Source organism: Jiangella muralis (assembly GCF_001270745.1).
GTDB lineage: Bacteria > Actinomycetota > Actinomycetes > Jiangellales > Jiangellaceae > Jiangella > Jiangella muralis.
In genome coordinates this window covers 436147-493817 of sequence record NZ_KQ434752.1, presented here as the reverse complement: position 1 = coordinate 493817, position 57671 = coordinate 436147, and the positions used below count along the sequence as shown (strand labels likewise).

The 57671-nt window shown below is 72.1% G+C and carries 49 protein-coding genes (2 of these 49 only partly in view); 29 read left to right on the top strand and 20 right to left on the bottom strand.

What is annotated here, in order from left to right:
• From rpsA to coaE, 3 genes are all read left to right on the top strand, one after another.
• Positions 1-1467, top strand: the 3' portion of a protein-coding gene (rpsA, locus tag ACW62_RS05180; RefSeq protein ID WP_053202993.1) for a 30S ribosomal protein S1. 21 nt of this gene lie to the left of the window's left edge; only the last 1467 of its 1488 coding nucleotides appear in the window; the start codon falls outside the window, past its left edge; its stop codon occupies positions 1465-1467.
• Between the two features lie 107 nt (positions 1468-1574).
• Positions 1575-2324, top strand: coding sequence for a hypothetical protein (locus tag ACW62_RS05175; protein ID WP_157574405.1), 750 nt, complete (start codon positions 1575-1577; stop codon positions 2322-2324).
• 1018 nt (positions 2325-3342) lie between these two features.
• A complete protein-coding gene (coaE, locus tag ACW62_RS05170) occupies positions 3343-4521 on the top strand; it encodes a dephospho-CoA kinase (RefSeq protein ID WP_053202991.1) in 1179 nt (392 codons plus the stop codon).
• Positions 4522-4566: 45 nt separating this feature from the next.
• On the opposite strand, the gene ACW62_RS05165 is transcribed toward coaE, so the two are convergent.
• Complete coding sequence (locus ACW62_RS05165; protein WP_053202990.1) at positions 4567-6018, bottom strand: AAA family ATPase; 1452 nt, start codon at positions 6016-6018, stop codon at positions 4567-4569.
• 59 nt (positions 6019-6077) lie between these two features.
• Here ACW62_RS05165 and uvrB point away from each other — a divergent pair, with 59 nt between their 5' ends.
• On the top strand, positions 6078-8189 hold the full coding sequence (uvrB, locus tag ACW62_RS05160) for an excinuclease ABC subunit UvrB (RefSeq protein WP_053202989.1): 2112 nt from the start codon (positions 6078-6080) through the stop codon (positions 8187-8189).
• A 65-nt stretch (positions 8190-8254) separates the two neighbouring features.
• On the opposite strand, the gene ACW62_RS36135 is transcribed toward uvrB, so the two are convergent.
• The gene (locus ACW62_RS36135; RefSeq protein WP_053202988.1) at positions 8255-11989 is read right to left on the bottom strand and encodes a S8 family serine peptidase; all 3735 of its coding nucleotides are present in this window, start codon (positions 11987-11989) and stop codon (positions 8255-8257) included.
• Positions 11990-12143: 154 nt separating this feature from the next.
• Between ACW62_RS36135 and ACW62_RS05150 the strand changes: the two genes are divergently transcribed.
• Both ACW62_RS05150 and ACW62_RS05145 read left to right on the top strand, forming a co-directional pair.
• Complete coding sequence (locus ACW62_RS05150; RefSeq protein WP_053202987.1) at positions 12144-13103, top strand: helix-turn-helix domain-containing protein; 960 nt, start codon at positions 12144-12146, stop codon at positions 13101-13103.
• A 235-nt stretch (positions 13104-13338) separates the two neighbouring features.
• Positions 13339-14433, top strand: a complete 1095-nt coding sequence (locus ACW62_RS05145; protein WP_053203139.1) for a TerC family protein — start codon at positions 13339-13341, stop codon at positions 14431-14433.
• Between the two features lie 97 nt (positions 14434-14530).
• Here the strand turns inward: ACW62_RS05145 and ACW62_RS05140 are convergent, their stop codons facing one another.
• The 3 genes from ACW62_RS05140 to ACW62_RS05130 all read right to left on the bottom strand — a co-directional run bounded on the left by ACW62_RS05140 (position 14531) and on the right by ACW62_RS05130 (position 16297).
• The gene (locus tag ACW62_RS05140) at positions 14531-14833 is read right to left on the bottom strand and encodes a DUF4190 domain-containing protein (protein ID WP_053202986.1); all 303 of its coding nucleotides are present in this window, start codon (positions 14831-14833) and stop codon (positions 14531-14533) included.
• A gap of 79 nt (positions 14834-14912) precedes the next feature.
• Positions 14913-15572, bottom strand: a complete 660-nt coding sequence (locus ACW62_RS05135; protein ID WP_053202985.1) for an MBL fold metallo-hydrolase — start codon at positions 15570-15572, stop codon at positions 14913-14915.
• Positions 15569-16297 carry a maleylpyruvate isomerase family mycothiol-dependent enzyme gene (locus tag ACW62_RS05130; protein ID WP_053203138.1) on the bottom strand — a complete coding sequence of 243 codons (729 nt, stop codon included), beginning with the start codon at positions 16295-16297 and terminating at the stop codon, positions 15569-15571. The genes ACW62_RS05135 and ACW62_RS05130 overlap by 4 nt, the downstream gene beginning before the upstream one ends.
• Positions 16298-16476: 179 nt before the next feature.
• Here ACW62_RS05130 and uvrA point away from each other — a divergent pair, with 179 nt between their 5' ends.
• Both uvrA and ACW62_RS05120 read left to right on the top strand, forming a co-directional pair.
• Entirely contained in the window at positions 16477-19341 is a 2865-nt protein-coding gene (gene uvrA / locus ACW62_RS05125) for an excinuclease ABC subunit UvrA (protein WP_053202984.1), read from the top strand.
• 70 nt (positions 19342-19411) lie between these two features.
• Entirely contained in the window at positions 19412-19957 is a 546-nt protein-coding gene (locus tag ACW62_RS05120) for a Rieske (2Fe-2S) protein (RefSeq protein ID WP_083459235.1), read from the top strand.
• 130 nt (positions 19958-20087) lie between these two features.
• Here the strand turns inward: ACW62_RS05120 and ACW62_RS05115 are convergent, their stop codons facing one another.
• Positions 20088-20909 (bottom strand): mechanosensitive ion channel family protein, encoded by an 822-nt coding sequence (locus ACW62_RS05115; RefSeq protein WP_053202983.1) that lies wholly within the window; start codon positions 20907-20909, stop codon positions 20088-20090.
• Positions 20910-21133: 224 nt separating this feature from the next.
• Here ACW62_RS05115 and uvrC point away from each other — a divergent pair, with 224 nt between their 5' ends.
• From uvrC to ACW62_RS05090, 5 genes are all read left to right on the top strand, one after another.
• Positions 21134-23119, top strand: coding sequence for an excinuclease ABC subunit UvrC (gene uvrC / locus ACW62_RS05110; protein ID WP_053202982.1), 1986 nt, complete (start codon positions 21134-21136; stop codon positions 23117-23119).
• Positions 23120-23203: 84 nt separating this feature from the next.
• Positions 23204-24091 (top strand): RNase adapter RapZ, encoded by an 888-nt coding sequence (gene rapZ / locus ACW62_RS05105; RefSeq protein ID WP_053202981.1) that lies wholly within the window; start codon positions 23204-23206, stop codon positions 24089-24091.
• Positions 24088-25113 (top strand): gluconeogenesis factor YvcK family protein, encoded by a 1026-nt coding sequence (locus ACW62_RS05100; protein WP_053202980.1) that lies wholly within the window; start codon positions 24088-24090, stop codon positions 25111-25113. The genes rapZ and ACW62_RS05100 overlap by 4 nt, the downstream gene beginning before the upstream one ends.
• Before the next feature lie 211 nt (positions 25114-25324).
• On the top strand, positions 25325-26305 hold the full coding sequence (whiA, locus tag ACW62_RS05095) for a DNA-binding protein WhiA (RefSeq protein ID WP_053202979.1): 981 nt from the start codon (positions 25325-25327) through the stop codon (positions 26303-26305).
• Positions 26302-26985 carry a peptidyl-tRNA hydrolase gene (locus ACW62_RS05090; RefSeq protein ID WP_205629143.1) on the top strand — a complete coding sequence of 228 codons (684 nt, stop codon included), beginning with the start codon at positions 26302-26304 and terminating at the stop codon, positions 26983-26985. The genes whiA and ACW62_RS05090 overlap by 4 nt, the downstream gene beginning before the upstream one ends.
• A 3-nt stretch (positions 26986-26988) precedes the next feature.
• Here the strand turns inward: ACW62_RS05090 and ACW62_RS05085 are convergent, their stop codons facing one another.
• Positions 26989-28533: a flotillin family protein gene (locus tag ACW62_RS05085; protein ID WP_053202978.1), complete on the bottom strand. Its 1545-nt coding sequence runs from the start codon at positions 28531-28533 to the stop codon at positions 26989-26991.
• 25 nt (positions 28534-28558) lie between these two features.
• Complete coding sequence (locus ACW62_RS05080) at positions 28559-29044, bottom strand: hypothetical protein (protein ID WP_053202977.1); 486 nt, start codon at positions 29042-29044, stop codon at positions 28559-28561.
• 197 nt (positions 29045-29241) lie between these two features.
• Between ACW62_RS05080 and gap the strand changes: the two genes are divergently transcribed.
• The 5 genes from gap (at position 29242) to ACW62_RS05055 (ending at position 32977) form a co-directional block, all read left to right on the top strand.
• Positions 29242-30246, top strand: coding sequence for a type I glyceraldehyde-3-phosphate dehydrogenase (gap, locus tag ACW62_RS05075; protein WP_053202976.1), 1005 nt, complete (start codon positions 29242-29244; stop codon positions 30244-30246).
• Between the two features lie 5 nt (positions 30247-30251).
• Complete coding sequence (locus ACW62_RS05070) at positions 30252-31442, top strand: phosphoglycerate kinase (RefSeq protein ID WP_053203135.1); 1191 nt, start codon at positions 30252-30254, stop codon at positions 31440-31442.
• A complete protein-coding gene (gene tpiA, locus ACW62_RS05065; RefSeq protein ID WP_053202975.1) occupies positions 31442-32227 on the top strand; it encodes a triose-phosphate isomerase in 786 nt (261 codons plus the stop codon). The genes ACW62_RS05070 and tpiA overlap by 1 nt, the downstream gene beginning before the upstream one ends.
• A gap of 155 nt (positions 32228-32382) precedes the next feature.
• Positions 32383-32613, top strand: a complete 231-nt coding sequence (secG, locus tag ACW62_RS05060) for a preprotein translocase subunit SecG (protein ID WP_053202974.1) — start codon at positions 32383-32385, stop codon at positions 32611-32613.
• Between the two features lie 22 nt (positions 32614-32635).
• Positions 32636-32977 carry an RNA polymerase-binding protein RbpA gene (locus ACW62_RS05055; RefSeq protein WP_053202973.1) on the top strand — a complete coding sequence of 114 codons (342 nt, stop codon included), beginning with the start codon at positions 32636-32638 and terminating at the stop codon, positions 32975-32977.
• Between the two features lie 133 nt (positions 32978-33110).
• Here ACW62_RS05055 and ACW62_RS05050 read toward each other — a convergent pair whose 3' ends face one another.
• The gene (locus ACW62_RS05050; RefSeq protein WP_053202972.1) at positions 33111-34076 is read right to left on the bottom strand and encodes a helix-turn-helix transcriptional regulator; all 966 of its coding nucleotides are present in this window, start codon (positions 34074-34076) and stop codon (positions 33111-33113) included.
• Between the two features lie 49 nt (positions 34077-34125).
• Between ACW62_RS05050 and ACW62_RS32925 the strand changes: the two genes are divergently transcribed.
• A complete protein-coding gene (locus ACW62_RS32925; RefSeq protein ID WP_083459232.1) occupies positions 34126-35007 on the top strand; it encodes a DinB family protein in 882 nt (293 codons plus the stop codon).
• 4 nt (positions 35008-35011) lie between these two features.
• Here ACW62_RS32925 and ACW62_RS33790 read toward each other — a convergent pair whose 3' ends face one another.
• From ACW62_RS33790 to tkt, 7 genes are all read right to left on the bottom strand, one after another.
• Positions 35012-35188 (bottom strand): hypothetical protein, encoded by a 177-nt coding sequence (locus ACW62_RS33790; protein WP_157574401.1) that lies wholly within the window; start codon positions 35186-35188, stop codon positions 35012-35014.
• Positions 35189-35368: 180 nt separating this feature from the next.
• Positions 35369-36142: a 6-phosphogluconolactonase gene (pgl, locus tag ACW62_RS05040; protein ID WP_053202971.1), complete on the bottom strand. Its 774-nt coding sequence runs from the start codon at positions 36140-36142 to the stop codon at positions 35369-35371.
• A complete protein-coding gene (gene opcA, locus ACW62_RS05035; protein WP_053202970.1) occupies positions 36139-37095 on the bottom strand; it encodes a glucose-6-phosphate dehydrogenase assembly protein OpcA in 957 nt (318 codons plus the stop codon). Before opcA ends, pgl begins: the two co-directional genes overlap by 4 nt.
• Entirely contained in the window at positions 37092-38621 is a 1530-nt protein-coding gene (gene zwf, locus ACW62_RS05030; protein WP_053202969.1) for a glucose-6-phosphate dehydrogenase, read from the bottom strand. Before zwf ends, opcA begins: the two co-directional genes overlap by 4 nt.
• The gene (locus ACW62_RS05025; protein WP_053202968.1) at positions 38618-40204 is read right to left on the bottom strand and encodes a glucose-6-phosphate isomerase; all 1587 of its coding nucleotides are present in this window, start codon (positions 40202-40204) and stop codon (positions 38618-38620) included. The genes zwf and ACW62_RS05025 overlap by 4 nt, the downstream gene beginning before the upstream one ends.
• The gene (gene tal / locus ACW62_RS05020) at positions 40201-41313 is read right to left on the bottom strand and encodes a transaldolase (RefSeq protein ID WP_053202967.1); all 1113 of its coding nucleotides are present in this window, start codon (positions 41311-41313) and stop codon (positions 40201-40203) included. The genes ACW62_RS05025 and tal overlap by 4 nt, the downstream gene beginning before the upstream one ends.
• A 9-nt stretch (positions 41314-41322) precedes the next feature.
• Positions 41323-43425, bottom strand: a complete 2103-nt coding sequence (tkt, locus tag ACW62_RS05015) for a transketolase (RefSeq protein WP_053202966.1) — start codon at positions 43423-43425, stop codon at positions 41323-41325.
• Between the two features lie 207 nt (positions 43426-43632).
• Between tkt and ACW62_RS05010 the strand changes: the two genes are divergently transcribed.
• The 3 genes from ACW62_RS05010 to ACW62_RS05000 all read left to right on the top strand — a co-directional run bounded on the left by ACW62_RS05010 (position 43633) and on the right by ACW62_RS05000 (position 46845).
• Positions 43633-44586 (top strand): heme o synthase, encoded by a 954-nt coding sequence (locus tag ACW62_RS05010; protein ID WP_053202965.1) that lies wholly within the window; start codon positions 43633-43635, stop codon positions 44584-44586.
• A gap of 25 nt (positions 44587-44611) precedes the next feature.
• On the top strand, positions 44612-45682 hold the full coding sequence (locus ACW62_RS05005; RefSeq protein ID WP_420843545.1) for a MerR family transcriptional regulator: 1071 nt from the start codon (positions 44612-44614) through the stop codon (positions 45680-45682).
• 281 nt (positions 45683-45963) lie between these two features.
• A complete protein-coding gene (locus tag ACW62_RS05000) occupies positions 45964-46845 on the top strand; it encodes a hypothetical protein (protein WP_053202963.1) in 882 nt (293 codons plus the stop codon).
• A 55-nt stretch (positions 46846-46900) separates the two neighbouring features.
• On the opposite strand, the gene ACW62_RS04995 is transcribed toward ACW62_RS05000, so the two are convergent.
• Positions 46901-47830: a COX15/CtaA family protein gene (locus ACW62_RS04995; protein ID WP_053203134.1), complete on the bottom strand. Its 930-nt coding sequence runs from the start codon at positions 47828-47830 to the stop codon at positions 46901-46903.
• Positions 47831-48036: 206 nt separating this feature from the next.
• Positions 48037-48402 (bottom strand): hypothetical protein, encoded by a 366-nt coding sequence (locus tag ACW62_RS04990; protein ID WP_053202962.1) that lies wholly within the window; start codon positions 48400-48402, stop codon positions 48037-48039.
• Positions 48403-48592: 190 nt separating this feature from the next.
• Here ACW62_RS04990 and ACW62_RS04985 point away from each other — a divergent pair, with 190 nt between their 5' ends.
• Together ACW62_RS04985 and ACW62_RS04980 are read left to right on the top strand one after the other, a co-directional pair.
• Positions 48593-49087 carry a PH domain-containing protein gene (locus tag ACW62_RS04985; protein ID WP_053202961.1) on the top strand — a complete coding sequence of 165 codons (495 nt, stop codon included), beginning with the start codon at positions 48593-48595 and terminating at the stop codon, positions 49085-49087.
• Entirely contained in the window at positions 49084-50721 is a 1638-nt protein-coding gene (locus ACW62_RS04980) for a PH domain-containing protein (RefSeq protein WP_205629142.1), read from the top strand. Before ACW62_RS04985 ends, ACW62_RS04980 begins: the two co-directional genes overlap by 4 nt.
• 22 nt (positions 50722-50743) lie before the next feature.
• Here ACW62_RS04980 and ACW62_RS04975 read toward each other — a convergent pair whose 3' ends face one another.
• Both ACW62_RS04975 and ACW62_RS04970 read right to left on the bottom strand, forming a co-directional pair.
• Positions 50744-51460 (bottom strand): ABC transporter permease, encoded by a 717-nt coding sequence (locus tag ACW62_RS04975; RefSeq protein ID WP_053203133.1) that lies wholly within the window; start codon positions 51458-51460, stop codon positions 50744-50746.
• A gap of 119 nt (positions 51461-51579) precedes the next feature.
• Positions 51580-52524 carry an ABC transporter ATP-binding protein gene (locus ACW62_RS04970; protein WP_053202960.1) on the bottom strand — a complete coding sequence of 315 codons (945 nt, stop codon included), beginning with the start codon at positions 52522-52524 and terminating at the stop codon, positions 51580-51582.
• A 147-nt stretch (positions 52525-52671) separates the two neighbouring features.
• Here ACW62_RS04970 and ACW62_RS04965 point away from each other — a divergent pair, with 147 nt between their 5' ends.
• The 5 genes in view from ACW62_RS04965 to ACW62_RS04945 are tightly spaced (at most 43 nt apart) and all read left to right on the top strand, a layout consistent with a single transcriptional unit that may run on beyond the window.
• The gene (locus tag ACW62_RS04965) at positions 52672-53397 is read left to right on the top strand and encodes a helix-turn-helix transcriptional regulator (RefSeq protein WP_053202959.1); all 726 of its coding nucleotides are present in this window, start codon (positions 52672-52674) and stop codon (positions 53395-53397) included.
• Positions 53394-54806 (top strand): Fe-S cluster assembly protein SufB, encoded by a 1413-nt coding sequence (gene sufB / locus ACW62_RS04960; protein ID WP_053202958.1) that lies wholly within the window; start codon positions 53394-53396, stop codon positions 54804-54806. Before ACW62_RS04965 ends, sufB begins: the two co-directional genes overlap by 4 nt.
• Positions 54807-54849: 43 nt before the next feature.
• Entirely contained in the window at positions 54850-56070 is a 1221-nt protein-coding gene (sufD, locus tag ACW62_RS04955) for a Fe-S cluster assembly protein SufD (protein WP_053202957.1), read from the top strand.
• Between the two features lie 29 nt (positions 56071-56099).
• A complete protein-coding gene (sufC, locus tag ACW62_RS04950; protein ID WP_053202956.1) occupies positions 56100-56858 on the top strand; it encodes a Fe-S cluster assembly ATPase SufC in 759 nt (252 codons plus the stop codon).
• A 28-nt stretch (positions 56859-56886) separates the two neighbouring features.
• On the top strand, positions 56887-57671 hold the 5' portion of the coding sequence (locus ACW62_RS04945; RefSeq protein ID WP_053202955.1) for a cysteine desulfurase. 481 nt of this gene lie beyond the right edge of the window; 785 of the gene's 1266 nt are visible here — the first part of the coding sequence; the start codon lies at positions 56887-56889; its stop codon lies off the right edge, out of view.

The following is a 57671-nucleotide window of genomic DNA, read 5'->3' as shown; positions in this document are numbered from 1 at the left end:
GAGACGCCTACCTCGACGGCCCCCAGGACGACCACGCAGGTCGCCGTCAACGACATCGGGTCCGAGGAAGCCTTCCTCGCCGCGATCGACGAGACCATCAAGTACTTCAATGACGGCGATATCGTTTCCGGTACCGTCGTCAAGGTCGACCGGGACGAAGTCCTACTCGACATCGGCTACAAGACCGAGGGCGTCATCCCCTCGCGTGAGCTGTCCATCAAGCACGACGTCGATCCCTCCGAGGTTGTCGCCGTCGGCGACGATGTCGAGGCCCTCGTCCTGCAGAAGGAGGACAAGGAAGGCCGCCTGATCCTGTCCAAGAAGCGCGCGCAGTACGAGCGCGCCTGGGGCAAGATCGAGGAGATCAAGGAGGCCGACGGCGTCGTTTCCGGCACCGTCATCGAGGTCGTCAAGGGCGGCCTCATCCTCGACATCGGTCTCCGTGGCTTCCTGCCCGCGTCGCTGGTCGAGATGCGCCGGGTCCGCGACCTCCAGCCGTACGTCGGCAAGGAGATCGAGGCCAAGATCATCGAGCTGGACAAGAACCGCAACAACGTGGTCCTGTCCCGCCGCGCCTGGCTCGAGCAGACCCAGTCCGAGGTTCGGTCGACCTTCCTGCAGACGCTGCAGAAGGGCCAGATCCGCTCCGGTGTGGTCTCCTCGATCGTCAACTTCGGCGCGTTCGTCGATCTCGGCGGCGTCGACGGCCTGGTGCACGTCTCGGAGCTCTCCTGGAAGCACATCGATCACCCGTCCGAGGTGGTCGAGGTCGGCCAGGAGGTCACCGTCGAGGTGCTCGACGTCGACATGGACCGCGAGCGCGTGTCGCTCTCGCTGAAGGCCACCCTCGAGGACCCGTGGCAGCAGTTCGCCCGGATCCACCAGATCGGCCAGATCGTGCCCGGCAAGGTCACGAAGCTCGTCCCGTTCGGCGCGTTCGTGCGCGTCGAGGACGGCATCGAGGGCCTCGTGCACATCTCCGAGCTGGCCGAGCGCCACGTCGAGGTGCCCGAGCAGGTCGTCACGGTCGGCAAGGACGTCATGGTCAAGGTCATCGACATCGACCTCGAGCGTCGCCGTATCTCGCTGTCGCTGAAGCAGGCCAACGAGGGCGACACCGCCGCGCACGTCAGCGAGCACTTCGACCCGACGCTGTACGGCATGGCCGCCGACTACGACGCCGAGGGGAACTACAAGTACCCCGAGGGCTTCGACCCCGAGACCAACGACTGGCTCGAGGGCTACGAGAAGCAGCGTGAGGAGTGGGAGCGGCAGTACGCCGAGGCGCACGCTCGCTGGGAGGCGCACAAGTCCCAGATCGAGAGCGCGCAGGAGGCCGACGCCGAGGCGAAGGCCGACAACCCGTCCACGTACTCTTCGGGCGGCGCGCCCGAGGAGGAGGGGCCCGGCACGCTGGCGTCCGACGAAGCGCTTCAGGCGCTGCGCGAGAAGCTCACCGGCAACTGAGCCGAACGCATCGCACGAGCCCCGCACCCACCTCGGGTGCGGGGCTCGTCGCATGTGTGCCGTCGCGCCGCGGTGTCCGCGACGGCGCGGGAGGTTACGGTGTGCTCGTGACGAGCAGAGACCGCCGGCGGGGCCGGCCGGCCGCGGCCGCGACGCTGTTCCTGCCGCTGCTCCTGGTGCTGTCCGGCTGCTCGAACGGCGACGAGCCCGAGGTGCCGGTCGTGCCGACGTCGGGGGAGCCCACGGACGGCGACGGCACCGACGCGGCGGGCGAGCCGTCCGCGTCACCCGGTTCGACCACCGGTGTGCCCGAGCTGTGCAGCGACCTCGCCAGCGCCGGCGAGATCGCGCAGATCCTGCAGGTTCCGATGCAGGGCGAGACGGTCCGCGTCTACAACGACGAATTCCTGCCCGACTCCGGCCGCACCGGCCGCCTGACCTGCAGCTACGGCGTCCCGGAGGTGCCGGAGGGCACGACGCCGCCGCCCACGCCGCCGCCGGTGCCGCTGGAGATCGCCGTCAGCGGCTACACCGAGGCCGACATCGCGGCGGGCCGCATCGACTCCACGGTCGACGGCGCGCAGGCCGCGGGCACCGTCGTCACCGCCCAGACGGTGGCCGGCCGCGACGGCTTCCTGCTGACCGACGTCGAGGACGTGTCGTTCGTGATGGCCGACGACATCCGGACGTACGTCATCACGTTGCTGCACGGCGTGGTGCCGGCGGCCGCGGAGCCGGTCGTGCTGGTGAACCTGGCCGCGCATCTGCTCGGCGCTTCGGCGACGGGGACGCCGACGCCGACGGGCTCCGCGACGGCGCCGACGGGGTCCGCGACTGCGCCGACACCGTCGCCGTAGCTTCGCTTGGTCTCCGAGGCTCCGGCACTCGAACCGAGTTTTGATCGATGTGAGAACGCTGTCGTGTCAGCGACAGTGATGTCGCGTCGTTTCCGCAGCGATCTCACATCGATCTCGGCATCGTCGGGCCGCGGCGACTGTGCGCCCGCCGGGCACGTCACTGGGTGAGATCACTGTGCGTGCTGGGTGGCGTCGCTGTTGCCAGGGCAACAGTGATCCTCCCCACCCGGCGCAGCGATCTCACACCGTGAGGTGGGGATCGCGCCGGTCGGCCTGGTCCGCTCGGTCGGGCCGGGCTTCTCGTTGGCTGGCCGACCGTGCGCCGGGTCTGCCGCGTTCGCCGGGCTCCGTGCCGTTGGCCGTCCCCCCTGGCGCCCATTTTCTCAGCCGCGTGACCGCGCCTCAAGCGGACCCAAATGGGGCGCTTCGCGCGTTGGGTGACCGCTTGACCCGCGGTCCCGCGGCCAAGAACGGGCGCTTATCAGGGGGACGGGGGCAGTCTGGGCACACCTCGATGCCCGCTCCGGGAGTCGAGGACACCAACGGTGCACCGGCACGAACAACGAACGCCAGCCAGCCAGACGAACGGCGAACGGCGCACCGGGCGGCCTCTGCCCGCATTTCCCCCGTCCCCCTGATAGCTGCCCGTACTTGGCCGCGTGCGGGCGGGTCAAGCGGTCATCGCCGCGCGAAGCGCCATCAGTCCGCTTGAGGCGCGCGGGCGCGGCTGAGAAAATGGGCAGCAGGGGGACGGCCCACTTGCGGACAACGGCGAACTGCGGGACAACGGCGAACCGTTACACGATCCCCACCTCACTGTGTGAGATCGCTGCGCCGGGTGGGGTGGATCACTGTTGCCCTGGCAACAGCGACGCCACCCGGCAAACACAGTGATCCCACCCAGTGACGCGCCGGGGGGCGCGCAGTCGTCGCGGCCGAGTTCGTCGCTGCACTCCTCTCGCGTCGCTTCTCCTGATCTCGTCCCCGGGCGGCGAGCCCGGCCCGTTAGGGTCGTGGGGTGCTGAGAGTAGGGCTGACGGGCGGGATCGGGGCCGGGAAGTCGGTGGTGGCGCGCCGGCTGGCGGAGCGGGGAGCGACGGTCGTCGACGCGGATGTCGTCGCGCGGGAGGTGGTCGAGCCGGGCACGCCGGGGCTGGCCGCCGTCGTCGCGGAGTTCGGACCCGGTGTCCTGACGCCCGACGGCGCGCTGGACCGGCCGGCGCTCGGGAAGATCGTCTTCGCCGACGAGGAGCGCCGGACCGCGCTGAACGCGATCGTCCACCCGCTGGTCGGCCGCCGGCGGCAGGAGCTGGTCGCCGCGGCGGGGCCGGACGCCGTCGTCGTCGAGGATATCCCGCTGCTGGTCGAGAACGGCCTCGTCGCCGGGTTTCCGCTGGTCATCGTCGTGCACGCGACGGAGGAGGAGCGGCTGCGGCGGCTTGTCGACGACCGTGGCATGACCCCGGCCGACGCGCTGGCCCGGATCCGGTCTCAGGCCACCGACGCGCAGCGGCGCGCCGCGGCGGACGTCTGGCTGGACAACTCCGGCGCGCTTGTGGATATCGACGCCGCCGTTGACGCCCTGTGGACGGAGCGCCTGGTGCCGTTCGAGCAGCACCTGCGGACCCGGACCGCCGCGCCCCGTCCGCCGCACGCCGTCGTCGTCGAGCCGGACCCGACCTGGGCGGTGCAGGGGGAGCGGCTGCTGGGACGGATCCGGCGTGTCGTGGGGGATCGGCTGATCCGGTCGGACCATCACGGCTCGACGTCCGTGCCCGGGCTGCCGGCGAAGGACGTGATCGACGTGCAGCTGGTCGTCGCGGACCTTGCGACGGCGGAGGAGGTCGCCGGCGAGCTGGCCGAGGTCGGCCTCGTCCGGCTGCCGGACCGCTGGTGGGACGTCGATCGTGACGGCGTCGAGCGAGACAAGGTGCTGATCTGCAACGCCGACCCCGGCCGCGCCGTCAACTGCCACATCCGCCCCGTGACGTCGCCGTCCTGGCGCGACGGCCTGCTGCTGCGCGACTGGCTGCGGGCGCACCCGGACGCCGTCGCCGAGTACGCGGCGCTCAAGCGTGACCTCGCCGCCCAGCCGCACGACACCGTCGACGATTACGCCACCCGCAAGACGCCGTGGATCAACGCCGCTCTCGCCAGCGCCGACGCCTGGGCAGAGGAGGTCGGCTGGCGGGTGTGACGCCGGCTGCTCGCGCCGGCCCGGCGCCCGCGTCCGTACGCCGCGCTACGCGCCCGGCGGGGCCAGCCCCGGCTGCGGCCACCCGCCCGTGGGGCCGGCCGTCGTCGAGCCGGCGCCGTCCGTCGCGCCGCCGAAGAGGCTCCGCGTCAGGGCCTCCGAGTCGCTCAGCATCTCGTCCAGCGCGACGGCGAGATCGTCGTCGCCGGGTGGGTGGCCGGCGTCGGCGGCGGTGAGGACGGCGCGGCGCATCAGCTCCTTCGCGAACGACGCCGTCGTCCCGTCGGAGCGTTCGGCGGCCGCGTCGAGCGCGGACGGCGTGAAGGGGAGGTCGCGCGCGTACAGCCGGTTCAGCCGGCGCCGGGCGGCGGCGTCGGGCAGCGGGATCTCGGCGGCGAGGTCGACCCGGCCGGGCCGCTGCGCGAGCGCGGGCTCCAGCAGGTCGGCGCGGTTGGTGGTGAGGACGAACGCGACGTCGGCGTCCTCGGCCAGGCCGTCGAGGGCGTCGAGCGCCTCGAACAGCAGCGGCTGCGGCCCGCCGGAGAGGGTGCGGTCCTCGGCGATCAGGTCGCAGTCCTCCAGCACGACGACGGCCGGCTCGAGCGCCCGCGCGGTCTCAGCGGCGGTCTGGACCAGCCGCAGCGACCGCCCGGACAGCACGATCACCGTCGTGCCGGGGCTGACGGCCATGAGGTAGCGGACGGTGTGCGTCTTGCCGGTGCCGGGTGGCCCGAACAGCAGGATGCCGCGCTTGAGGTGCTGGCCGGCGGCCCGCAGCGCGTCGCGGTGGCGGGCGACGCCGGTGAGGTGCCGCTCGATGCGGGCGAGCACGCCGTCTGGCAGGACGACATCGCCGGCGGTGAGGGTGGGACGGTGCAGGAACGTGACGTCGCCGTTGCTGGCGCCGAACTCGGCCGACGCGAACGTGACGACCTGCCCGCGCAGGACGCTGTGCTCGGCCATGAGCCGGTGCAGCTCGTCCAGGAAGGCGGGCACGACGGCGTCGGAGGCGGCCAGCACCTCCAGTTCGGGCAGTTCGCGGCCGAACTGCGGCTGGGCGTCGCGCTGCAGGACGACGAGGGGTACGCCGTCGAAGGTGAAGAGGTGGAGCCCGAACGCGACGACCTGGCGGCTGGTGTCCGGGCCGGTGGGGACGCGCGTGTAGTCGACCGGGCCGACGGGGAAGACCCCGTGCAGGCCGGTGTTCTCGATGATCTCGGCCAGCGACGAGTGCCGGCGGGCCATCCCGCCGCCGACGCCGATGAGCCGGTGGCCGTCGTGCCGCCGCGCCAGCGCCTCCAGGGCGACGTCGGCGTCGGCGAACCGCAGCGGTGAGACCTGCTCGGTGACGACGGGAACGGAGCGCGGCGCGACGCCGAGGTGCTCCTGGAGGACCGGCAGCAGCGGCTGGACCTGGTCGGACTCCTCGCGCACCTGGTGCACGACCTCGGTCATGAAGGTGCGGAACGTGGTCACGAACCTGCGGGTTTCGTCGTCCATCGCTGTGAGCGTAGCTGTACCTCCGGACCTTGTCGGTGCCAGCGCATACCGTTGTTCCCATGCGCGCGGCTAGTGAGATCTCCCGGGTGGTGGCCCCCTTCAAGGTCGTCAGTGAGTGGGAGCCGTCCGGCGACCAGCCGGCGGCCATCGACGAGCTCGAGCGGCGGGTCCGCGCGGGCGACAAGAACACCGTCCTGCTCGGCGCCACCGGCACGGGCAAGAGCGCCACCACGGCCTGGCTGGTCGAGCGGCTGCAGCGGCCCACGCTGGTCATGGTGCCGAACAAGACGCTGGCGGCCCAGTTCGCCAACGAGCTGCGCGAGATGTTCCCGAACAACGCGGTCGAGTACTTCGTCTCGTACTACGACTACTACCAGCCCGAGGCGTACGTCCCGCAGAGCGACACCTACATCGAGAAGGACTCCTCCATCAACGAGGAGGTCGAGCGGCTCCGGCACTCGGCCACGTGGTCGCTGTTGACCAGACGCGACGTCATCGTGGTGGCCACGGTGTCGTGCATCTACGGCCTGGGGTCGGCCGAGGAGTACCTCCACCGCATGGTGCACCTCAAGGTCGGCGACGAGAAGAACCGCGAGGGGCTGCTGCGCGAGCTGGTCGACGTCCAGTACACCCGCAACGACCAGAACCTCACCCGCGGCACGTTCCGGGTGCGCGGCGACACCCTCGAGATCATCCCGATGTACGACGAGCTGGCCGTGCGGGTCGAGTTCTTCGGCGACGAGATCGAGCGCATCATGACCATGCACCCGCTGACGGGCGAGGTCATGCGCGAGGAGCAGGAGACCTACGTCGCGCCGGCCACCCACTACGTGTCCGGCCGCGAGCGCATGGAGCGGGCCATCACCAGCATCGAGGCCGAGCTCGAGCAGCGGCTGGCCGAGTTCGAGCGGCAGGGCAAGCTGCTCGAGGCGCAGCGGCTGCGCATGCGCACCACGTACGACATCGAGATGATGCGCGAGGTCGGGTTCACGTCCGGCATCGAGAACTACTCGCTGCACATGGACAACCGCCAGCCCGGGTCGGCGCCCAACTGCCTGCTCGACTACTTCCCCGACGACTTCCTGCTGGTCATCGACGAGTCGCACGTCACGGTGCCGCAGATCGGCGGCATGTACGAGGGCGACATGAGCCGCAAGCGCACCCTCGTCGACCACGGGTTCCGGCTGCCCAGCGCCATGGACAACCGGCCGCTGCGGTTCGAGGAGTTCCTCCAGCGCATCGGCCAGACGGTGTACCTCTCGGCCACGCCCGGCCCGTACGAGATGGACAAGGTCGAGACCGTCGTCGAGCAGATCATCCGGCCGACCGGCCTGGTCGACCCCGAGGTCGTGGTCAAGTCCACGAAGGGCCAGATCGACGACCTCATCCACGAGATCCAGCTCCGCGTCGAGCGCGACGAACGGGTCCTCGTCACCACGCTGACCAAGAAGATGTCCGAAGACCTCACCGACTACCTGCTCGAACGCGGCATCCAGGTGCGCTACCTGCACAGCGAGGTCGACACCCTGCGCCGGGTCGAGCTGCTGCGCGAACTGCGGATGGGCGAGTTCGACGTGCTCGTCGGCATCAACCTGCTCCGCGAGGGCCTCGACCTCCCGGAGGTGTCGCTGGTCAGCATCCTCGACGCCGACAAGGAGGGCTTCCTCCGGTCCGGGACGTCTCTGATCCAGACCATCGGCCGCGCCGCCCGCAACGTCTCCGGCCAGGTGCACATGTACGCCGACACCATCACGCCGTCCATGCAGAACGCCATCGAAGAGACCAACCGGCGGCGCGAGAAGCAGGTCGCCTACAACACCGAGCACGGCATCGACCCCACGCCGCTGCGCAAGCGCATCAGCGACATCACCCAGTTGCTGGCCCGCGAGGACGCCGACACCGAGGCGCTCATCGGCGGCTCGGGGCGGGCCGCCAGCCGGGGCAAGTCGCCGGTGCCGGGGGTGCGCGCGAGCGTCGGCAGCGCCGGCAAGCACGCCGCCGATCTCGCCGGCATGCCCGCGGCCGAGCTCGCCGGCCTCATCCAGCAGCTCAGCGACCAGATGCACGCCGCGGCGGCCGAGCTGCAGTTCGAGCTGGCGGGCCGGCTGCGCGACGAGATCTCCGAGCTGAAGAAAGAGCTGCGCGGCATGCACGAGGCCGGCGTCGGCTGACCCGCTGGCCGGCGCGGCGGTGGGCCGCCGCGCCGGGCACGCGGGTCAGCCGTGCCCGGCCGGACTCAGTCGAGCGCGTACGCGCGCAGCACCTCCTGCTCGATCCGGTTGCCGTCCCGGTCCCAGGCCTCGACCCGCAGCGACAGGTGTGTGGCTGCCGCCGGCACCCGGCTGATCACGACGCGGAAGGTCCCGTCGCCGCGCGGCACCACCCGCGCCGGCTGCCAGCTCGCCCCGTCGTCGAAGGAGACGGACGCCGTCGCGCCGGCCACCGGGGCGGCGCCGGGTGCGCCCGGCTGGTGCCCCACCGCGACGTCGACGAACTGGGCGCCGGACTTGGCGCCGACGTTCAGCAGCGACACGTCGACGTCGTAGGAGAGGGTCAGCAGCGGCAGCGCCGTCGGCTCATCGACCGGCGCCGATCGGGCCACCGTCCACGCCGTTGACGTCGACGTCGAGGCGAGCCACCACGGCGCCGACCGCGCGACGTCCAGTTCGACCCGCAGCGACGACGGCGCCGACGGCACCGCGAACGTCCCGTCCGCGCGGCCGCCCGATGCCACCAGCGCACCGTCCGCGAACAGCCGGAACGCCGGCGTGTCCACGGCCGGCACGGCAGTGCCCCAGTGCCCGTACCCGTCCGTCCACTCCCGCAGCCGCAACGTCACGTCGTCACCCGACCGGTACGCCGCCGAGTCCTCGGCGCCGAAGTCGACCGGCAGCACCCCCGGCGCCAGCACCTGCCGGAACCACGCGTCCTCGAGCTCCTGCCCGTTGTCGTAGGTGCGCGGCGCCGACTGCATCAGGAAGCCGAACGGATCGGCGTCGGTCGATGCGCCGTACCCGTACTGCGCCCAGAACGTGTCGCCGCCGGAGACGTACTCCACCCGCTGCTGCGGCGCGACCGTCCGCCGCAGGAAGCCGAACGAGAACGCGTCCCACGGCCGCCACTTGTGCCGCAGCTCGCCGATGCCCTGACCTGGGACGTGGCTGTGGTAGTCGACGTCGATGCGGGTCGTGTTCGACTCGTCGACGACGTAGTCGAGCGACGGCGGCACCACGTCCTCCTCCACGAGCACGAGGTCGTAGAGGTACGGGCTCACCTTGATCGCCTCGACGGCGGCCGTCACCGGGCCCTGGTCCAGCAGCGCGAGCAGCGCCTGCCCCTCCTCGCGGGTCATCGACACGGTCGGGACGGTGTTCGGGTCGCCGCCGATGGTCAGCGCGCCGGACACGTTGTTGAAGATCATCACCAGCTCGGCCCCGGCGGCCGCGGCGTTGTGCATCTTCTCCAGGAAGGTGATCTCGCCACGCTGGATCAGCGCGATCTTCCCGTCGACGTCCACGTTCTCGAAGTCCGCCGGCTTGCCGAGGCCGGCGTACACCATCGGCAGCTCGTACGACCCGTCCAGCAGCGCCGAGTTGAGCACGTACGTCGCCTCGATCGGCCGCTCCACCGGGGTCAGTGTGCGCATCTGGATCAGCGGCGCGACCAGCGAGTACTGCGTGTAGTACTCGAAGTCGCCGACGGTGACGGGGTCGGTCGGCGACGCGAACGAGGGTTGCGCGCCGACGGAGAACGAGTGCGCGTACGACTTGCCCTCCGGGTCCGACCGCCACCACGCCAGCATGGTGTTGGTCGCCTCGACCGGGTCCGGGGTGTCGACCTCGATGGGGACGGTCTCGCGGGCGTCCAGCGTCACGGACGTGTCGCCGCCGACGGTGAACTCCGGCGCGAACACCGCCGCCGTCTCCGTCGTGAAGACGTGCGGCTCGTCGTAGGTGAACACGTAGCCCATCGCGGCGTACCGGCCCGGCGGCACCCGCAGTGTCGCCGCGCCGTCGCTGAACCCGACGCTGGTCGCGGCGAACACCGACGTGTCGTCGACGTTCACGACGTCGACCAGGCTGATCCCGCCGGCCGGGCGGCCGTCGCGGGCGATGCCGCGCACGGTGAGGTCGTACCGTTCGGACTCCTTGTAGAAGCCCGCCGCGGTCCGCACGCTCACGCCGTCCGGCCCGGTCGCGACCAGCCAGCCGCCGTACAGGCCGTAGTCGCCGGCGGTGGGGTCGACGGTGACGGCGACGTCCGCGGTCCCGCCGGCCGGCACCGTCACCGATGACGCGTCCAGCGTCACCATGCCGGGCGCGGGCGCCGTCCCGTCCTCGTCGGCGAGATCCAGCGCCAGCGTCAGCGTGACGGGGGAGTCGCCGGCGTTGCGGTAGGTGACGGTGCGGGTGACGGGCGCGGCGTCGTCCTGCGGGTACGGGAAGTAGCCGGCGTCCAGCGGCCCGCTCGCCGCGAACACCTGCTGCGTCGTCGCGCGGGCGAGGTCGACGCGGCCGGCACCCTGCTCATAGACCGTCAGGTCGCCGGGTGACGACGTCGACGCCAGCGCCGCCTTGAGGTCCGGGCCGGTCCAGTCCGGCCGCTGCTGCGCCAGCAGCGCCGCCGCGCCCGCGACGTGCGGCGTCGCCATCGAGGTGCCGTCCAGCGCGAGGTAGTCGTCGCCGACCGGGGTGCCGATGACGGCGCCCGCGGCCCGCGCCGCGATGATCCCGACGCCCGGCGCCGTCACGTCCGGCTTGAGCGCGAAGTCGCCGGCCCGCGGCCCGCGCGACGAGAACCCGGCCAGCCGGTCCTGCTTGTCGACGGCGCCGACGGTGAGCGCGCTGGTCGCCGCGCCCGGCGTCGTCACGGTGCCGTCGCCCGGGCCGTCGTTGCCGGCCGCGATGACGAACAGCGCGTCCGAGCCCGCGCTGAGCCGGTCGACCGCCTGGCTGGCCGGGTCGGTGCCGTCGGTGTAGCCGCCGCGCACGCCCAGGCTGAGATTGACGACGTCCGCGCCGTTCGCGACCGCCCACTCCATCCCGGCGATGACCTCGGACATCGGCCCGGAGCCGCCGTCGTCGAGCACCTTGACGTTCATCAGGTCGGCCTCGTACGCGATGCCGCGGCGCTGACCGTCCGACGCGGCGCCGGTTCCGGCGACGATCGACGCGACATGCGTGCCGTGGCCGAACCGGTCGGTCGTGCTGTCCGAGACGCTGAAGTTCGCCTCGGCGACGACCTTGCCCGCGAGGTCCGGGTGGGTGGTGTCGATGCCGGTGTCCAGGACGGCGACCGTGACGCCGTCGCCGGTGAACCCGGCGGCCCACGCGTCCGGCGCCCCGATCTGCGGCGCGCTGTCCTCGTCGACGGTGGTCATGGCCTGGTCCAGCCAGATCTTCTCGACCCCGGCCGCCCGGCCGAGCAGCCGGGCACCCGTCAGTGCGTCCGCGAGCGCTGCCGCGGCGTCCTTGTCGACGTCGGCGGCGACGGCGCCGATCGACTCCAGCGTGTCGGTAGTGGTGACGGCGGGCAGCGGCGCCGCGGCGCGGGCGGGTCCGGCGGACTCGACGATGACCGGCAGCACGTCGCTGCTCGCGTCGTCGTAGCCCTGCTCGATCAGCGCCGTCACGTCGAACAGCGCGCGGTCCAGCAGGTCGGGGACCAGCGGCGCGACGTCGGCCGGCACGACGTACAGGTGCCCGTCCAGCTCCTGCTCGTGGAAGCCGGGGACGGTGCCGTTCGCCCTGGCCGCGGGCTCGACGGTGGCCGCCTGGCGGCCGCCCGGCTCGGTGGTGACGTGGATGCGGTCACCGGTGATCAACGTGACGGTGACCCCGCCGTCCGGCCCGGCGAGGGGTGGGGACGACCCCGCCGGGACGGACGGCTCGGCGGTCGCGGCAGGGATCCCCTGCGCGATCAGGCCGGTGAGGACGACGGCGGCCGCGGCCGCTCTCCAGTGTCTGCGCAACGCTCTGCCCTCCGGGGTGCGGGTGGCCGTGCCGTCAGCGGGATGCGGTGTCCGGATCGTCCCGAAGGTTCCCTCTACGTGACAAGGGCTATGCTTTGGCGACAATCCGTCAGTGGCGCGTTTTGGCCAGCGGTCTCGACCCCCGGAGCCGCTCATGCTGGAACAGCTCGGCCTCAGCGACGAGGAGCAGACCGCCTACCTCGCCCTGCTCGACCACGCCCGGCCCGCGGCGGCGGCGGACCTGGCGCCGGCCGCAGGGTCCGCCGAGGCCGTCGAGAAGCTGCTCGACGCGCTGGAGCGGCGCGGCCTGGCCGACCGGCTGCCGGGGGAGCCGCCCGCGTACCGCCTGGTCGACCCCGCGCTGGCGTTCGCCGAGACGCTGGCCGCCCGCGAGCGCGACCTGCAGCGCAGCCGCGTCCTCGTCGACGACCTCGCCGTGCGGCACCGCCGCCGCCACGACGCCGTCGAGCCGGGCGACCTCGTCGAGATCGTCACCGGCTCCGACGCGACCGCCCGCCGCCTCGTCGACGTCTACAGCAGCGCCCGCACGCAGGTCCGGGCCATGGAACGGCCGCCGTACGGCGTCGTCAACAGCGAGCCGAACCCGATCGAGGTCGAGCTGCTGAAGGCCGGCGTCCGGCACCGCGTCCTGTACGAGCAGAGCGCCGTCGACCTGCCCGGCCGGCTGGCCGACCTCCTCGGCGGCATCGCGGCGGGCGAGGAGGCCCGCGTCGTGCCGACGCTGCCGGCCCGCATGCTGCTGATCGACGACCGGTACGCGATGGTCCCCGCCCGGGCCGGCGCGCTGATCACCGACCAGCTGTTGGTCGTCCACCCCAGCGGGCTGCTGGACGTGCTGGCCGAGGTATTCGAGGAGACCTGGCTGCGGGCGATGCCGCTACGGCTGGACCCCAGCGACCAGGACGGCCAGGTCGACGACGACCGCGTCATCCTGAACCTGCTGGCCGCGGGGCTGACGGAGCAGTCGATCGCCCGGCACGTCGGCGCCAGCCAGCGCACCGTCCAGCGGCGGATCAAGGAGATCAGCGGACGCCTGGGCGCCCAGACGCGGTTCCAGGCGGGACTGCAGGCTGCGCGCAACGGCGTGCTGTAGCGGCCGGAAACGTCGGGCGTGGCAGCGAATTGCGTTTCTGGCGGGGCGTGTGAAATATACTGGGATCAGCGTGGAGGGGAGTACTCCCGACGCGGTGGCATCGTCATCACGGATGCTCCCCACACCGGGGTGCCTCCCGGTGCCTCCGGCCCAGTGATCCTGGGCGGACGAGACCTCCGGTTGCGCACAGCGTCCGCTGTGCGGTCAGCTCACCGGAGAGGACTCTGTCTTCGTGTTGGACCTGCCCCTGTGGTTCGAAGTCGGAACGCTCGTCGTTCTCGTCCTGCTGCTCATCGCCGACCTCCTCATCGTCACCCGCCGCCCGCACGCCCCGTCCATGCGCGAGGCGAGCCTGTGGGTGGCGTTCTACGTGGGGCTGGCAGTGGTGTTCGGCATCGTCCTGGGGTTCGTCGGCCACGGCCAGGCCTCCGGCGAGTTCTTCGCCGGCTGGCTCACCGAATACAGCCTGAGTGTCGACAACCTGTTCATCTTCGTGATCATCCTGGCCCAGTTCCGGGTGCCCAGGAAGTACCAGCAGTCGGTGCTGATGTTCGGCATCCTCACGGCGGTCGTCCTGCGCGGCATCTTCATCCTGCTCGGCGCCGCGCTGATCAACGAGTTCGCCTGGGTGTTCTACATCTTCGGCGCGTTCCTCGTGTACACCGCCGTCAAGCTGGCCAACCAGCAGATCCACCACGAGGACCACGACGAGGACTACGAGAACGCGTTCGTCCGCCGGGCCCAGCGGGTGCTGCCGATGACGAAGGAGTACCACGGCGTCAAGCTGCGCATCCGCGAGAACGGCAAGCGGCTCTACACCCCGATGGTCATCGTCTTCCTGTCCATCGCCTCCGCCGACCTGCTGTTCGCCGTCGACTCCATCCCGGCCATCTTCGGCCTCACCCAAGAGCCGTTCATCGTCTTCACCGCGAACATCTTCGCGCTGATGGGGCTGCGCCAGCTGTACTTCCTCATCGGCGGGCTGCTGGAGAAGCTGGTGTACCTGTCCGCCGGGCTCGCCGTCATCCTGGCGTTCATCGGGGTGAAGCTGGTCCTGCACGCCCTGCACGAGAACAACCTCCCGTTCGTCAACGGCGGCGAGCCGTTCCACAACGTGCCCGAGGTGCCCATCTGGCTGTCCCTGTCGGTCATCGTCGGGACGTTGGTGGTCACCACGGTGCTCAGCCTGATGAAGTCCCGCCGCGACGACCGCAAGGCTGCTCCCGCGGGCGGCGCCGCCGGGCCGGCTCAGGGCGAGGTCGAGGACTCGACGGACGGGGCGAGCGAGGCGGACGACGCGAGCGAGGCGGCCGAGCACGACCGCCGCTGACGGCCCGTCCTCACCCCTGCTCATGATCATCAACCGTTGGCGACACCCAGACGTCGCCAACGGTTGATGATCACGACGGCCTGTCGTCGTTCGTCGATCAGGCCGTGGACGACGCTCCGACCAGCCCGATCAGGAACAACATCCACGCCAGGAACGACCCGATGCCGATGTAGCCCAGGACGAGCCCGGCGATGGCCAAGCCGCGCCCGCCGACGCTGGGGTCGCGCTTGATCTTCCCGAGCGCTATGTGGCCGAAGATCACGGCCAGCAGCGACCCGAGCCATCCGAGCCACAGGATCCCGAGGACGAGGCTTGCGACCGCGAGGCCACTGGTCGTCCTCGGCTGCTGCGTGTAGGCGTACTGCGGTGGTCCATACTGCGGCTGGTTCTCGGTGGTCATGGCATGCCCCCCTGGCAGTCCGATTGGATGGCGCGGGACGCTACTCTCCGGGTCGGACAGAACCTCAGGCCCGCGCCGCTCACCAGCCGCGGGCCCGCCAGGCGGCCAGCTGCGGCCGTTCGGCGCCCAGCGTGGTGTCACTGCCGTGGCCGGGGTAGACCCAGGTCTCGTCGGGCAGCCGGTCGAACAGCTTCGCCTCGACGTCGTCGAGCAGGGAGGTGAAGTCGGCCGCCGAGCGGGTCTTGCCGACGCCGCCGGGGAAGAGGGAGTCGCCGGTCCAGAGGTGCGGCGGGCCGGTCGGGTCGTCGTACAGGACGGCGAGGCCGCCGGGCGTGTGGCCGGCCAGGTGGATCAGCTCCACCGCGATGTCGCCGAAGCGCAGCACGTCGCCGCCGGCGGCCACCAGCGCCGTCGGCACCGGGATGGCCGGGGCGTCCGCCGCGTGCGCCACCGTCACCGCGCCCGGTACGGCCGCCGTCACCGCGGCCAGCGCGCCCCAGTGATCGGGGTGGCGGTGGGTGGTGACGATGTAGCGCAGCGGCCCGTCGCCGCACAGCTCCAGCACCCGCGCGGGCTCGGCGGCGGCGTCGATCAGCAGCTCGTCGCCGGCGAAGCGGTCGCGCAGCACGTAGACGTTCGACGCCAACGGGCCCACGGCCGCCTTGGTGACGACCAGCCGGGCCAGTTCGTGTACCGCCGGCACGCCGCCGGGCGAGACGCGGCCGGTGTAGGAGCTCACAACCAGGACGGCAGCGCCGGCAGCGGGCCGGCCGGCTGCACTCGCAGCCCGGTGCCGGACGAGCGGCCGATCAGCCAGCTCAGCAGCTCGGACGGCGCGCCGCCGACGGTGACGGGCGCCTCGGCGCCCAGGTGCTCGACCCCGGCGCCGTCGATCTCGAGCGTGACGGCGGGGACGTCCTCGCGGCGGCCGAACGCGCGCACCGTCTCGTCGAGGGCGCGGTGGACGAACGCGGGCGGCCAGTCGGCGGCGCCGTAGCCGGTGTCGAGGTCGACGTGGTGCACCTCGAGCTCGCGCAGCCGCAGCCAGAGCACTCGCCGTCCGGGCAGCGGGTCGCCGGTGGCGGCCGCGCCCCGGCGCACCTGCCGCTCCCAGCCGTCGTCGGGCATCTCCATGACGGCGCGGACGAACCGGTCGGCGGAGGTGTGCAGGTCGTCGACGATCTCGGCGGCCGGCCGGGTGGCGCCGGCCGCGATGTCGGCGTTGCGGGCCTCGACGCTGGGATACATCGGGTTCTCGCGGCCGGTGCGGGCCCAGGCGAGCAGGTTGGACAGCGCATCGGCGTTGCGGGCCACATGTGTGAGGACGTGGGCGCGGGTCCAGCCTGGACATAGACTGGACGCGGCCAGGCCGGCGTCGTCGAGCGTGGCGGCCGTCGCGATGATGCGCTCGGTCGCGGCGGTCACCGGCCCGGCGGCGGGGGAGTCACCGGAATCGGAGGACATCGGTTCGGCGTTCACGGTGGGCACGGTTTCGAACCTAGTCCTCATCGGCCGCCGGGGCGACTGAGTTGGACGTCCCGGACCGTTCGTCCGAGCGACCTTGTCAGACCCGCCCCCTACGATGCAGTGAACCGTACGTCTGTCCAGTGCACCACCCCCGATACCGGAGCCCACGCGACCTCATGACCGAACGAACCGCCGCCCGCGTCAGCGACCGCCTGGTGGTCCGCGGCGCCCGGGAGCACAACCTCAAAGACGTCTCCCTCGACCTCCCCCGCGACGCGATCATCGTGTTCACGGGGTTGTCCGGGTCGGGGAAGTCCAGCCTGGCCTTCGACACCATCTTCGCCGAGGGTCAGCGCCGCTACGTCGAGTCGCTGTCGGCGTACGCCCGCCAGTTCCTGGGGCAGATGGACAAACCGGACGTCGACTTCATCGAGGGGTTGTCGCCGGCGGTCTCCATCGACCAGAAGTCGACGTCGCGCAACCCGCGCTCGACCGTCGGCACCATCACCGAGGTCTACGACTACCTGCGGCTGCTGTACGCGCGGGCCGGGCATCCGCACTGTCCCGAGTGCGGGCGGCCGATCGGCCGGCAGACGCCGCAGTCCATCGTCGACCAGGTGCTCGAGCTCGAGGACGGCGCCCGGTTCCAGGTGCTGGCGCCGGTGGTCCGGGCCCGCAAGGGCGAGTACGCCGACCTCTTCCGCACGCTGCAGGGGCAGGGCTACTCCCGCGCCCGGGTCGACGGCACGGTGTACCAGCTCGACGAGGTCCCCAAGCTGAAGAAGCAGGAGAAGCACACCATCGAGGTGGTGGTCGACCGGCTGGCGGTGAAGGAGTCCGCGAAGCGGCGGCTCACCGACTCCGTCGAGACCGCGCTACGGCTCTCCGGCGGCCTGATCACCCTCGACTTCGTCGACCTCCCCGAGGACGACGAGCACCGCGAGCGGGTCTACTCCGAGCACCTGTACTGCCCGTACGACGAACTGTCGTTCGAAGAGCTCGAGCCGCGGTCGTTCTCGTTCAACTCGCCGTTCGGCGCCTGCCCCGAGTGCACCGGCCTGGGCACCCGCATGGAGGTCGACGACGAACTGGTCGTGCCCGACCCCTCGAAGACCCTCGACGGCGGCGCGCTGGCCCCGTGGGCGCCCGGCAACACCTCCGAGTACTTCGACCGGCTGGTCACGGCGCTGGCCGAGGCCATCGGGTTCCGCACCGACGTCCCGTTCGAGACGCTGCCGAAGAAGGCGCGCGAGGCCGTCCTGCACGGCCACCCCGAGCAGGTGCACGTCCGCTACAAGAACCGCTACGGCCGCGAGCGCTCCTACTACACCTCCTACGAGGGCGTGCTGCCGTGGGTGCGGCGCCGCTACGCCGAGGCCGAGTCCGACGCCAGCCGCGAGCGGTTCGAGGGCTTCATGCGCGAGGTCCCGTGCCCGGCCTGCGGCGGCACCCGGCTCAAGCCGGTGGTGCTGGCGGTCACGGTCGGCGGCCGGAGCATCGCCGACGTCGCCGCGCTGCCCATCGGCGAGTGCGCCGAGTTCCTGCGCACGCTGAAGCTGTCCGAGCGCGAGGAGCAGATCGCCGCCCGGGTGCTCAAGGAGGTCAACGAGCGGCTGCAGTTCCTGGTCGACGTCGGCCTGCACTACCTCAGCCTCGACCGCGCGTCGGCCACGCTGGCCGGCGGCGAGGCACAGCGCATCCGGCTGGCCACGCAGATCGGCTCCGGCCTGGTCGGCGTCCTGTACGTGCTCGACGAGCCGTCCATCGGGCTGCACCAGCGCGACAACCACCGGCTCATCGAGACGCTCATCCGGCTGCGCGACCTCGGCAACACGCTGATCGTGGTCGAGCACGACGAAGACACCATCAAGGTGGCCGACTGGGTGGTCGACATCGGCCCGGGCGCCGGCGAGCACGGCGGCCAGGTCGTCGTCAGCGGCACCGTCGACGACCTCCTGGCCCAGGAAGACTCCCTGACCGGCGCGTACCTGTCCGGGAAGAAGCGCATCGACATCCCGCCGGTGCGCCGTCCACCGGCGAAGGACCGCGCGCTCAAGGTCGTCGGGGCGCGCGCCAACAACCTCAAGGACGTCACCGTCAGCTTCCCGCTGGGCTGCTTCGTCGCCGTCACCGGCGTCAGCGGTTCGGGCAAGTCGACGCTGGTCAACGACATCCTGTACACGTCGCTGGCGAAGGAGATCTACAACGCCCGCGCGGTGCCGGGCCGGCACAAGCGCATCGAGGGCATGGGCCTGGTCGACAAGGTCGTGCACGTCGACCAGTCGCCCATCGGCCGCACCCCGCGCAGCAACCCGGCCACCTACACCGGCGTGTTCGACGTCGTCCGCAAGCTGTTCGCCGAGACGCAGGAGGCGAAGGTCCGCGGCTACCAGCAGGGGCGGTTCTCCTTCAACGTCAAGGGCGGGCGCTGCGAGGCGTGCTCCGGCGACGGCACCATCAAGATCGAGATGAACTTCCTGCCCGACGTCTACGTGCCGTGCGAGGTCTGCCACGGCGCCCGGTACAACCGCGAGACGCTCGAGGTGCACTACAAGGGTAAGAGCATCTCCGAGGTGCTCGAGATGCCCATCGAGGAGGCGACGGAGTTCTTCGCCCCGGTCGAGCGCATCGCCCGGCACCTGCGCACGCTCAAGGAGGTCGGGCTGGGGTACGTACGGCTGGGCCAGCCGGCGCCCACGCTGTCCGGCGGCGAGGCGCAGCGGGTCAAACTGGCGGCCGAGCTGCAGAAACGGTCCACCGGCAAGACCATCTACGTGCTCGACGAACCCACCACCGGCCTGCACTTCGAAGACATCCGCAAGCTCATCGGCGTGCTGCAGGGCCTGGTCGACAAGGGCAACACCGTCGTCGTCATCGAGCACAACCTCGACGTCGTCAAGACCGCCGACTGGATCGTCGACATGGGCCCCGAGGGCGGCACCGGCGGCGGCACCGTCGTCGCCACCGGCACGCCCGAGCAGGTCGCCAAGGTCCAGGCGTCGCACACCGGCACCTTCCTCCGCGACGTCCTCGGCGTCTAGCGGCGAGGCAATCCGTCTGGGCCACTGGTTCGTACATGATGGTGAACGGACCCATACGGAGAGGCGATCGATGGCACAGCAGCATGCGGCACCCACCCCGACCAGCGACCACGTGGACTGCGGCCACTGTGTCGGCCGCCGCACGGCCCTGATGGGCCTGGGCGCCGTCGGCGTCGCGGGCCTGCTGGCGGCCTGCGGCGGCGGTGACGACGAGCCGAGCACGGGCGGCGCGCCGTCCGCGCAGCCCAGCGCCGAGGCACCCGACGGCGGCACGAGCAGCGAGTCCACGCCGCCGGCCGAACCGTCGACGCCGGCGGGAGAGCCGGGCGGCGAACCGCTCACCAGCACCGCCGACGTCCCGGTGGGCGGCGGCGTGGTGCTGCACGCCCCCGGCGTCGTCGTCGCGCAGCCCGAGGCCGGCACGTTCGTCGCCTACAGCAGCACCTGCACGCACCAGGGCTGCGCCGTCACCACCGTGGCCGACGGCCTGATCACCTGCGACTGCCACGGCAGCCAGTACAACGTCGCCGACGGCTCGGTGGCCCGTGGCCCGGCCGAGCAGCCGCTGCCGGAGGTGGCGATCCTCGTCGAGGGCGACCAGATCCTCGCCGGTTGAAACAGGCGATCCGGCCGCCGCCCGCGCGTTCGAGGTCGGCGACCGGATCGTGGTCTGACGGGGCCGCACCCGGCCGGTGCGAACGGGGTGAACCGGCGGCCGGGTGCGGCGTCAGGGGAGCAGCGCGGGCTCAGGCGCCCGGACGCGGCTCCGTTGGCGGCTCCTCGTCGCCGAACAGCGACTGCCCCGGCGGGTCGGCGGGCGCACCCGCGTCCGAACCGTCGCCGGCCGAGGCGTAGGACGACGCCGGAGCGGCGGCGCCGCGGCCCAGCGGCGAGTCGACGTTCGACGGCGACAGCTTCGCCCACCACTCGCGGGCGGTGTTGATGCCACCGACGCCGAACGCGATCGTCACCGCGCCCAGGATCGCCAGCGGCAGGTACTGCAGCAGCGTGTTCTCGATCTTCGACGTCACCGACGACGCGAAGTTCAGCGTGTCGAACGCGGCCAGGACCCCGATCACCAGCACGCCGATGCGCACGGCGGTGCTGACCCAGCCCATGTTCCGGCTCTCCGCGAACGGCCGGACGACATTCGCCGCCCAATTGGCGATCGCGGCCGCCACGAACAACACCAGAAGCGCGATGGCCACCAGGGGCAGATACGCGATGAGCCGGTTCAGCATCGACGTGAGCTGATCGATCCGCAGCACTTCCGCGGCGATCTGCACGAAGATGATGAAGATGAGGAAATAGGCCACCTGGCCGATCAGCGCCACGCCGCTGGTTCCGGCCTGGCGCAGGGTGTTCTCGATACCGGCGGCCTCGGTCAGGCGACCGGCGCCGACCTTGTCCAGTCCGGCCGTGAGCAGCCGACGAATCAGCTTCGCGACCCAGTGCCCGACCAGCAGCAGTAGTAGCGCGACCACCAGGCGCGGCACGAAGTCGCCGATGTCGGAGCCGAGTTCGCTGAACGAGTCGCCGAGTTGGTCGACGAAATTCTCTGTACGCACAGATGTGGGCATTCCATGCCTCCCGCCTTGTCTCAAAGGTGCTCCCGAACATAGTTCCGGCCGGGTAACCGATCATGGCGATTCCGATTTGTTCCGCTATTCGGTCGAGGGAGGTGTGAGAATTGTCGGCACATCACCGCACATTGCCGGTCGGGCGCCCGGTCACGCCCACGGCGAACACCGGCATGCGGCCGCTGTCGGTGGGAGGTCATAAGCTGTCTGTCGTGGCCGATCCGACGACGTACCGACCGGCCCCGGGGTCGATCCCGGTCGAGCCCGGGGTCTATCGCTTCAGCGACGCTCGGGGCCGGGTCATCTACGTCGGCAAGGCCAAGAGCCTGCGCGCGCGGCTGTCGTCGTACTTCCAGGACCTCTCCGCTCTGCACCCGCGCACGTTCGCCATGGTCACCACCGCCGCCAAGGTCGAGTGGACGGTGGTGCGCACCGAGGTCGAGGCGCTGCAGCTGGAGTACTCCTGGATCAAGGAGTACGACCCGCGGTTCAACGTCCGCTACCGCGACGACAAGTCCTACCCGTACCTCGCGGTCACGCTGAACGAGGAGTTCCCGCGGGCCATGGTCATGCGCGGGGCGAAGAAGCGCGGCGTCCGCTACTTCGGGCCGTACGCACACGCCTGGGCCATCCGCGAGTCGCTCGACCAGCTGCTGCGGGTGTTCCCGGTGCGCAGCTGCTCCAAAGGGGTGTTCAACCGGTCGAAGCAGATCGGCCGGCCGTGCCTGCTCGGCTACATCGGCAAGTGCTCGGCGCCGTGCGTCGGACGGGTCGACGCCGACGAGCACCGGCAGATCGCCGACGACCTCTGCTCCTTCCTCGACGGCAGGACGTCGGGCTACGTCCGGCGGCTGGAGAAGGAGATGAAGGGCGCCGCGGCCGAGCTCGACTTCGAGCGGGCCGCCCGGCTGCGCGACGACATCGCCGCGCTCGAGCGGGCCATGGAGGCCAACGCGGTCGTGCTCGGCGACGGCACCGACGCCGATGTCGTCGCGCTCGCCGACGACGCCCTCGAGGTCGCCGTCCAGGTGTTCTACGTGCGCGGCGGACGGGTCCGCGGGCAGCGCGGCTGGGTCGCCGACAAGGCCGACGACACCCCCGCGGGCGAGCTGGTCGAGCGGTTCCTGCTGCAGCTCTACGGCGAACTGGGCGGCGAGGCGGTGCCGCGCGAGGTGCTGGTGCCGGCGCTGCCCGACGACGCCGGCGAGGCGGCCGCCCTCACGGAGCTGCTGGCCGAGCTGCGCGGCGGCCGGGTCGACATCCGGGTGCCGCAGCGCGGCGACAAGCGGTCGCTGCTCGAGACCGTCGCCGCCAACGCCAAGCAGTCGCTCAACCTGCACAAGACGAAGCGGGCCAGCGACCTCACCACCCGCAGCCGGGCGCTGGAGGAGATCCAGGAGGCGCTCGAGCTGGACGAGCCGCCGCTGCGCATCGAGTGCTACGACATCTCCAACCTGGCCGGCACCGAGGTGGTCGGGTCCATGGTGGTGTTCGAGGACGGCCTGCCGCGCAAGAGCGAGTACCGCAAGTTCACCGTCCGCGGCGAGCAGGGCGGCACCGACGACGTCGCCTCCATCCGCGAGGTGCTGATCCGCCGGTTCCGCCGGCTGCGCGAGTCGCACCAGGCCGACCAGGACGAGCCCGCCCCCGACGACGCCGCGCCCGAGCTGCGTCCCGGCATCGACCCCGAGACCGGGCGGCCGCGCAAGTTCTCCTACGCGCCCGGCCTGGTCGTCGTCGACGGCGGCCAGCCGCAGGTCAACGCGGCCCGGCAGGCCATGGACGAGGCCGGCGTCAGCGACATCCCGGTCGTCGGGCTGGCCAAGCGCCTGGAGGAGGTGTGGCCGCCCGACTCCGACCACCCGATCATCCTGCCGCGCACCAGCGAGGGCCTCTATCTGCTGCAGCGGGTCCGCGACGAAGCGCACCGGTTCGCCATCACGTTCCACCGGCAACGCCGCTCCACGTCCATGGTCGACAGCCTGCTCGACGGCGTGCCCGGCCTCGGACCCACCCGCCGCAAGGCGCTCATGACCACGTTCGGGTCGCTGAAACGCCTCCGAACTGCGACAATGGAGCAGATCGCGGAGGTCCCCGGCTTCGGTCCTGCGACGGCGCAGGCGGTGGTCGACGCGCTGGCGGAGCGCCCGGCCGTCCCGGCCGTGAACACCGCAACCGGCGAGATCCTCGATCCGTGACCACAGCTGGCCACGGTCGCTCGCCGGACGCGCCCTGACACACTGAGCATCCACCGCCGCAACGCAACACAAGGGGATCGCACCATGAACGACCAGGGCCGACCCGATGCCTCGGAGAAGCTCGACCTGCTCCTCGTCACCGGGATGTCCGGGGCCGGGAAGACCGCCGCCACGGCAGCGCTCGACGACATCGGCTGGTTCGTCGTCGACAACCTGCCGCCGTCGCTTCTCATGGACCTCGTCACCACCGTCACCCAGCGCACCGACCTGCGCCGCGTCGCCGTCGTCGCCGACGTGCGAGGCGGGGTGTTCTTCGGCGAGCTGCGCGGCGCCCTCGACCGCCTCACCGAGCAGGGCTACCGTCCGACGGTGCTGTTCCTCGAGGCCGGCGACGAAGCGCTGGTCCGCCGGTTCGAGTCGGCGCGCCGCCCGCACCCGTTGCAGGGCGGCGGGCGCATCCTCGAGGCCATCGAGCGCGAGCGGGAGGAGCTGGCGTCGCTGCGGGTCGCCGCCGACGTCGTCATCGACACCTCGCTGCTCAACCCGCACGAGCTGGCCGGCCGGGTGCGGTCGGCGTTCTCGGCGCCGGAGATCACCGGGCTGCGGGCCATCGTCATCTCGTTCGGATTCAAGTACGGTCTGCCGGTGGACGCTGATCTCGTCGCCGACATGCGGTTCCTGCCGAACCCGCACTGGGTGCCGCACCTGCGCCCGCAGAACGGCACCGACGCCGAGGTCAGCGACTACGTGCTGGCGCAGCCGAGCGCCGAGGACTTCCTCGACCACTACAGCGACCTCGTCGCCATGGTGGCGCCCGGCTACCTGCACGAGGGCAAGCGGTTCGTCACCATCGGCATCGGCTGCACCGGCGGCAAGCACCGCAGCGTCGCGATGAGCGAGGCGCTCGCGCAGCGGCTGCGCAAACAGGGCATCGAGACCCTCGTGGTCCATCGCGATCTCGGACGGGAATGACCGGAACACTCTCCAGTACCTCCGGTGACGCCGGCGGTGTCGGCAGGGGCCGGCTCGCCGGGCCGAAGGTGGCCGCCCTGGGCGGCGGCCACGGACTGGCGGCGTCGCTCGCGGCGTTGCGCCGCATGGCCGGCCGCCTGACCGCGGTCGTCACCGTCGCCGACGACGGCGGCTCCAGCGGCCGGCTGCGCGAGGAGCTGGGCGTGTTGCCGCCCGGCGACCTCCGCATGGCGCTGGCCGCCCTCTGCGGCGACGACGACTGGGGCCGCACCTGGGCGCGGGTGCTGCAGCACCGGTTCCTCAGCGGGGGAGAGCTGCACAACCACGCGGCCGGCAACCTGCTCATCGTCGCGCTGTGGGAGCTGCTCGGCGGCCACGTCGAGGGCCTCGACTGGGTCGGCCGGCTGCTCGGCGCCCAGGGCCGGGTGCTGCCGATGGCGCTCGTCCCGCTGACCATCGAGGCGCTCGTCGGCCGCCCGGCGGCGGAGCCCGGCACGCCGCGCGAGATCTTCACCGTCAGCGGGCAGCACGAGGTGGCCACCACCGACGGTGACATCGTCGCCGTCTGCCTGGTCCCGGACAACCCGCCGGCCTGCCCCGAGGCCCTGGAGGCGATCTTCGACGCCGACTGGGTGGTGCTCGGCCCCGGCTCCTGGTTCAGCAGCGTCGTGCCGCACCTGCTGGTGCCGGAGATCCGCGACGCCCTCGTGACGACGTCCGCGCGCCGGGCCGTCACGCTGAACCTGTCCGAGGAGGGCGGCGAGACCACCGGCTTCACCCCGGAGATGCACCTGGAGGTGCTCGGGGCGTACGCGCCGGACCTGCGCCTCGACCTCGTCATCGCCGAACGGCGATCCTGCACCGACGAGAAACTGCTGCGCCGCATCGCCGGCGAGATGGGCGCCGAACTCGTCGTCGCCGACGTCGCGAAGGGCGACGGCACCGCCCAGCACGACCCCGTCCAGCTGGGCCGCGTCTACGCCCAGACGCTCGGCAGCAGCGGCATCGGTCCCTGGCACTGACGTCGCCCCGCCGTCGCCCGCCCGCCCCCGCCCCCGCCAAGTTGATCTTGGAGTAACCGCGGAATCTAGCGGACATATCGCCCCGCAATTCAGCAGTTGCTCCAAGATCAACTCGGACGTGGGGGTGCGGGGTGCGTTCGTGCGAGACGGGCGCCGTCCGGCATGCAGTGACCGTGACCGGACGGACCCTCCGGTGTGGCAGGATCACGGCATGGCGATGACAGCATCCGTGAAGGACGAGCTGGCTCGCCTCGAGGTGACAAGGACGTGCTGCCGTAAGGCTGAGGTGTCGTCGCTGCTGCGCTTTGCCGGCGGCCTGCACATCGTCAGTGGGAAGATCGTCATCGAGGCCGAGTTGGATACGGGGGTCGCGGCCCGCAGGCTGCGACGTGACATAGCGGAGGTGTTCGGCCACGACAGCGACCTCGCCATGGTGGCCGCCGGGGGATTGCGCAAGGGAAGTCGTTACATGGTCCGCGTCGTGCGCGACGGTGAGCGGCTGGCGCGGCAGACGGGGCTGATCGACGCCAGCGGGCGGCCGGTCCGCGGGCTGCCGCCGCAGGTGGTGAACGGAGCCGACCACGACGCCGAGGCGGCGTGGCGGGGCGCGTTCCTCGCTCACGGCTCGTTGACCGAGCCGGGTCGCAGCTCCGCGCTGGAGGTGACCTGTCCGGGACCTGAGGCGGCGCTGGCGCTGGTCGGCTCGGCCCGGCGGCTGCACATCTCGGCCAAGGCGCGCGACGTCCGGGGGACCGACCGCGTGGTGGTCCGCGACGGCGACGCCATCGGCGCGCTGCTGACCCGGCTGGGCGCGCACGACAGCGTGCTGGCCTGGGAGGAGCGGCGCATGCGCCGCGAGGTGCGGGCCACGGCGAACCGGCTGGCCAACTTCGACGACGCCAACCTGCGCCGGTCCGCGCGGGCGGCCGTCGCGGCGGGGGCGCGGGTCGAGCGGGCGCTGGAGATCCTCGGCGAGGACGTCCCCGACCACCTGCGCATGGCCGGCCTGCTGCGGCTGGAGAACAAGCAGGCCAGCCTCGAGGAGCTGGGCCAGCTGTCCGACCCGCCCATGACGAAGGACGCGGTCGCCGGGCGCATCCGGCGCCTTCTGGCGATGGCCGACCGCAAGGCCGCCGACGACGGCGTTCCCGACACCGAGGCCAACCTCACGCCGGACATGCTCGCGCCGTGAGCGACGGCCCGCCGTCCGGGCCGGAGGCATGGGCGATGCAGATCGTCGTCCACCTGCCCCGGCCCGGGTCGCCGGAGGGCGACCCGCCCACCCGGCGGGCGCTGCTCGAGGCGGTCGCGGCGGCGACCGGCCGGCTGGTCGCCGCCGGATACGCCGACGACGCCGACCCCGAGTGGGCGGCGGCGATCCGTCAGTACGAGGACGGCTGGATCCGCAAGGTGGTGCGCCGCGCCCGCGGCGTGCACTGGCGGCGGGTCCAGCCGCTGCCCGGCATCGGGGTGACGCATGACGGCGCGAGCGTGCGGGCGCTGCTGCCCGGCCCCGTCGGCGACCTGCCCGACGAGGTGCGCCGGCTGCAGGTCGGCGGCACCGACGTGGCGGACACCACGGAAGAGCGCGACGACGCGGACCCCGCCGCGCTCGCCGTCGCCCTGAACCCGGCCGTGACGATGACGGCGGGCAAGGCGGCCGCGCAGGCCGGGCACGCCGCCCAGCTGGCCTGGCACGCGATGCCGGCGGACCGGCGGCGCGAGTGGACGGCGGCCGGCTGCCCGGTCCGCATCGTGCCAGTGCCGCCCGCCGAGTGGCAGGCGGCACTGGTCCGGTCCGGGGTGGTCGTCCGCGACGGCGGCCTGACCGAGGTCACCCCCGGCACCACGACCGCCGTCGCGTGGTGGTGAGCGTCAGGGCTGCGGCACGGTGACGCCGTCGACCCCGTCGGCGCCGTTCGACGAGGCGGACGACCCGCCGAGCCGGCCCATCGCGCCCGACGCGGCGCTCTTGATCAGCTCGTCGAGGTCGAGGCCGGTGGCGTTCTTCAGCATCTCCAGCGTCTGCACGACGTTGTCGGTGACCTGCCGCGGCAGCGAGCTGACGCCGTCGGACGACACCACCGTCAGCTTGTCGATGGCGCTGATCGGGGCGGACACCTCGCGGGCCAGCGCCGGCAGCACCTCCACCAGCATCTGCAGCACGGCCGCCTCGTTGTAGTGCGCGAACGCCTCGGCCCGCTTGTCCATGGCCGCCGCCTCGGCGTGACCGCGGGCGAGGATGGACGACGCCTCGGCGTCACCCTCGGCGCGGACGGCCTCGGCCTCTGCGACCCGGCGGGCCTTCTCGGCCTCACCGCGCTTGGCACCCTCGATCGCGTCCGCCTCGGCGAGTGCGGCCCGGCGCGCCTTCTCCGACTCACCGACCAGCCGGGCCTCCTCGGCGCGGCCCTGGGCGGCGGCGATGGCGGCGGCCTTGCGCGCCTCGGCCTCGGCGATGTCGGAGTTCCGCTTGCCCTCGGCCTCCTGCTCGACGCGGTACCGCTCGGCGTCGGCGGGCTTGCGCACCTGGGTGTCCAGCTGCCGTTCGGTCAGCGCGGCCTGGCGGACGGCGACCTTCTCCTGCTCGGCGAGGATCGCCTGGTCCTGGTCGGCCCGGGCCAGCGGCCCGGCAGCGGCCGCCCGCGCCGACGCGGCGTCGGTCTCGGCCAGGATCTCGGCCTGCCGCAGCGCCAGCCCGCGCTGGGAGACGGCGATCTCCTCCTCGGCCAGGATGCGGGCCTGCTCGGCGGCCTGCCGGGCGTTGGCCTCGGCGATGGCCGCCTCCTGCCCGATCCGGGCCGCCTCGGGCCGGCCGAGGTCGGACAGGTAGCTGCCGTCGTCGGTGATGTCCTGGATCTGGAAGGTGTCGAGGACGAGGCCCTGGCCGGTCAGCGAGTTCTCCGACTCGTCGGCGACGCGCTGGGCGAACGCGGCGCGGTCGCGGATGATCTGCTCGACGGAGAGGCCGCCGACGATGGAGCGCAGCGCGCCGGCCAGCACCTCCTGGGTGAACGTCTCGACCTCTTCCTGCTGGGTGAGGAAGCGCTGCGCGGAGGCCCGGATCTGGTCCTCGTTACCGCCGACCTTGACGATCGCGACGCCCTCGACGTTGAGCTTGACGCCCTGGCCGGAGACGGCGCCACGGATCTGCACCGACAGCCGCCGGCTGGAGAGGTCGAGGATGTGCAGTTTCTGCACGAACGGGATGACGAACGTGCCGCCGCCCATCACGACGCGCTGGCCGGACAGGTCGGTCGAGATGATGCCGGTCTCCGGGTTGCGGACGGCCTTGCCGCGCCGCCCGGTGACGATGTACGCCTCGTTCGGGCCGGCCACCTTGTAGCGGCTGGTGATGAGCAGGACGATCAGGACCAGGAGGGCGATGAGGCCGATGACGGTGATGGTCGTTTCGTTCAACTGTGGATCTCCCCGTTGGAGCCCGCTACAGGCGGGCGACGGACACGGCGGTGGGTGACAGCACGCCGACGACCGTGACCGCGGCCCCGGTCTCGATCGTCTCGACGGCGCGGGCGTTCAGGCGGGTGAGATGGCCGCCGACACTGATGCTGACCACCCCGAAGCCCGCGTCGGGAATGGTCGAGACCACGACACCGTCGTAGCCGACGACGTCGGAGGTGCGCGGCGTCTGGTCGGTGGCGCCGTTCTTGAGCGTCCGGGTCAGCCAGGCGGTGAGGGCGGCGACGAGCGCACCGGCGACCACGCCGAGCCCGAGCGTCGCCGGCGTGCCGAGGTCGGCGGACTGCGCCAGCGACGCGCAGAAGCCGAACGCCGACAGGAACGCTGCCACGGCGGCGCTGGAGAACCAGTCGCCGCCGACGTGGAGGACACCGTCCAGGAACTCGCCGGCCAGTAGCGACACCAGGAGGAAGGCGAGCCCGGCGAAGCCCAGGACGAGATAGATGGTCACCCGTTGATCCCCCTGCCGGCCGCGCGGACGGCCCGATGGTAGCGGGTGCCGCTCGCGGGCGCGAAGACGGTACTAGCATGCGGATGACGGGCCACTCAACGTTTCCGGCAGCCATGCCCTAATGTTTCGTCTGGGTCACCACGACGGGGTGGACGACCGTTTCTTGTACGCCCCTGAACCGTGAGGAGTACCTCCTGATGACCATTCGTGTTGGTATCAACGGCTTCGGCCGCATCGGGCGCAACTTCGCTCGCGCGGTCTTCGCGCAGGGCGGCGGCGACATCGAGATCGTCGGCGCCAACGACCTCACCGACACCAAGACCCTCGCTCACCTGCTGAAGTACGACTCCATCCTCGGCACGCTCGCCGACGTCAGCTACGACGGCGACACCATCACCGCCGGCGGCCAGTCGTTCAAGGTGCTCAGCGAGCGCGACCCCGCGCAGCTCCCCTGGAAGGAGCTCGGCGCCGACGTCGTGCTCGAGTCCACCGGCTTCTTCACCGACGCCACCAAGGCGAAGGCGCACATCGACGGCGGCGCGCAGAAGGTCATCATCTCCGCCCCGGCGAAGAACGAGGACGTCACGGTCGTCCTGGGTGCCAACGAGGACACCTACGACCCCGCCGCGCACTCGATCATCTCCAACGCCTCGTGCACCACGAACTGCCTGGCGCCGCTGGCCAAGGTCATCAACGACGCCTTCGGCATCGAGCGTGGTCTCATGACGACCATCCACGCCTACACCGCCGACCAGAACCTGCAGGACGGCCCGCACAAGGACCTCCGCCGCGCCCGCGCCGCCGCGCTGAACATCGTCCCCACCAGCACCGGTGCGGCCAAGGCCATCGGCCTGGTGCTGCCGGAGCTGAAGGGCAAGCTCGACGGCTTCGCGCTGCGGGTGCCCACGCCCACCGGCTCGGCCACCGACCTCACCGTCACGCTGTCGCGCGAGGTCACGGTCGACGAGGTCAACGCCGCGTACAAGGCGGCCGCCGAGGGCCCGCTGGCCGGCTACCTGCGCTACACCGAGGACGAGATCGTCTCCTCCGACATCGTCACCGACCCCGCGTCGTGCATCTTCGACGCCGGCCTGACCCGCGTCATCGGCGACCAGGTCAAGGTCGTGGGCTGGTACGACAACGAGTGGGGCTACTCCAACCGGCTGGTGGACCTCGTCCGCTACGTCGGCGCGTCGCTCTGAGCGTGATGAGGGGAATCGACGAGCTGGGGGACCTGCGCGGTCAGCGGGTCCTCCTGCGCTCCGACCTCAACGTGCCGCTCGACGGGTCGGTCATCACCGACGACGGCCGGGTGCGCGCGTCGGTGCCGACCATCCGGCGGCTCACCGCGGCCGGTGCCCGGGTCGTCGTCATGGCGCACCTGGGCCGGCCGAAGGGCGCGCCGGAGCCGAAGTACTCGCTGGCGCCGGTGGCGAAGCGGCTGGGCGAGCTGCTCGGCGCCGACGTCGCGTTCGCCACCGACACCGTCGGTGAGAGCGCGCGGAAGACCGTCGCCGCGCTGGCCGACGGTGAGGTCGCGCTGCTCGAGAACCTGCGCTTCGACGCCCGCGAGACCAGCAAGGACGACGCCGAGCGCGGCGCCTTCGCGGCCGAGCTGGCCGACCTGGGCGACGTGTTCGTGTCCGACGGCTTCGGCGTCGTGCACCGCAAGCAGGCCAGCGTCTACGACCTCGCCCAGGCGCTGCCGCACGCGGCCGGCCTGCTGGTCCAGGCCGAGGTACAGGCGTTCGCGAAGGTCCTCGTCGACCCCGAGCGTCCGTACGTCGTGGTGCTCGGCGGCTCGAAGGTGTCCGACAAGCTGGGCGTCATCGACAACCTGCTCGAGAAGGTCGACCGCCTGCTCATCGGCGGCGGCATGGCGTTCACGTTCCTCAAGGCCCAGGGCTACGAGGTGGGCGGCTCGCTGCTCGAGGACGACCAGCTCGACACGGTCCGCGAGTACCTGACCCGCGCGGCCGACCGCGGCGTCGAGCTGGTGCTGCCGGTCGACGTCGTCGTCGCGGCCGACATCAGCGCCGACGCCGCCACGTCCGTGGTGCCGGCGTCGGCCATCCCGGCCGACCAGAAGGGCCTCGACATCGGCCCGGCCACCATCGAGCTGTTCCGCGGCAAGCTGGCCGACGCGAGGACGGTGGTCTGGAACGGCCCGATGGGCGTGTTCGAGCTGCCGCCGTTCGCCGAGGGCACTCGACAGATCGCGGTCGCCGTGTCCGAGGTCGGCGGCACCAGCGTCGTCGGCGGCGGCGACTCCGCGGCCGCCGTCCGCCAGCTCGGCCTGGACGAGGGCGCGTTCACGCACATCTCGACCGGTGGCGGCGCCTCGCTGGAGCTGCTCGAGGGCAAGGAACTGCCCGGCCTGACCGTCTTGGAGTCCTGATGGCGACGAAGACCCGCCGGCCGCTGATGGCCGGCAACTGGAAGATGAACCTCAACCACCTCGAGGCCATCGCGCTGGTGCAGAAGCTCGCCTTCTCGCTCAACGACGACGACCTCGAGAAGGTCGAGGTGGCGGTGCTGCCGCCGTTCACCGACCTGCGGTCGGTGCAGACGCTGATCGACGCCGACCGGTACAACATCGCCTTCGGCGGGCAGGACCTCTCGCAGCACGCCTCCGGCGCCTACACCGGCGAGATCTCCGGGGCCATGCTGGCGAAGCTGGGCTGCACGTACGTCACCGTCGGCCACTCCGAGCGGCGCGAGTACCACGGCGAGACCGACCAGCTGGTGGCCGCGAAGATCAAGGCGGCCTACCAGCACGAGCTGACGCCGATCCTGTGCGTCGGCGAGCCGCTCGAGGTCCGGCAGGAGGGCCGGCACGTCGAGCACACGCTGGCGCAGCTCGACGGCGCGCTCGACGGCCTGGGCGCGGAGCCGGCGGCTGAGATCGTCGTCGCGTACGAGCCGGTCTGGGCCATCGGCACCGGCGAGGTCGCCACGCCGGACGACGCGCAGGAGCTGGCCGCGGCCATCCGCGAGCGGCTGGCCAAGCTGTACAGCGCCGAGCTGGCCGCCGGCGTCCGCATCCTCTACGGCGGCTCGGTGAAGGCGGCGAACGTCAAACCGATCATGGAGCAGCCCGACGTCGACGGCGCGCTGGTCGGCGGCGCGAGCATCAACGCCGACGAGTTCGCGCTGATCGCCCGGTACCACCGCAACCCCTGAGCAGACCCTCGTACCCCCTAGGCCGGGGGCGGGGACATGATCATTCCCAGCGACCGGGTACCATTCGGCACGATGGGCCCGAACGCGTAGTCTTGGACCGTGCGCCCGGCGCTCGCCGGCCCCCCGCCGATCCGAAAGGACGAAGGCACACCACCGTGGAACTGGCATTCTCGATTCTGCTGGTCGCAACCAGCGCGTTGCTGATCCTGCTGGTGCTCATGCACAAGGGGAAGGGTGGCGGCCTGTCCGACATGTTCGGCGGCGGCGTCTCGTCCTCGCTGGGCGGGTCCTCGGTGGCCGAGCGCAACCTCGACCGCCTGACGGTCGCACTGGGCCTGGTCTGGGGCGCGGCCATCGTCGCCATCGGGCTGCTGAACGCCAGCTAGTACCCGTCAGAGAGGACGCACTGTGGTCGGAGGCAACGCGATCCGTGGCAGCCGGGTGGGCGCCGGCCCCATGGGCGAGGCAGAGCGCGGCGATTCCGCGCCACGCCGCAAGGTGACGTACTACTGCGAGCACGGGCACGAGAGTTCGCCTAGCTTCGCCGCCGAGGCCGTCATCCCCGAGTCGTGGGACTGCATTCGCTGCGGGCTGCCGGCCAGCCAGGACCGCGAGCACCCGCCGGCCGCGCCGCGCACCGAGCCGTACAAGACGCACCTCGCGTACGTGAAAGAGCGGCGCAGCGACGAGGACGGCGCGGCCATTCTCGAAGAGGCGCTGCAGGCGCTGCGCAAGCGCCGCTCGCTCTAAGGGTGCGGCTCCCGGGTCCGTGGCCTACTGCGCGGCGTCCAGGCGGCGCCTCGCTGCGTTCTCGTCAGTCGTCATAGAACCCCGCTATGACTCCTTCCTCGGCCTTGCGAGGCATCCACCTGGATGCCGCTCGCTACGGCCGAGACCCGGGAGCCACACCCTCGTTCTGCTCCAGGAACTCTTGAGCGGCGCGGCGCAGATCGTCGCGTAGCTCGGCCGGTTCCAGCACGATCACGTCGCCGGCCAGGCCGAGCAGGTGGATCCGCGTCTCGTAGGCCGACTCGAAGGTCATGGCCACCTGCTGCCAGCCGTCGTCGCCGTCGGCCACGGACTCCACGACGGCGTTGCGGGCCCAGCGCAGCCGGGTGGCGGCGTACCCGCGCACCCGCAGCCGGACCGGGTAGCGGCGCAGCCCGGCGAAATAACGCTCGCTGCTGTCGTGCCAGTGTGCGGCGAGGTCGAAGCCGGGCGGGCGTTGGAACCGCTCGCCGGTGCTCTCGGCCCGGGCGATGCGGCCGACCCGGTAGGTGCGGTAGTCGTCGTCCTTGCGGGCGACGAGGTACCAGGACCGCTTCTTCGCCACCAGCCCCAGTGGCTCGACGCTGACCGCGTCGGGCCCGCTGCCGTAGCGCAGCCGCACCCGGGTGTCGTCCCAGACCGCCTGCCGCAGCACCGCCAGCCACGGCGACGGCTCGCGCGCCTCCATCCAGTCGGCGTGGTCGACGAGGACCCGTTCGCGGGCGAGGTCGGCCTGCTCGCGGGCGTGCGCCGGCACCGTCGCGAGCAGCTTCGCCTCGGCCGTACCGGCGGCGGCGTCCAGCCCGAGGTCGGCCAGCACGTGCGCCGTCGACGCGACGAACAGGGCGGCGGTCTCGGCGGGGGAGAGGCCGGTCAGCCGGGTGCGGTAGTCGGCCGCCAGCGACCAGCCGCCGGCCCGGCCGCGGTCGGCGTAGACGGGGAAGCCCGCCGCGCTGAGCGCGTCGAGGTCGCGCTGCACCGTGCGGGTCGACACCTCAAGCCGCCGGGCCAGCTCGCCCGCCGTCAACCGGCCGTGCGTCTGCAGCAGCAGGACGACCTGGACGAGGCGTTCGGCGCGCATCTCCCTAATATGACAGACGGTGTCCTATTAGGGTTCTACGGTGGTCGGTATGTGGAGTGCCGACCTGCTCGACCAGCTCGAGTTCTACTGGACCGTCCATTTCCGGCCGCGGCTGGCCGGCCTGACCGACGACGAGTACCGGTGGGAACCGGTGGACGGGGCGTGGAGCCTGCGGCCCGGTCCCGGCGGTGCGATGGACCTCGAGTCCGTGCAGCCGGAGCCGCCGCTGCCGCCCGTCACGACCATCGCCTGGCGCGCCATGCACGTCGGCCGGGACGTGCTCGGCAAGCGGGCGCGGGCGTTCTTCGACCCGGACGCCGCTCCTGGCGCCGACATGTACGACGCGCGGCACTGGCCGGAGCCGCTGCCGGGGACGGCGGACGGCGCGCTGGCGCTGCTGGACGAGGCGTACGCGCTGTGGCGGTCCGGGGTCGCCGCGCTGGACGACGAGACGATCCTGCGGCCGCTGGGGCCACGCGGCGGGCCGTACGCGGACGACTCGATGGCCAAGCTCGTGCTGCACGTTAACCGGGAGGTCATGGCGCACGGCGCGGAGATCTGCCTGCTGCGCGACCTGTACCGGGCGCGGGCGGACCGGCGCGACCCCGTCGTCGCGGCCGCGCTGCGGGGCGACGCCGCGGCGGTGACGGCGGCAGTGGGCGGGATCGGCGCCGCCGCCGTCCGGCCGTCGCTGGTCGCCGAGGCCGCCGGGCTGCACCACTGGGACGTGGTGCGGGTGCTGGCGGCGGCCGGCGCGCCGGTGGACGGTGCACTGCACTACGCGGCCGGCGCGGGCGCGCTGGACGTGGTGAAGCTGCTGGTGGAACGCGGTGCGGACGTGTCGGCGAAGGACCACCGGTTCCAGCTGGACCCGGCCGGCTGGGCCGACTTCTTCCAGCACCCCGACGTCGCCGCCTATCTCCGCGGCTGACCGGTCAGGTCGCGCGGGCGGCGACGACGGCGGGCTTCGGCGGCTTGGCGTCGAACGAGTAGCGGCGCTTGCTCTCCCGCTCCAGCAGCCCGGCGTCGGACAGCCGCTTGAGCACGACCGGGCACACCTTGCACCGCGGCCGGTCCCGGCAGCACTTCTTCTTCGCCTTCATCGACGCCACGCGGGAAGGATAGGCAAGCCTTCCCCGCCGTGTCACATCTGTCCCGATGTAGGGCGATTTCGGGGCGAGGCGGGGCGGCCATGATCCGGCGGGTTGACGCCCGTGCCAACCGTTGGCGCTCTCGTCAACACGCCGGATCGGAGGACCGGTCCGAGGTGCGGCGATCCGGTGCCGCAGCTCTCACGGTGAGGCGGGGCGCCCCAGACCGGGCGGGAGCTCGGCCGCGGCGGCGCGATCCAGTAGCCACCGCGTCGCCCGCTGCCCCTGGGCACCGGCCGCCGGGATCTGCACCGGCCCGGACCCGCCCAGCGCCAGCCGCACCGCCGGCGCCTTGTCAGCGCCCGCCACCACCAGCCACACCTCGTCCGCCGACCGGATGACCGGCAGGCTGAGGCTGACCCGTTCCGGCGGCGGCTTCGGCGCGCCCCGCACCCCGACCACGGGACGGTCGTCGTGCAGGGCCGGGTGCTCGGGGAACAACGACGCCACGTGGCCGTCCGGCCCGACGCCGAGCAGCAGGACGTCGAACGCGGGCGCACCGACGTGCAGCCGCTTCTCCGTCTGGCCGGCCAGCACGTCCGCGTACGCCGACGCCGCGTCCTCCGGCGTCAGGTCCCCCGACGACGCCGGCATCGCGAACACCCGCGCCGGGTCGACCGGCACGTGGTCCAGCAGGGCGGCCCGCGCCTGCGTCTCGTTGCGGTCCGGATCGCCGGACGGCAGGAACCGCTCGTCGCCCCACCAGACGGACAGCGCGGACCAGTCGACGGCCGAGCGGGCCGGCGACGCGGCCACGGCGCGCAGCGTCGCGATGCCCGCCGTCCCGCCGGTGAGGACGACGGACGCGTCGCCGTGTGCGGCCCGGGCGTCGACCAGCCGGGTGATGAGCCGGGCCGCCACCGCCTGGACCAGCACGTCGACGTCGCGGTGGATCACGATCGTGGGTGTGGTCATCGCCTGGCCTTCGCCTTGGTCCGGGTGATCCTGCCGGTCTCGTGCAGCTCCACCAGCCCCTCCTGGATGACCTCGGCATAGACGTCGTCGGGGTCGAGCCGGCGCAGCTCCTCGGCCAGCGAGTCGCCGGCGCCGCGGCGGGGGAGTGCGACGCGGCGGTCGGCGCGGCCCGGGACGGTCAGCGTCGCCACCTCGTCGTCCGGACGCTCGATGGCGATCGGGCCGGACGCGCGGTCCAGTCGCACGCTGAACAGGCCGTCGACGCCGGTCGCCTTGGTCCGCGTGACGGGGATCCGCAGCGTGTGCGCCAGCCAGCCGGCCAGCAGGTCGGCGCTCGGGTTGTCCGGCCCGCCCACGACCCGCGCCGCCGTGATCTCCTCGTGCGGCGGCTGGTCCAGCGCCGCCGCGAGCAGCGCCCGCCACAGCGTCAGCCGGGTCCACGAGAGGTCGGTGTCGCCAGGCTGGTACGTCTCGGCCCGCTCCTGCAGCGCCGCGGCCGGCCGCTTGCACGCCGCGGCGTCGGTGATGCGCCGCTGCGCCAGCCGCCCGACGGGGTCGTCGGCGGGCACCGGGGGAGACTCGGCCGGCCACCACGCGACCACCGGGTTGTCGGGCAGCAGCAGCGGGACGATGACGGACTCCGCATGCCCGGTGAGCGGCCCGAACATCCGCAGCACGACCACCTCGCTGGCGCCGGCGTCGCCGCCGACCCGGATCTGCGCGTCGAGCCGGGCCGACCCGCGCGACGTGCCCTTGATGACGGCGATGATGCGGCACGGGTGCTCGTGACTGGCCTGGTTCGCCGATTCGATGGCGTCCTCGGCGCCGGCCTCCTCGGTGACGAGCACCAGCGTGAGGACGCGGCCCAGCGCGACCGCGCCGTGCTTCTCGCGCAGCTCGACCAGGCGCTTGGCGACGTCGCCGGCGGTGGTCGACGGGATGTCGATGATCATGGACGCCTCCAGGTGCGGCCGTCGCGGGCCAGCATCTCCTCGGCCGACGGGGGACCCCAGCCGCCGGGCGGGTACTGCTCGGGCTGCCCCGGACTCGCCGCCCAGAACTCCTCGATCGGGTCGAGGATCTGCCAGGACAGCTCGACCTCCTCGTGCCGCGGGAACAGCGGCGGGTCGCCCAGCAGGACGTCGAGGATCAGCCGCTCGTACGCCTCGGGGCTCTCCTCGGTGAACGAGCCGCCGTAGCCGAAGTCCATGGTGACGTCGCGCACCTCCATAGCGGTGCCCGGCACCTTCGACCCGAACCGGATGGTCACGCCCTCGTCCGGCTGCACCCGGATGACCAGCGCGTTCTGCCCCAGCTCCTCGGTGGCGGTGGACTCGAACGGCAGGTGCGGCGCCCGCTTGAACACGATCGCCACCTCGGTGACCCGGCGCCCGAGCCGCTTGCCGGTGCGCAGGTAGAACGGCACGCCGGCCCAGCGACGGGTGTCGATGTCGAGGCGGACGGCGGCGAAGGTCTCGGTCGTGGACTCGGCCGGGATGCCGTCCTCGTCGAGGAAGCCCTGGACCTTCTGCCCGCCGGCCCAGCCCGCCGCGTACTGCCCGCGCGCGGTGTGCTGACCGAGGTCCGGGGGCAGCCGGACCGCGGAGAGCACCTTCTCCTTCTCCGCCCGCAGGTCCGACGCGTTGAACGAGACCGGCTCCTCCATGGCCACCAGCGCCAGCAGCTGGAGCAGGTGGTTCTGGATGACGTCGCGGGCCGCGCCGATGCCGTCGTAGTAGCCGGCCCGGCTCTCGATGCCGATGTCCTCGGCCATCGTGATCTGCACGTGGTCGACGAAGTGGGCGTTCCAGATCGGCTCGAACAGCTGGTTGGCGAAGCGCAGCGCCAGGATGTTCTGGACCGTCTCCTTGCCCAGGTAGTGGTCGATGCGGAAGATCGAGTCGGGCGGGAAGATGCTCTCGACCGTCGCGTTGAGCTGCCGGGCACTCTGGAGGTCGTGGCCGAACGGCTTCTCGATGATCACCCGGCGCCACTGCTCCGGGCCGTCCGGGTGGGCCAGCCCGGAGCGGTCCAGTTGCTTGCAGACGATGTCGAAGAACGACGGCGGGATCGACAGGTAGAACGCGTGGTTGCCGCCCGTGCCCTGCTGTTCGTCCAGCTCGTGGACGGTCTCGGCCAGCCGGTCGAACGCGTCGTCGTCGGAGAAGTCGCCCGGGACGAACCGGAACCCCTGCGCGAGCTGCCGCCAGGTCGCCTCCCGGAACGGGGTGCGCGCGTGCTGCTTGACGGCGTCGTGCACGATCTTGCCGAAGTCCTGCGTGGCCCAGTCGCGCCGGGCGAACCCGACCAGCGAGAACCCGGGCGGCAGCAGGCCGCGGTTGGCGAGGTCGTACACCGCCGGCATCAGCTTCTTGCGCGCGAGGTCGCCGGTGACCCCGAAGATCACCAGGCCGGACGGGCCGGCGATGCGGGGCAGCCGCTTGTCGCGTTTGTCGCGCAGCGGGTTCTGGTAGTTCACCGCAGAATGTCCCTCAGCGTCTCGATGCCTGCCTTGCGGTCGGTCAGATGCAGCCGGAGCACCGGGCGGTCGTGGTCGGCCAGCACCTGGGCGTCGCCGGTCGCCTGCGCGGCGATCAGCTGCCCGAACGTGAACGGCCGGTCCGGGATCGCCAGGTCGTCCGCCGGCGCGCCGGTGACCTGCAGATACACGCCCTGCGCCGGCCCGCCCTTGTGGTACTGGCCGGTGGAGTGCAGGAACCGCGGGCCCCACCCGAACGTCACGGGCCGCTCGGTCCGCCGCTCCAGCGGCACGCGGACGTCGGCCAGCCCGGCGTCGTCGCCCTCGCGGTCGAGGTAGGCCATGACGGCGAGGTAGCCGTCCGGCGCCAGCCGGCCGAGCAGCGCGTCGACGGCGCCGCTCAAGGTCGTCACCCCGTCGAGCAGGCCGGCTGAGCCGCGCACCTCGACGACGCCGTCGGTGAAGGCGGGCGTCTCGGGCGCCGGCGTGGCGTCGAGCAGGCCACGGGCGGCGTTCTTCGCGCTCTCGACGTCGGGCTGGTCGAACGGGTTGATGCCCAGCAGCTTGCCGGCGACGGCCGTCGCGTACTCCCACAGCAGGAACTGCGCGCCCAGCTCACCGGTGACGACGACGCCCTTGGCGGGTGTTTCGGCGGGCGCGCCGACGATGGCCGGGAGGACGTCGGCGGCGGGGTGCGCGATCTCGGGATCATCGACGCTGCCGCTGGCGATCGGCAGGATGCCGGTGCCCAGCTTGCCGGTGGACTCGGCGATCAGCTGCTCGGCCCAGTCGGCCAGGCCGGAGATGCCCGAGCCGGCGTCGGCGATGGCGACCTTGTCGCGGCCGTCGGCCTTGCCGCCGGCGAGCGCGGCGCCCAGCCGCAGTGCCGGGTTGTCGGTGACGTCGCCGCCCAGCCGCTCGGCGGCGGCCGCTGCCTCGTCCAGCAGCGCGGCGATGTCGGCGCCGGCCAGCCCGCTCGGGACCAGCCCGAACGCCGTCAGCGCGGAGTAGCGGCCGCCGACGTTCGGGTCGGCGAGGAACACCCGGCGGTAGCCGCCCGCCTCGGCCAGCTCGGCCAGCCCCGACCCCGGGTCGGTGACGGCGACGATGCGGCTGGCGGAATCGATGCCGGCCGCCTCGAACGCGGCCGCGAAGACCCGCCGCTGGCTGTCGGTCTCGACCGTCGAGCCGGACTTGCTGGACACCACGATGACGGTGCGGTCGAGGCGGTCGGCCAGCGCCCGGGTCACCGAGCCCGGGTCGGTCGTGTCGAGCACCGTCAGCTCGACGCCCGCCGTCCGGGTGATGACCTCCGGCGCCAGCGACGAGCCGCCCATGCCGGCCAGCACGATGCGGTCCAGGCCCTCGGCCCGCAGCTCGGCCGACAGCGCCTCGATCTCGGCCAGCAGTGGCCGCGACGTCTCGTGCAGGTCGGTCCAGCCCAGCCGGATGGACGCCTCCGGCTCGGCCTCCGGGCCCCACAGCGTGGCGTCCTTCGCCGCGATGCGCGACGCGACCTTCTCGCCGACCAGGCCCTCGACGACGGCGTCGACGCCGTACGTGGTGACGGTCAGAGCGGTCACTTGGCGGCCTCCAGCTTGGCGTTCACGGACTCGAGCAGGTCGTTCCAGCTGGTCTCGAACTTCTCCACGCCCTCGCGCTCGAGCACCTCGCTGACGTCGTCGAGATCGACGCCGGCGGCGCGGACGGCGGCCAGCGTGTTCCACGCGTTCTCGCGGTTGGGCCGGATGGTGTCGCCGGTGATGTCGCCGTGGTCGGCGACCGCCTCGATGGTCGCCTCGGGCATGGTGTTGACGGTGTCGGGCGCGACCAGCTGGGTGACGTACATGGTGTCGTCGTAGTCGGGGTTCTTCGTCGACGTCGACGCCCACAGCGGCCGCTGCCGCTGCGCCCCGGCCTGCTCGAGCCGCTGCCAGCGCTCGGCCGCGATGACGTCCTCGTAGGCGGCGTAGGCCAGCCGGGCGTTCGCGATGGCGGACTGGCCGCGCAGCGCCAGCGCTTCGTCGGAGCCGATCGACTCGAGCCGCTTGTCGATCTCGGAGTCGACCCGGCTGACGAAGAAGGACGCGACCGAGGCGATGCCGTCGAGCGACTCACCGGCGGCGACCCGCTGCTCGAGTCCCGCCTGGTAGGCGTCCATGACCTCACGGTAGCGGTCGATGGAGAAGATCAGCGTGACGTTCACGCTGATTCCCGCCGCGATGCCCGCGGTGATCGCCGGCAGGCCGGCCTTCGTCGCGGGGATCTTGACGAAGACGTTCGGCCGGTCGACCTCGGCCCACAGCTCCTCGGCCTGGGCGATGGTGGCGCCGGTGTCGTGCGCCAGCCGCGGGTCGACCTCGATGGAGACCCGGCCGTCGCCGTTCGTGCTGCGCTGTGCGACCGGCCCGAACAGGTCGGCGGCCGCGCGGACGTCGTCGGTGGTGAGATCGCGCACGGCGGCGTCGGCGTCGGAGCCCTGGCCGGCGTGGCGGCGCAGGTCGTCGTCGTACAGGCTGCTCTTGGTGATGGCGGCCTGGAAGATCGACGGGTTCGTGGTGACGCCGACGACGTGCTTGTCGTCGATCAGTGACTGCAGGTTCCCGGTGGTCAGGCGGTCGCGGGACAGGTCGTCGAGCCAGATGGCGACGCCCTCCGCGGAGAGCCGGCCGAGCGGATCGTTGGTGTTCATGTCTCCCTCTCAGGCGTTGGAGATGGAATCGCGGGCCGCGGCCACCACCGCGTCCACCGTGATGCCGAACTCGCGGTACAGGGTCTGGTAGTCGGCCGACGCGCCGAAGTGCTCGAGGCTGACCGCGCGGCCGGCGTCGCCGAGGTAGCGGTGCCAGCTCATCGCAATGCCGGCCTCGACGGAGACGCGGGCCTTCGTGCTCGCCGGGAGGACGGACTCGCGGTACTCGGCGTCCTGCTCCTCGAACCACTCCTGCGACGGCATCGAGACGACGCGGGTGGGCACGCCGCCGGCCTGCAGCGTCTCGCGGGCCTGAACGGCCAGCTGCAGCTCCGAGCCGGTGCCGATGAGGATGACCTGCGGCGTGCCGCCGTCGGCCTCGGCGAACACGTAGCCGCCGCGCGCGGTGCCCTCGGCGGACGCGTAGACGGTGCGGTCGAAGGTGGGCACGTTCTGCCGGGTCAGCGCCAGGCCGGCCGGGTGCTGCCGCTCCAGGATGGTGCGCCACGCGACCGCCGTCTCGTTCGCGTCGGCCGGGCGGACGACGTCCAGGCCGGGGATCGCGCGCAGCGCCGACAGGTGCTCGACCGGCTGGTGCGTCGGGCCGTCCTCGCCGAGGCCGATGGAGTCGTGCGTCCACACGAACGTCACCGGCAGCTGCTGGATCGCCGCCAGCCGGACCGCGGCCCGCTGGTAGTCGCTGAACACCAGGAACGTCGCCGCGTACGGGCGGGTCAGGCCGTTCAGCGCGATGCCGTTGACGATCAGGCCGGAGGCGAACTCGCGGACGCCGAAGTGCAGCGTGCGGCCATAGGGGTCGCCGGGGAACATCTTCGAGGAGCGCTTCTCGGGCAGGAAGCTCGGCTCGCCCTCGATGGTCGTGTTGTTGGAGCCGGCGAGGTCGGCCGAGCCGCCCCACAGCTCCGGCAGCACCGACGCGACGGCGTTGATGACCTTGCCCGACGCGGCGCGGGTGGCGATACCCTTCTCCGACGGCTCGAAGGTCGGCAGGCTCCGCGTCCAGCCATCCGGCAGCTCGTGGCCCTGCAGGCGGTCGAGCAGGGCGGCGCGGTCGGGGTTCGCGGCCCGCCAGGCGTCGTAGCGCTGCTCCCACTCGGTGCGGACGGACTTGCCGCGGTCGCCGACCTCGCGGGCGTGCGCCAGCACGTCGCCGTCGACGTCGAAGCTCTTCGCCGGGTCGGCCCCCAGCACCCGCTTGGTGGCGGCGACCTCGTCGGCGCCCAGCGCGGAGCCGTGGATGGCGCCGGTGTTCTGCTTGTTCGGCGCCGGCCAGCCGATGATCGTCCGCACCGCGATGAACGACGGGCGGTCGGTGACGGCCTTCGCGTTCTGCAGCGCCTCGAAGATCGCCTTGGGATCTTCGGTGTACTCACGATCTGCCCCGGCGGCGGTGAAGTCGACCACCTGGGTGTGCCAGCCGTACGCCTCGTAGCGGGCGACGGTGTCCTCGGTGAAGGCGATGTTGGTGTCGTCCTCGATGGAGATGTGGTTGTCGTCCCACAGCACCACGAGGTTGCCCAGCTCCTGCGTGCCCGCCAGCGAGCTGGCCTCGCTCGACACGCCCTCCTCGAGGTCGCCGTCGGAGGCGATGACGAAGACGTGGTGGTCGAAGACGCTCTCACCCGGCAGTGCGTCGGGGTCGAGCAGGCCGCGGACCCGGCGCTGCGCGAACGCCATGCCGACCGCCGACCCGAAACCCGACCCGAGCGGGCCGGTCGTCACCTCGACGCCGTTGGTGTGCCGGTACTCCGGGTGCCCCGGCGTGGCCGAGCCCCAGGTGCGGAACGCCTTCAGGTCGTCCAGCGTGACGTCGTAGCCGGACAGGTACAGCTGGATGTACTGCGTGAGGCTGCTGTGCCCGGCCGACAGCACGAACCGGTCGCGGCCCAGCCAGTGCTGGTCGGACGGGTCGTGGCGGAGCACCTTCTGGTAGAGCGTGTAGGCCACCGGGGCCAGGCTCATCGCGGTGCCGGGGTGGCCGTTGCCGACCTTCTCGACGGCATCCATGGCCAGCAGCCGCACGGTGTCGACCGCCCGGTCGTCGAGCTCCGTCCACTCGAAGTCTGCGCTGTTCTCGGGTGTCGTGTTCACCGGCGTGACGTTCCTCTCAGGCGGATGGATCCCTACGTCTCTGCTCACGGCGCCGTCGGCGAGACGGCCGTTCCACGGTCGAGCGTATCGACGTCACCCGGACGTGTGCCCGGCCGCTCGGCGGATTGGGCGCACCGTTAGACTCAACAGGCCATGCTGGCGGATGTTCCACCCCCGCCTGTCTCTTCGACCACACGAAGGTGAACGTTGACGTCCGTCGAGCCGAGCCCTGCGGCGACCCGGCGCGCACCGGGGCCGCGTGGGCGGTTGGGACGGCTGGGTGCCGTCGTCGGCGTGTACGCGTCGCTCATGAAGCTGCGCGTCGTCGAGCTGCTGCTCATCACGACGCTGCCGGCCATGGTGCTGGCCGAGCGCGGGCTGCCGCCGCTGGGCCTGGCGCTGGCCACGCTGATCGCCGGAACACTGGCCGGCGGTAGCGCGCACGCGTTCAACCAGGTGCTCGAGCGCGACATCGACGCCGTCATGCACCGCACCCGGCGCCGGCCGGTCGCCCGCGCCGTCGTCTCGCCGTACCGGGCGTTCGCGTTCGCGTCGCTGCTGCTCGTCGCGTCCGTGGCGATCATGCTGGTGTGGGTCAACGCGCTGGCCGCCGCGCTGACCATCGCGGCCAACCTGTTCTACGTCCTCGTCTACACCATGCTGCTGAAGCGGCGGACGTCGCAGAACATCGTGTGGGGCGGGGTGGCCGGTTGCGTGCCGACCCTGATCGGCTGGGCCGCCGTCACCGGGTCGCTCGACTGGCCGCCGGTGCTGCTGTTCCTCGTCGTGTTCTTCTGGACGCCGCCGCACTACTGGCCGCTGGCCATGCGCTACCGCGACGACTACGCCCGGGCCGGCGTGCCCATGCTGCCGGTCGTCGCGCCGGCGCGCACGGTGGCGCTGCAGATCCTGCTCTACTCGTGGGCCATGGTCGCCACGACGTTCGTGCTCTGGCCGGTCGCGTCGCTCGGCTGGATCTTCGGGGTGGCGTCCGTGCTGACCGGCATCTGGTTCCTCGTCGAGGCGCACCGCCTGTACGGCCGTGCCAAGCGGACGCCGGACGGCGCCGGGCTGACCGCGATGCGGCTCTTCCACGGTTCCATCACCTACCTCACCGTCGTGTTCGTCGCGGTGATGGCGGACGTGCTGATCCTGGGTTGACTCTCCAGTCGCTGGAGACACCACGGTGGTTCTCGTGACCGACGACGACGCCTTCCTGAGCATCGGCGACCTGGCCCGGCGCACCGGACTCCCGGTGAAGACGATCAGGTACTACGCCGACATCGGGCTGGTGCCGCCGACCGACCGATCCCCGGCGGGCTACCGCCGCTACGACGCCGTCGCGCTGGCCCGGCTGGATCTCGTCCGCACGCTCCGCGAGCTCGGCGTCGACCTCGCGACCGTCCGGCAGGTCCTCGACCGGACGTTGTCGCTGGCCGACATGGCGACGGCGCACGCCGCCGCCCTCGACGCGCAGATCCGGCTGCTCCGGACCCGCCGTTCGGTGTTGCGGGCGGTGGCCGCGCTGGGGATCGACGACCACGAGGAGCTGGATCTCATGAACCGCCTGGCCCACCTGTCCGCCGCCGAACGGCAGCAGATCATCGACGACTACTGGTCGTCGGCGTTCGACGGCCTGGACACCGACCCCGCGTTCGCCGCCCGGATGCGCTCCGTGCGCGTGGACCTTCCGGACGACCCCACGCCGGCCCAGGTGGAGGCGTGGGTCGAGCTGGCCGAGCTGGTGCAGGACCCGTCCTACCGGGCGCGGGTCCGGCAGATGGCCGAGGCCGGCGCGAGCGCGAGCGACGGCGCGGCCGGCTCCGGCTCGGCTGACTCCGGCTCGGCTGGCTCCGGCTCGGCTGGCTCCGGCTCGGGCTCGGTCGGTTCGGGCTCGGACGGCTCGGCTGGCTCGGGCTCGGTCGGCCCGTCGCCGGAGGAGCTGGCGCTCTACTCGAGCGTGTCCGAACTGGTGACCCCGCTCGACTCGGCCGGCATCCCGCCGTCCTCGCCGGAGGGCCGGCTGGTGGTCGACCAGTTGGCGCCCCGGTTCGCCCATGCCCGCGGCGTCGACGACGACGCGGACTTCCGGCAGGAGCTGGGCGAGCAGATCGCCCTCTTCTCCGACCGCCGGGTCGAGCGCTACTGGGAGCTCGTCGGCGTCATCAACGGCTGGCCGGCCGCCCAGGTGAGCTCCGGCAGCGTCGCCACCATGGAGTGGTTCGCTCAGGCGCTCCTGGCGGCTGCAGACTCCTGACCTGCGGCGATGCTCGACCTGCGGGGTGGGCTGCCGCCTCCGGGTCTGGTGGATGCGGCGCTGGAGGTCTGCCGTCGTATCCGACGGCAGACCTCCAGCGGGGGTGTTGGTGCTCTGCGGTCGTTTCCGGCGGCAGACCTCCAGCGGGGGTGTTGGTGCTCTGCGGTCGTTTCCGGCGGCAGACCTCTAACGGGGGTGTTGGTGCTCTGCGGTCGTTTCCGACGGCAGAGCACCAGCGGCTCGTCGCGTCCGTCCGGGCCTCGCGTGAGAGCATCGTCGCCGTGACTCCGCTGCCGTGGCCGCCGCACTGGCGCCGTCCGCCCCTCGGCGGCTGGCTCGGCGTCGTCGTGTTCGGACTCCTCGCGCTCTTCCTGGCGCCGGCTGGCGTGATTGCGCTGGCGGCGGGCAACCGGGTCGGCGCGGCGGTGATCGGGGCGATCCTGCTGGTCCTCGCGCCCATCGCCGTCGGCAGCCGCCCACGCGGCCGCGGGTTCGCCGTCGAGGAGGCCTCGATCGAGGTCGGCGGGGTCCGGCAGACGGTCGTGCGCATCCCGGTTCGGCCGACGTCGCCACTGGTCAGCCTGGCGCTGGCGATCCTGGGGCTGGCGCTTCTCGGGCTCGGTGTGGCGGCCCTCGTCATCGCGGCGGTGCGTGGCGACTGGTCGGCCGTCGTGGGCTTCGTCGTGCTGCTGGTGGTCGGGTCGGTGCTGGCGCTCGGCGGGATCGTCGGGCTGATCGCCTCCCGCCGGCGCCTCGGCCTGGACCTCACGCCGTCACACCTCGTCGTCGGGCTGGGCGGCGACCCCGTCGAGCTGACCTGGGATCAGATCGACCGCATCGGCAGCACGTCGATCCGCTATGGATTCGGCCTGGCGCCGGTGCAGAACTGGCTGACGGTGGTGACGCACGAGCCGGTGAATCTCGCGGCTGCGCCGTCCGGCCGGCGGATCGCGGCGTCTGGGCGGCGGACCGCGGCGCTCGGCCGCTTGACGGCGACGGCGCCGGCGAACACGGCCGCCGCGATCCCGGCCGCGCGTCTCGGCGCCGACCCGGTGCTCGTCGACCACACGCTGCGGTACTACCTGGAGCACGCGGACGCCCGCCCCGAACTCGGGACCGGCGCCGCGCTGCGCCGGCTCGCGGCCGGCGAGGTCGTGCGCTGACCTGCGGGTTCAGATCGGGTCGATGTCGTCGCGCCGTCGGGCGCTGGCCGCGTCGTCAGGGAGCGGCCGCGGTGGCCGGCTGGCGCGAGGGCAGCCAGCGCGTGGCGAGCCAGGCGTCGGTCGCGGCCATGATCATGAGCGCCGCGCCGAGCATGTGCAGTCCGACCAGCAGCTCCGGCAGCTCGAGCCGGTACTGCACCAGGCCGATGAGCCCCTGCCCGAGCTCGACGGCGAGCAGGACGGCGGCGGCGCGGGCGGCCCGGCCGGGGGAGCCGACCGCCCGGGTGGTGAACCAGAGGCCGATCGAGATGCCGATGAGCACCAGAACCGAGTCCGCGTGCACCTGCGTCATGACCGCGACGTCGAGACCGGTGCGCTTGGCGTCGGGGTCGCCGGCGTGCGGTCCGCTGCCGGTGACGACGGCGCCCAGGTAGACGGCGACGGCGGTGACCACCAGCGTCAGCAGCCCGAGCCGTTCCAGCCACGGCTGCCCGACCCGCGCCGGAACCGCACCGTACGGCCGCTGCGTCCGTCTGACCAGCACCGTCGCGAATCCGACCAGGACGGTCGACACCAGGAAGTGGAACATGACGACCCACGGGTTCAGGTCGGTCCAGACGGTGATGCCGCCGATGACCGCCTGCGCCGGCACGAAGCCGACCAGCACCGCCGACAGCACCAGCAGGTCGCGGCGCGGCCGGTCCGAGGTGAGCGTCCGCAGCACCGCGACCAGCATCACCAACGCGACGGCCCCGACCACGAAGGTGAGCAGCCGGTTCCCGAACTCGATCGCCCCGTGCAGCCCCATCTCGGGCGTCGCGGCGATGGAGCCGGCGGTGCAGTGCGGCCAGTCGGGACAGCCGAGCCCGGAGTCGGTGAGCCGGACCGCGCCGCCCGTCACGATGATGCCGGCCTGCGTGACCAGCGACGCGACCGCCAGCCGCCGCAGCGCCAGCTCCGACGGGAGCGGCAGCCGCCGTACCAGCCGGGCGGCCCGGCCGGGCGCCGGAGCCGGAGTCGTCGGAAGGGTCGCGGTCACCACGTCATGGTAGGACGCGTCGACTGATCCCGATCTCCGGGTCGGCGTGGGCTGCCTCACGGCCGCGGTTCTGTCAAGGGTCGGCGGTTTGCCCGACTCCCGTCCGCGGTAGCCCGGAAGTTAGCCCCACCCACTCCGCGGGTGGGTTGTGGTTAGCCCGGATTCGGGCAAACGCCCTGGCCATTCGGGCAAACGCCGAAACCGTCGAGCCGGCCGGATTCGGGCTTAGCGTCCGGGTTATGGCCCTTCGATCCGCTCCTCTGCGCGCCGCCCTGGCGGTGGCCGCGGTGCTCGCCGCCGCCCTCGCCGGCGGCGGGTTGCTCGGTCGTGCGCCGGCGGTCCGCGAGGCGCCTGCCGACGTCCGCGAGGCGGACCCTGACGTCCGCGAGGCGCATCCTGACGTCCGCGAGGCGCACCCTGACGGTGCGGCGGCGCCTGCCGGCGACGACGTCGCGCCGGCCGCATCCGTCGTCCTCGTCGAGCGCCGGCGCGCGGTACTCACCGCCTGCCGCTGCCATGGCGAGCGTGGACCTGTGCCGGCCGGGCCCGCAGCGGCATGGTTCGTCCCGCTTCGGTCGCCGCGGCACGTCGGCTCCGCTACCGTGCGTCTACGGGCACGCCATGATCGCCGAGACAGCCGCCGTGGGCACGCCGGCGGGCTCTGGCAGTGGGCTCGTTCGCTGCGACCATCTGCGGGAGGCAAGGAACATGAGCGGCGCCACTCGGCTGCGACCGCCCCGGAACTGGCTGGACCACCGCGTCGTGGCCTGGTGGCGCGCGCAGGTCGGCGTGCTGACGGCCGTCGTGGTGGTCCCGCTGCTGATCCTCGGCCTGCTGATCGCGCCGGCGCGGCCGTGGTTCCTGATCCCGGCCGCGGTGCTGACCGTCGTGGGGTTGCTCGCGGTCCTGCTGCTGCCACCCTGGTGGTTCCGGATCCACCGCTGGGAGGTTACCGATCAGGCCGTCTACACCCGTGGTGGCGTGTTGTGGCAGGTCTGGCGGGTCGCGCCGATGTCGCGCATCCAGACGGTCGACACCGTCCGCGGCCCGCTGCAGCGCACCTTCGGCCTGTCGACGGTCACGGTGACGACGGCGTCCTCGGCGGGGGCGGTGAAGATCGAGGGCCTCGACCACGAGCGGGCCGCCGAACTCGCCGAGGAGCTCACCCGTATCACCCACGACATCCCCGGCGACGCGACGTGAGCCACCCCGACGACCCCGCCGACGGTCCTGGCGACCTGCCCGCCGCGCGCGGCAACCCTTCCGCCGATGGCGGTCCCGGCTGGCTCGTGCTGCACCGCGACACTCTCAAGGTCACCGGCATCTGGGTCTTCGTCCTGGCCCTCGGCGGCGCCATCCCCACCACCATCGGCGTCGGCTCCGGGACGTCCTACGGCATCGCCCTGGCGTGGGTCGTGCCGGCGGTCGCCCTGGTCGTGCTGGGCTCGGTCATCGCCGACGACGTGCGCTGGCGGCACAGCCGGTACCGCGTCACGCCGGCGCGCATGGAACTGCACAAGGGCATGATCTTCACGACGAAACGATCCCTCGCCCGCGAACGCATCCGCACCGTCGACCTCTCGGCCGACCCGGTCCAGCGGGTGTTCGGACTGGTGAAGGTGAGCATCGGCACCGGCGAGCAGGTCGAGGCCGGCGGTCCGGGGCAGACCCCGCAGACGCTGGTGCTCGATCCCGTCAGCCGCGACGAGGGCGAGCGACTGCGTGCGCTGCTGCTCGACCGCGCACCCCTGGCTGCCGACGGCACCGAGCCCGGCGTGCGGGTGCTGGCCCGCTGGGATCCGGGCTGGCTGCGCTTCGCGCCACTGTCGTTCTGGACGTTCGCGCTGGCGGGCATCGCGGTCGGCGGCCTGTTCCAGGTGCTGAACTGGTTCGGTCGCGAGAGCCTGCCGGTCGACACCACCCGCGACATCGTCGAGGACATCGGGGCGACGCAGACGCTGGTGCTGTTCGCGGTGGTGTTCGTGCTGGTCGGGGTCGTGGCGACGCTGGCGCTGACGTTGGAGGCGTGGTGGGCCTACCGGCTGGAACGCGAGCCCGGCGGCACCTTGCGGGTCCGGCGCGGGCTGCTCACCACGCGCTCGGTCAGCATCGAGGAGCAGCGCGTCCGCGGCGTCGAGATCGTCGAGCCGCTCGGGGTGCGGTCCGCCGGCGCGGCGCGGGTCGACGTCGTCACGACCGGCCTGCGCGCCGACCCCAAATCCGAGGCGTCGACGCTGCTGCCCGCCGCGCCGATGACGGTCGCCGCGTCGGTGGCCGCGGCTGTCGCCGGTGTGCGGCCCGGCGGACGGTTGCGACGACATCCGGCGGCCGCGCGGGCCCGGCGGCTGCGCTGGGCGCTCGCGGCCGACGCCGTGCTGGCGGCGGTGGTGAGCTGGCTGGCGGTCGCCTCGCCGGTGCGCGACTTCTGGGCCATCGTGCTGACGGTGCTGGCTGCGGCCGCGTGCGTGGCCCTGGTGCTGCTCGCCGGTGACGCCTACCGGTCGCTGGGCCACGATCTCGACGGTGAGTTCCTGGTCGCCCGCAAGGGCAGCGTCCGCCGGGCGACGGTGTACTTGCAGCGGCAGGGCATCATCGGCTGGCGCGTGAGCCAGTCGGTCTTCCAGCGCCGCGCCGGGCTGCTGACCCTCACCGCCACGACGGCGGCCGGCGCGCGCCGCTACTCGGTCATCGACGCCGACGAGCACGAGGTCCTCGAGTTCGGCGCCGAGGCCGTTCCCGGCCTGCTCGACCCCTTCCTCGTCCGTGACCCGCCGCGCTCGACCACCGCCATGATCATCGGCGATCCACCACACCATGGCGGGGTCGGTCGCCGATGATCATGGCCGAACGGCAGGAGGCTCACTCCCAGCGGAACCAGCGGGCCGCCGCGGTGAGCCCGGCCAGCGCCCAGGCCGCCAGCACGGCGACCGATCCCCACGGCAGGCCGGCGCCGTCCGCCAGGACCGACCGCAGGCCGTCGGCCAGGGCGCCGGCCGGCGTGAGCTCCAGCACCGTGCGCAGGCCGGACGGGAAGCCGGACAGCGGGATCACCACGCCGCCCAGCACCAGGAGCAACAGGTAGACGAGGTTCGCTGCCGCGAGCGTGGCCTCGGCGCGGAGCGTGCCGGCCATCAGCAGGCCGAGCCCGGCGAACGCCAGCGTCCCGGCGACCAGCAGCACGGCCACGGCCAGCGGCGATCCCGACGGCCGCCAGCCCAGCGCCAGCCCCAGCCCGCCGACCAGCACCACCTGGAACGCCTCGATCACCAGCACCGTCAGCGCCTTGGCCAGCAGCAACGTCCACCGGGGGAGCGGCGACACGGCCAGGCGTTTCAGCGCGCCGTAACGGCGCTCGTACCCGGTGGAGATCGCCAGCGACGTGAACGCCGTCGACATCACGCACAGCGCCAGAATTCCGGGCACGAGGAAATCGACCCGCTCGTAGTCGCCCGTGTCGAACACCGGCGCGGCGGTCAGCAGCCACAACAGCACGACGGGAATGGCGGCGGTCAGCAGCAGCTGCTCGCCGTTGCGCAGCAGCAGACGGACCTCGAACAGCGTCTGGGCCAGCAGCATCCGGCCGACCGGGGCCGCACCCGGCGCCGGCGCGAACAGCGACGGCCGCGCCGACGCGTCGTCCGGCGGGGGGACCGACGCGTCGGACGGCGGGGGAACCGGCGGCGGATCCGGCGCGGTCACGGCGCCGTCCTTCCGGCCGAGGCTCCGATCAGCTCCAGGTACACGTCCTCCAGCGACCGGCGCCCGACCTGCAAGCCCTCGGCCAGGATGTCCTGCGCCGCGCACCAGGAGGTCAGCGTGGCCAGCAGGCTCGGGTCGACCGGGGCCGTCACCTCGTACGAGCCGGGCGCCACCTCGCGCACCGTCGCCGCGGCGGGGAGCGCCGCCCGCAACGAGCCGACGTCCAGGCGGGGCGGTCCGCCGAAACGGATGACGTCGTCGGAGACGCCGCTGGTCAGCTCTTGTGGCGTTCCCTCGGCGAGGACCCGGCCGGCGTCGATGATGACGACGTGGTCGGCCAGCCGCTCGGCCTCGTCGATGAGGTGCGTCGTCAGCACGACGGTGACCCCGGCGGCCCGCAGCTCATCCAGGAGTTGCCACGTCGCGCGGCGGCCCTGCGGGTCGAGGCCGGCCGTCGGCTCGTCGAGGAAGACCAGGTCCGGCCGCCCGACCAGCGCCGCCGCCAGCGCGACCCGCTGCCGCTCGCCACCGGACAGCCGCCGCAGCGGCGCCCGCCCACGCGCCAGCGACTCCAGGCCCAGCCGCGCCACCAGCATCGAGACGTCGAGCGGCGACGCGTGCAGCCGGGCCAGGTGGGTCAGCAGTTCGACCGGCCGCGCGCCGGGGTAGAAGCCGGCGCCGTCCTGCAGCATGACGCCCACCCGCGGCCGCAGCGCGGCGCCGTCGCGCCAGGGATCGAGCCCGAGCACGCGAACGGCGCCGTCGTCGGGGCGGCGGAAGCCCTCGCAGATTTCGACGGTGGTCGTCTTGCCGGCGCCGTTCGGACCGAGGACGGCGGTGATGGTCCCGGCCGCCACCTGGAACGACAGCCCGTCGACGGCGGCGGTGGAGCCGTAGCGCTTGACCAGAGAGGAGATCTCGACGGCCGGCACTGCGCTCATCCCGCGAGTCTCGCACGGCGATGCCGGACCGCCACCGCCCGGTCAGGGCCGCCCTGCAACAAAGGTAAGGCTGACCTGCGTGATGCATCGCACGACGAGGAGGTTGTGACCGGCCATGAAAAAGAGCACGATGGTGTTGTGAAATACGTGCGCGACGCCACACGGGCACCGGGCGACGAGCCCGGCGTCCAGGACGTGCATGCGCGCACCCGGGAGCGGGTCGCCCGCTCCATCCTCGAGAACGGCCCGTCGACGGCGGCCGCGCTGGGCGAGCGGCTGGGACTGACCCCGGCGGCCGTGCGGCGCCACCTCGACACCCTGCTGGGCGACGGCGTCATCGAGTCCCGCGAAGAGCGAGTCTACGGCCACCGCGGCCGCGGCCGCCCGGCGAAGGTGTTCGTGCTGACACCGGCCGGTCGCGACGCGTTCGAGCAGGCCTATGACGATCTCGCGGTCGGCGCGCTGAAGTTCCTCGCCGAGACCGGGGGAGAGCACCTGGTCGCCGAGTTCGCGCGTCGCCGCATCGCCGACATCGAGGAGCGGTACCGGCCTATCATCGAGTCGGTACCTCCGGAGCAGCGCGCGGCCGCGCTCGCCGACGCCCTCAGCGCCGACGGGTATGCCGCGTCGGCCCAGGCGTCGCCGGTCACCGGCGAGCAGCTGTGCCAGCACCACTGCCCGGTGGCCCACGTCGCCGAGCAGTTCCCGCAGTTGTGCGAGGCCGAGACGGAGGCGTTCGCCCGACTGCTCGACACCCACGTCCAGCGCATCGCCACCATCGCGCACGGCGAAGGTGTCTGCACGACGCACATCCCCCGGGGCGGCAGCGCCACGGAGACCACAGGAAAGACGGAGAGGATCTCCCAGATATGACCACCACCGCTCATCCCGAGCTCGAGGGCCTGGGTCGTTACGAGTACGGCTGGGCCGACAGCGACAAGGCCGGCGCCGCCGCGAAGCGCGGGCTGAACGAGAACGTGGTCCGCGAGATCTCCGCGCTCAAGAACGAGCCCGAGTGGATGCTCGAGACGCGGCTCAAGGCGCTGCGTCTCTACGACAAGAAGCCGGTCCCCACCTGGGGCGCCGACCTGTCGACCATCGACTTCGACAACATCAAGTACTTCGTCCGCTCGACGGAGAAGCAGGCCGCGTCCTGGGAAGAGCTGCCCGACGACATCAAGAACACCTACGACCGGCTCGGCATCCCGGAGGCCGAGAAGCAGCGCCTGGTCGCCGGCGTCGCGGCGCAGTACGAGTCCGAGGTCGTCTACCACAAGATCCGTGAGGACCTCGAGGAGCAGGGCGTCATCTTCCTCGACACCGACACCGGCCTCAGGGAGCACCCCGAGCTGTTCAAGGAGTACTTCGCCTCGGTCATCCCGGCCGGCGACAACAAGTTCTCCGCGCTGAACACGGCAGTGTGGTCCGGCGGCAGCTTCATCTACGTGCCGAAGGGCGTGCACGTCGAGATCCCGCTGCAGGCCTACTTCCGCATCAACACCGAGAACATGGGCCAGTTCGAGCGGACGCTGATCATCGCCGACGAGGACTCCTACGTCCACTACGTCGAGGGCTGCACCGCGCCCATCTACACGTCCGACTCGCTGCACAGCGCGGTCGTCGAGATCGTGGTGAAGAAGGGCGCCCGGGTCCGGTACACCACCATCCAGAACTGGTCGAACAACGTGTACAACCTGGTGACGAAGCGCGCCACGGCCGCCGAGGGCGCCACCATGGAGTGGATCGACGGCAACATCGGCTCGAAGATCACCATGAAGTACCCGGCCATCTACCTCATGGGCGAGCACGCCAAGGGCGAGACGCTGTCGCTGGCGTTCGCCGGCGAGGGCCAGCACCAGGACTCCGGGTCGAAGATGGTGCACATGGCGCCGAACACCTCCAGCTCCATCGTGTCGAAGTCGGTCGCCCGCGGCGGCGGCCGGACGTCGTACCGCGGCCTGGTGCAGGTCATGCCGCGCGCCACCCACAGCGCCAGCACGGTGCGCTGCGACGCGCTGCTGGTCGACACCATCTCGCGGTCGGACACCTACCCGTACGTCGATATCCGCAACGACGACGTCTCCATGGGCCACGAGGCCACCGTCTCCAAGGTCAGCGAGGACCAGCTCTTCTACCTGATGAGCCGCGGCCTCACCGAGGAGGAGGCCATGGCGATGATCGTGCGCGGCTTCATCGAGCCCATCGCGCGCGAGCTGCCCATGGAGTACGCGCTGGAGCTGAACCGGCTGATCGAGCTGCAGATGGAGGGCGCGGTCGGCTGACGCCGCCGCCCGAAGCCAGCCCGAGACCCACGAGAGAGAGCAGATGACCACCGACACGGCTCAGCAGGCCCAGCACGGCCTCACCGAGCACTCGCACGGCGCCGGTGCGCCCGACCACGGCGGCAGTGCCTTCGACACCGTCGCCTCGTTCGACGTCGCCGATCACGTCGTGCCGCGCGGGCGCGAAGAGGAGTGGCGCTTCACGCCCATGGCGCGGCTGCGCGGCCTGCACGACGACGCCCCGCTCGACGGCCACGACTACGAGGTCAGCGTCGAGGCCGCCCCGCAGGTCGTCGTCGAGACGGTCGAGGCCACCGATCCGCGACGGGGCTCGTCCGGCTACGTGCCGAACGACCGCATCAGCGCCCGGGCGTGGGCCGAGGCCGACAAGGTGCTGGCCATCACCATCCCGGCCGACGTCGTCGCCGAGAAACCGACGATCGTCCGCCTCCGCGGCCTGAGCGCGGAGAAGGCGGCCGCCGGCCACGTCGTCATCACCGCCGAGCGGTTCAGCCAGTCCGTCGTCGTCCTCGAGCACGAGGGCTCCGCGGCGTTCGCCGACAACGTCGAGATCGTCACGCACGACGGCGCCCGGCTCACCGTGGTCAGCCTGCAGGACTGGGCCGGCGACTCCGTCCACCTGTCGCACCACCACGTCAACGTGGGCCGCGACTCCGTCGTCAAGCACGCCGTCGTCAGCTTCGGCGGCGACCTCGTGCGCACGTCGGTCACCCTCGACTACGCGGCACCCGGCGGCGACGCCGAACTGCTCGGTCTGTACTTCGCCGACAGCGGCCAGCACCTCGAGAAGCGCCTGTTCGTCGACCACAACCAGCCCAACTGCCGCAGCAACGTGCTCTACAAGGGCGCGCTGCAGGGCAAGAAGGCGCACACGGTGTGGATCGGCAACGTGCTCATCCGGCCCGCGGCCGAGGGCATCAGCACCTACGAGCTCAACCGCAACCTGGTGCTCACCGACGGCGCCCGCGCCGACTCCGTCCCGAACCTCGAGATCGAGACCGGCGAGATCGTGGGCGCCGGCCACGCCAGCGCCACCGGCCGGTTCGACGACGAGCAGCTGTTCTACCTGATGGCGCGGGGCATCCCGGCCGACGAGGCCCGCCGGCTGGTCGTGCGCGGCTTCTTCACCGAGCTGATCAACAAGCTCGGCGTACCGGAGATCGCCGAGCGGCTGACCGCCACCGTCGAGCGCGAGCTGGCGCTGGGCGAGGGCCTGCCGGCCGCCACGTCGACGACGCACTGACCACCGAGAACACCCGAGAGGCATCGAGAATGAGCACCCTGGAGATCCGCGACCTGCACGTCTCGGTCGAGACCGAGGCCGGCCCCAAGGAGATCCTGCGCGGCGTCGACCTCACCGTCCAGAGCGGTCAGACGCACGCCATCATGGGCCCGAACGGCTCCGGCAAGTCCACCCTGGCCTACTCGCTGGCCGGGCACCCGAAGTACACCGTCACCAGCGGCGAGGTGCTGCTCGACGGCGAGGACGTGCTGGCCATGACGGTCGACGCGCGGGCTCGCGCGGGCCTGTTCCTGGCCATGCAGTACCCGGTCGAGGTGCCGGGCGTGTCGGTGTCGAACTTCCTGCGCACCGCCAAGACTGCCGTGGACGGCGAGGCGCCGAAGCTGCGCACCTGGGTGAAGGAGGTCAAGACGGCCATGGACCAGCTGGCCATCTCCGACGACTTCGCCGAGCGCGACCTCAACACCGGCTTCTCCGGCGGTGAGAAGAAGCGGCACGAGATCCTGCAGCTGGAGTTGCTGAACCCGACCTTCGCCGTGCTCGACGAGACCGACTCCGGCCTCGACATCGACGCGCTGCGGGTCGTGTCCGACGGCGTCAACCGTTTCTCCGCGTCGGGCGACAAGGGCGTCCTGCTGATCACGCACTACACGCGCATCCTGCGCTACATCAAGCCCGACTTCGTGCACGTCTTCGTCGCCGGCCGCGTCGCCGAGGAGGGCGGCCCGAAGCTGGCGGAGAAGCTGGAGGAGAAGGGCTACGTCGACTACGTCGGCACCCCCGCCTGAGCCGCCAGAACGACACCGAGGAGCCATCGTGAGCGCACCGCACAGCCCGCTGGACGTGGATCGGGTCCGCAAGGACTTCCCGATCCTCGAACGGCGGCTCGCCGGTGACCACCCGCTGGTCTACCTCGACTCCGCGAACACCTCGCAGAAGCCGACGGCCGTCCTCGACACCCTCGCCGAGCACTACTCGCGGCACAACGCCAACGTGGCGCGGGCCGTGCACCAGCTCGGCGAGGAGTCGACGGCGGCCTACGAGGGTGCCCGCGACAAGCTGGCCGTGCTGATCAAGGCGCCCAGCCGCGACGAGATCATCTTCACCAAGAACGCCTCCGAGGCGCTCAACCTGGTCGCGCACACGCTGGCCAGCGGCATGGCCGACGACCCGCGGTTCCGCCTCGGCCCGGGCGACGAGATCGTCGTCACCGAGATGGAGCACCACTCCAACATCGTGCCGTGGCAGCTGGCGGCGAAGCGCACGGGTGCGGCGTTCCGCTGGTTCGGGCTGACCGACGACGGCCGGCTGGACCTCTCGACCATCGGCGAGCTGATCAACGAGCGGACGAAGATCGTCTCGCTGGTGCACCAGTCGAACAGCCTCGGCACCGTCAACGACGTCGCGACGGTGGTGGCACGGGCCCGCGAGGTGGGCGCGCTGGTCCTGCTGGACGGCTCGCAGTCGGTGCCGCACCAGCCCATCGACGTCACCGAACTGGGCGTCGACCTGCTCGCGTTCACCGGCCACAAGATGGTCGGCCCGACGGGCATCGGCGTGCTGTGGGGCCGCCGCGACGTCCTCGACGCGCTGCCGCCGTT

Coding starts and splice junctions, on each gene's coding strand:
- ACW62_RS05165 (WP_053202990.1), bottom strand. CDS start 6,018: ATGGACGACGAAACCCGCAGGTTCGTGACCACGTTCCGCACCTTCATG.
- uvrB (WP_053202989.1), top strand. CDS start 6,078: ATGCGCGCGGCTAGTGAGATCTCCCGGGTGGTGGCCCCCTTCAAGGTC.
- ACW62_RS05150 (WP_053202987.1), top strand. CDS start 12,144: ATGCTGGAACAGCTCGGCCTCAGCGACGAGGAGCAGACCGCCTACCTC.
- ACW62_RS05140 (WP_053202986.1), bottom strand. CDS start 14,833: ATGACCACCGAGAACCAGCCGCAGTATGGACCACCGCAGTACGCCTAC.
- ACW62_RS05130 (WP_053203138.1), bottom strand. CDS start 16,297: ATGTCCTCCGATTCCGGTGACTCCCCCGCCGCCGGGCCGGTGACCGCC.
- uvrA (WP_053202984.1), top strand. CDS start 16,477: ATGACCGAACGAACCGCCGCCCGCGTCAGCGACCGCCTGGTGGTCCGC.
- ACW62_RS05120 (WP_083459235.1), top strand. CDS start 19,412: ATGGCACAGCAGCATGCGGCACCCACCCCGACCAGCGACCACGTGGAC.
- rapZ (WP_053202981.1), top strand. CDS start 23,204: ATGAACGACCAGGGCCGACCCGATGCCTCGGAGAAGCTCGACCTGCTC.
- ACW62_RS05100 (WP_053202980.1), top strand. CDS start 24,088: ATGACCGGAACACTCTCCAGTACCTCCGGTGACGCCGGCGGTGTCGGC.
- whiA (WP_053202979.1), top strand. CDS start 25,325: ATGGCGATGACAGCATCCGTGAAGGACGAGCTGGCTCGCCTCGAGGTG.
- gap (WP_053202976.1), top strand. CDS start 29,242: ATGACCATTCGTGTTGGTATCAACGGCTTCGGCCGCATCGGGCGCAAC.
- ACW62_RS05070 (WP_053203135.1), top strand. CDS start 30,252: ATGAGGGGAATCGACGAGCTGGGGGACCTGCGCGGTCAGCGGGTCCTC.
- tpiA (WP_053202975.1), top strand. CDS start 31,442: ATGGCGACGAAGACCCGCCGGCCGCTGATGGCCGGCAACTGGAAGATG.
- ACW62_RS05050 (WP_053202972.1), bottom strand. CDS start 34,076: ATGCGCGCCGAACGCCTCGTCCAGGTCGTCCTGCTGCTGCAGACGCAC.
- ACW62_RS32925 (WP_083459232.1), top strand. CDS start 34,126: ATGTGGAGTGCCGACCTGCTCGACCAGCTCGAGTTCTACTGGACCGTC.
- pgl (WP_053202971.1), bottom strand. CDS start 36,142: ATGACCACACCCACGATCGTGATCCACCGCGACGTCGACGTGCTGGTC.
- opcA (WP_053202970.1), bottom strand. CDS start 37,095: ATGATCATCGACATCCCGTCGACCACCGCCGGCGACGTCGCCAAGCGC.
- tal (WP_053202967.1), bottom strand. CDS start 41,313: ATGAACACCAACGATCCGCTCGGCCGGCTCTCCGCGGAGGGCGTCGCC.
- ACW62_RS04990 (WP_053202962.1), bottom strand. CDS start 48,402: ATGGCAGCGGCAGGCGGTGAGTACCGCGCGCCGGCGCTCGACGAGGAC.
- ACW62_RS04985 (WP_053202961.1), top strand. CDS start 48,593: ATGAGCGGCGCCACTCGGCTGCGACCGCCCCGGAACTGGCTGGACCAC.
- ACW62_RS04975 (WP_053203133.1), bottom strand. CDS start 51,460: ATGCTGCTGGCCCAGACGCTGTTCGAGGTCCGTCTGCTGCTGCGCAAC.
- ACW62_RS04970 (WP_053202960.1), bottom strand. CDS start 52,524: ATGAGCGCAGTGCCGGCCGTCGAGATCTCCTCTCTGGTCAAGCGCTAC.
- sufB (WP_053202958.1), top strand. CDS start 53,394: ATGACCACCACCGCTCATCCCGAGCTCGAGGGCCTGGGTCGTTACGAG.
- sufD (WP_053202957.1), top strand. CDS start 54,850: ATGACCACCGACACGGCTCAGCAGGCCCAGCACGGCCTCACCGAGCAC.
- sufC (WP_053202956.1), top strand. CDS start 56,100: ATGAGCACCCTGGAGATCCGCGACCTGCACGTCTCGGTCGAGACCGAG.